A 54,819-nucleotide genomic window follows, 5' to 3' on the forward strand; every position below is an offset into this window, starting at 1 on the left:
CCACGGCCTCGACGCTCACGCCGTGGCGGGTGCAGATGGTCACCACCGCCGACAAGAACCTCTACCACACGGCCCGCGACAGCAACTGGGACTGGTCGGTCTTCGGCGACGTCCAGAAGGCCGCCGGGACCATCGGCGACATCCAGCTCGCCGCCGACGCCGCGATCTCCGGCACCAACCACGTCCTCGCCCTCGGCGGCGACGGCATCGTCTACCAGGCCACCCGCAACCCCAGCGGCACCTGGGTCAAGTTCAAGCCGCTGACCAGCGAGCTCGGAGCCCTCGCCGGGATCCGGAAGATCTCCGCCACCTCGACCGGCAGGGGCCTCGCCCTCGTCGCCGTCACCGACGGGCGTGTCTACCACGCCGCCCGGGACTCGGCCGGCAAGTGGAGCAAGTGGGGCGACGTCACCTCCGCCGTCGGCACCATGCCCGGCAAGCCCACCCAGATCACCACCACCCACGTCGGCGCCATCACCCACGTCGGCGTCGTCGTGGACAACGGCCGAGCCCTGCACACCATCCGCAACGCCAACGGCACCTGGGGCAAGTGGGGCGACATCACCAAACTCACCGGAGCCCCCGCCAAGATCAGCGGCATGGCCTTCGCCGGCACCGGAAACGACATCCAGGCCGTCCTGGCCGAACCCAACGGCGAAATCAAGCACGTGATCCGCTCCGGGAAGAACGGCACCTGGGGCAAGTTCGGCGATCTCACCCCGGTCCTCGGCACCGGCGAGATCCACAGCATCAGCGCCGCGTCCGCCGACGACGAGTTCCACACCACCACCATCACCAGCGGCACCATCAAACACACCGTCCGCCACACCAACGGCACCTGGGAACCCGCCGACACACCACCCGGCGCCCCCACCAACCCCACCCACCTCGCCATCACCGGCAGCTGGAACTAACACCCCGAACCCGTGTAGGGGCCGGCTTGTGCCGGCCCCTACACGGGCAACACCGCATCAGTGCCGGCCCGCCCCCTCCAGCCCGCCTCGCAGAGGCCGCGGCGAATGCGCAGCCGCATGACCCGGCACGTCGAGTGGCCCTGTCGGCGTCCGGGGCGTCCAAGCCGAGGGGTGCTCGTTCTCAATTCCGCAAGCAGCCCTTGGAGCACACCACCAGGAGGAACCCGTGTCACACCCGCAGCGGCTCACCCCCGAAGAGAAGCTCGCCGACGCGAAGGGGCGGCTGGGCCTCCCGCGTATCGTCGTGATCTGCGGTTCCACCCGCTTCATGATCCAGATGGCCGAGGCCGATGTGCGGGAGACCCACGCCGGGAAGATCGTCGTCAAGCCGGGCATCGACATGAAGTCGCCCCACGCGCTCTGGTCCGACCCGGTCGAGGCCACGGCGCTGAAGGTCCGGCTCGACGCCTTGCACCGGGCGAAGATCCGGCTCGCGGACGAGGTGCTCGTGGTCGGCGACTACATCGGGGACAGCACCCGATCCGAGATCACCTACGCCCGGTCACTGGGCAAGCCCGTGCGGTTCACGCACCCCGCCGTCGACCCCGACGCCTGACCGCCAGGTGTATTGATCACGGGCGTTGTTCACGCGGGTGATCAATACACCTGGCGGATCAGCGGATCAGCGGCCTCCCGAGGCGGCCGTAAGACCGTCCCGCGCAACCTCGTCGTCCCGGGCCACCTCGCCGCCCCGAGCCGCCTTCGCGTCCCGCTCCTCCGCGTCCCGCAGGGCGTTCATCTCGGCCCGCTGTTCCGGCGTGCGGTAGTCGGAGAAGTACACCAGCGTCATCGAGGTGAGGAAGGCGGCGGCGATGGCGATGGCGTAGGTCGCCGCCGGGGAGAACACCGGGATGGTGAGCAGGGAGGTGAAGGCGAAGGCGTTGGCGTCGACACCGCCGAGGGTGCCCACGATCACGCCGCCCACCAGGCAGCCGACGACCATGCGCGGGTAGATCCGCTTGAAGCGCAGGTGGATGCCGTACAGCGAGGGCTCCGAGATGCCGCCGAACAGGCCGGCGGCCAGCGCTCCGGAGGCCGTCTGGCGCATCTCCTTCTCGCGGTGGCGCAGCGAGAGCAGCAGCACGCCGGCGGTGGCGCCGAAGCAGGCGAAGTTCCACGCGCCCATGGGGCCCTGGATGAAGTCGTAGCCCAGGACGTTGATGTTCTGGAGCATGAGGGCGTTCAGCGGCCAGTGCAGGCCCAGCGGCACCAGGAACGGGTACAGCAGCGGAATGATGACCGCGAAGACCATCGGGGCGTTCTCGTTCAGCCAGGACAGGCCCTCGCCGAGGCCGTTGCCGGCCCAGACGCCCATCGGGCCGATGAGGAAGGCGGTCGCCGGGATCATGATGAGCATGCTGAAGAACGGCACGAACACCATGTGGACGTTCTCCGGGAAGACCCGCTGGAGCCCCCGGTAGACCAGGGCCAGCACGGCGACCATGAGCAGCGGTACGAAGACCTGGCCGCCGTAGTCGTTGAGTTGCATCGGCAGGCCGAAGACGTGCGCCACGCACTGCTGGGCGCCGAGCGTCGCGTTGGTGGTGCAGGTGACGCCGGGGACCTTGCCCTCGGCGCCGAGCATGCTGGTGAAGTTCGGGGTCATGACCGCGGCCATCACGGCGGTGCCGACCCAGGGGTCGATCCGCAGCTTCTTGGCCGCGTTGTAGGCCACCATGATGGGGAGGAAGAACAGCACCGAGCGCCACATCGCGTCGACGAACACCCAGGTGGCGGACTTGTCGGCGGCCCGGGTGTCGATGACGCCGAAGGCTTCCAGGACGGCGGTTCCGGCGATGATCAGCGAGGCGCCCAGCAACACGCCCATGAGGGGCCGGAACGAGTCGGAGAGATACTCGAAGAAGTTGTCGACCAGGGCGTAACGGCCGCGCCCCTTCGCCCGGACGGCGGCCTTGACCTCCGCGTCGGACTGCCCGCCGGACGCCTCGCCGGACGATCGGCCCCGCGCCCCCTCCGACGAACCGCCCTCCATGGAGGGCAGGTTCATGATGGCGGAGTGGACGCGCCCGACGGCGCCGCCGATGACGATCTGGAAGCGGTCGCCGGACTGCGGGACGGTGCCCATGACGCCGTCGAGGGCGTCGAGGGCGGCCTTGTCGACCTTGGAGCCGTCACGGAGCTGGAACCGGAGCCGCGTCGCACAGTGCGTCAGACTCTCGACGTTCCGGGGTCCGCCCATCAAGCGGAGGATTGTTTCTGCTTGTTCCTCGGTTTCCCGTGCGGATGTGCTCACTATGCGTCCTTGCATATGGTGAAACGGATATGGCCGAGCAGGAATCGGTCCGTCACACGACTACGGGTGACTGACGTCCACTCATGATTCATCGCCATACCGCGTCCGGCAGGTCCCAAAGGCCCCGGAATGCGGAGCCGTTGGTCCCGAGAAGCGAGACCGCCGCCGGTGCCGGTCCCGGTGCCGACGTCGCCCGAGGCGGTCATCCGGGCCGGCAGGTGCGGTGGGCACGCCCGCTGACGCACGCTCACCTGCGCGATGGTGAAGGCCACCGCGCCCCACGTCATGCCGAACTGGCCGAGGACGAGCGGGGCGACCGGGAGCGCGGAGGCGGCCCCGCCCTGGGCCCCGGCCGCCGGGAAGGCCGCCGTGGAGACGCCCGCGAGCAGCAGGCCGACCGTCATGGTGCGGCCCGCGTCGAGCCGGGCCCGGACCTTCGGAAGGGTGAACGCGGCCAGCAGGCCGCCGAGCGTGCCGACGCCCCGGCGTGGAGGGTGTCGATCGCGACCACGGGGACGCATCGGACACCCTCCCGCACGGTCAGGCCGCCCGGTTCACGGAGAAGACGACCCGGACGCCGACCGTGGAGTTGATCCGCTCGTTGAGCCCCCAGATCCGGCCCTGCGCCGGGTCGTAGCCGAGGTTCTGGGTGTAGACGGGCGCGGTGGTCAGGACGTGCGGGGCGGTGTTCGGGGCCGCCTTGTGGATGCAGGAGTACGGGGCGCCCGACGGGTCGCCCGAGCCGCCGCCGACGCCGCTGGGGCAGTCGCCCGCGAGGTACCAGTCGGTGCCGTCGGTCGCGGCGCCCTGCATGGCCCAGATCGGCGACGTATAGGCGGCGGTGGCGTGTCCCGCCGGGATTCCGGTGGCCGGGTCGAGGGCCCAGCGGACCACCCGGCCGCCCGCGGCGCCCGGCTTGTACTCGGCGGAGACGAGCCCGGGTTCGCCGGTGCGGTCCAGGCTCAGGGAGTTGAGGCAGGGCCGGTCGCCGGTGGCGGTGGAGCAGGCGCCGCCGTCGGCGGTGGTGACGTACTGGCCGATCATCGGCAGCGCGTAGGAGCTCCAGCGGGCGGACGAGGTGGTGCCGGAGACGCCGACGGCCTCGGTGCTGGAGTTGACCTTCCAGATGTGCCGCAGGTCGTAGACCTGGAGCCAGCGCCCGTTGGCGACGAAGACCTTGTCGCCGTACCAGACGACGCCGTCGCTGTGGCTGGAGACGCCGGTGAAGCTCCCCTTGCCCTCGGCGTCGACGGTGGGGCGGACCAGCAGCAGGTGGTTGTAGCGGATCTGGCCGCCCTCGGCGTTGACGAGGCTGAGGCGGCTGAACTCGTTGGCGACCTTGGCGCCGCCGGTCTGCATCCCCCGGCTGAAGTGCCAGGAGGCGAGGAAGGCCGGGCGGCCCTCCCACAGCCCGCCGGGCTGGGCGTCGTACGACCCGGTGAGGCCCTGCGGGGTCCAGCCGCCCGCGTCGGTGTACGAGTTGGAGGTGTCGTCGGCCTTGTCCCAGCAGAAGCCCGAGGGGCTGAGGGAGGCGGCGAGGCCGGTGGTGTGGCAGAGGCCCGGCCGGCCGGTACGCCCGCCCGAGGTGAGCACCTGGGTGGCGTTCCGGACGGTGACGGCGCCCTGGGTCTCGACGGCCTCGATGGCGGCGGCGTTGTCGGTGAAGGTGGTGCCGGGACGGAGCTGGAAGCTCTCGACGGTGGCGGCGTCCACCGCCGCGAACGGCATGGCCGCCTGGGCGGGCGCGGCGGCGACGAGGGAGGAGGCGAGGGCGAGGAGAGCGGCCCCGAGCACGCCGAAGCGGGTACGTGGTTTCTGAAGCATGGCCAGAGATCCTAGGCGGGCCCGGACGCGCCCCGGACGGCGCCCGGCGCGGAGCGCAGGACGTGGTGGAGCTCGCCGAGGCCGCCCGGACCGAGGGTCCTTCGGTGGCCGGGGTCGGCGGCGATCGCTTCGAGCAGGGCCCGTCCGCGCGCGTCGCCGCGCAGCGCGAGCCCGGACGCGGCGGCGATCCGCCCCGCCAGGTCCGGGTGCCCGAGCTGCTCCGCCAGCGCGGCGCGCAGCCCGGGGGTGTCGGCGCGGAGCCAGGCCAGCCGTTGCAGCACGGGCACCCGCACCTCGGGTACGGGGTCCCCGGCGAGGCGGACGAGGGCGTCGAGGACCTCGGGGTCGGCGGCGGGGTCCTCGGGGTGCGGGGGCAGCGCCGCGCCCACGCAGCGCCGGACCCCCGCGTCGGGATGGCGGGCGTGCCGGAGGAAGGCCCGCGTCTGGCCCGGCCGGCAGTGCAGGCCGAAGGCGTGCATCACGGCCCGGAGGGTGTACGGGTCGTCCTCGGTGTCCAGCAGCGGGCGCAGGAAGCCGGCGGCCTCGTCGGCGAACGGCGCCTCGACGTCCTCGACGGAGATCTGGGGCGGGAGGCCCAGACCGCCCAGGGTGGCGATCCCGAAGAGCCGGTGGAGGCGGGAGGCCCCGTCGCGGGCGAGGTCGCGGGCCCAGACGAAGGTCTCCCGGTCGAAGCGCAGGCCCAGCCGGAAGGACGAGGAGAACCAGTCGGCGTGCTCGGGGTCGCCGGAGACCAGGGCGCGGGCGAGGAGTTCGTCGGCCGGGCGGTGGATGCCGAGCGCGGCCTCCATGTCGGTGACGATCGCCCGGTGGGCGGGCGGGGGCAGGGCCCCGGCGTCGAGGGCGTCCCGGGCGGCGCGGAGGGCCCGCCGGTGCGGGCCGCCGCCGAGCGCGGACGCCCGGGGCTCCGAGGGCGGCATGGCCTGGAGCTCGGACGCCCGGGGCTCCGAGGGCAGCATGGCCTGGAGCTCGGCGGCCCTGCCGTGGGCCGCCGCCCAGGTCACCGGGTCGAGCCCGTCGGGCCCGGGCCGGTCCAGGTCGACCCGGCCCGTGAGCGCCGCGACGAGCTCGTCGCGGCCGGCCCGCAGGGCGGCCCAGAACAGGGTGGCGGCGACGGCGGGGCCGACGGGGGCGTGGCCGTCGAGGAACTCGGTGACGGTGAGATCGTCGCCGCGCTCGACGGCGGCCAGGAGCGTGGGCAGTTGCACCGGGTGATGATGCCCGGGAGGGTGGGGCGGGGCGAGTGGTTTACGGGGAGACTCGTCGCCCCCTCCCCCCTCCCCCCCGGCCCCCATCCCCCATCCCCCTGCCCCCTCCCCTCTGCCCCTCCCCGGCGTCAGCTCCCGATGCTCTGCTCGGAGGTGTTGCCGCCGATGACGGCGCTCTGGCTGTCACCACTGGGGCCGGGCCGCCCGGCGTGATGGGTGTGTCCGGCGTGCTCGGCGTGATCGGCCTGTCCGGCGTGCTCGGCGTGCTCGCCGCCGGTGCCGAGGATCCCGGCGAGTCCGCCGCCGGGCAGGTCGAGCGGCGCGGCCTGGGCGGCTCCCGCGCCCGCGCCGAGGGCGGCACCGGTGGCGAGGAGGAGGGCGGCGGCGAGGGCGCGCCGGGAGGTGCGGAGTGCGTTCATGGGCTGCCAACGAGCGGGCGAGGAGGGGGGTTGCGCGCCGCGCCGGGTGGGGGCCCGGGTCAGATGATGTGCCCGGTGTTGACCCCCTCCACGGCGACGAGCGGCCGGCTGAGGACGAGTTCGCCGACGCCCTTGTTGACGTCGCCGCCGACGCCCTCGGCGGTGACGTCGGGAGTGTCGCCTCGGCCGACGAGTCCGGTCGGGTCGGCGTGGGCGGTGCCGGTCAGGGAGAGGGCGGCCCCGGCGAGGGCGAGGGCGGCGAGGACGCGCTGGGTGTGCTTCACGGCCTGCCCAACGAGCCCGCCGGGGACCGGGACACCGGCCCTCCCGGCGTTCTGCCCCGGGCCGCGTGGCGGACGACAGGGACATCGGGCTCTACCTTCACGCCTGGGCCTGGTGCGACAGCGGGACCGGCGAGTTCCGGGTGAGGGCTACCTGCCTCGCCACGGACTACGGCCTGTTCGCCACCGGCCCCTGGACGAGGCCAGGCCCGGGGACGTACTCCGACCTCTGGTGCGGAGACCCCTTCCATACGGTCACAGACAGGTGGGTGGAGACCAGGTAACCCTCCCCAGCCGGGACAAGCAGGGTGTCCGAACTTCAACGGGCCAAGTCGACACACCCGGCGGCCTACGCTGTTCCCCGTGAACGAGATGCCGCAGGACCACCGCCCGGCCAAGAGCATCCGGGTCCTCCTCGCCGAGGACCAGGGCATGATGCGCGGGGCGCTCGCGCTGCTGCTGGGGCTGGAGCCCGACATCGAGGTCGTCGCGCAGGTGGGGCGCGGGGACGAGATCGTGGACGCGGCGCTGCTCGCGCGGCCCGAGGTGGCGCTGCTGGACATCGAGCTGCCGGGGCGTTCGGGGCTGGACGCGGCGGGTGACCTGCGGGACGAGGTGCCGGACTGCCGGGTGCTGATCCTGACGACGTTCGGGCGGCCGGGGTATCTGCGGCGGGCGATGGAGGCGGGGGCGGCCGGCTTCCTGGTGAAGGACGGGCCGGTGGAGGAGCTGGCGGAGGCGGTCCGGAAGGTACTCCGGGGGGAGACCGTCATCGATCCCGCCCTCGCCGCCGCGGCGCTCAGCGCGGGCCCCAATCCCCTGACCGCCCGCGAGCGGGACGCGCTCGGGGCGTCGGTGGACGGGGCGACGATCGCGGACATCGCCGAGGCCCTGCACCTGTCGGAGTCGACGGTCCGGAACTACCTCTCCTCCGCGATCGGCAAGACGGGCACCCGCAACCGCATGGAAGCGGTCCGCGAGGCCCGCCAGCAGGGCTGGCTGTAGCCGCGCGTCAGCCCTTCCGCTCCCGCGCGTAGCGCTCGTCCATCGTGCACACGAAGTCCGGGTCGTCGCTCACGCACAGGGTGCCGCCGGCCTCGATGACGTTGACGGTGAGCTCGCACGCCCCGAACTCCTGCCCCTGGAAGGTGAGGCCGAGCGAGTCGCCCGAGGCAGCGGTCTCGTCCCCGCCCTCCGAGCCGCCGCGGTCGACGAAGAACACCCAGCTCCCGGTGGAGTCGCCGTCAGGGCAGGACGGGTACGTGTACGAGTCCAGGCCGACCGACTCGAACCGGAAGGTGTGGTCGGCGGCGAAGGTCACCCGGCCGCCGGAGTCGCCCGCCCACGTTCCCACCAGGTCGTCCCGCGTGATCGTCGTCGTCTCCTGCTCCCAGAAGTGGCAGGAGGTCGCCGCCAGCAGAGCGGCCGTCACCGGAAGCACGCGCGCCCGTCTCCCCCACCTCGCCACGCTCATCGCCCTCACTTCTCCCGCTCCCGCCCCGGCAGCCACGCCGCCATGAGGACCGACGTCGCCAGGAGGACGCACGCCGCTACCCGGAAGGCCGCCGCGTAGCCCTCGGTCAGGGTCGTGGCGGTCGGGGTGTCCGTGGTCCAGGCGGCCGCGACCGTGGAGAGGATCGAGAGGCCCAGCGCGCCGCCCATGGTGCGGGAGGTGTTGATGAGGCCCGAGGCCAGGCCCGCGTCGGCGGGCGGGGCGCCCGTCGTGGCGAGGACCGCGAGCGGGGTGGAGCCGACGCCGATGCCGAACATGATGAGGACGCCCGGGATCAGGATCGACGTGACGTACGTGCCGTCCGGCGTCATCGTCGACTGCCAGGCGAAGCCGCCCGCGGCGATCAGGATGCCCGCGACCGCGACCGCGCGCGGGCCGAAGCGGGGCAGCAGGCGGGGGGCGAGCTTGGAGCCCGCGATGACGCTGACGGAGCTCGGGACCAGGGCGAGGCCCGCCTGGAGCGGGGTGTAGCCGAGGACGTTCTGGGCGTACACCGTCATGAAGAACCACGAGCCGAAGGTCGTCGACGCGCACAGCGCCATCGACGCGTTGGCCGCCGACACCGCCCGCGTCCGGAAGACCCGCAGCGGCATCAGCGGGGCCGCCGCCCGCGTCTCCCAGAACACGAAGGCGCCCAGCAGCAGCGCGCCCGCCGCCAGCGGGGCGAGCGTCGAGGGGGCGCCCCAGCCCGCCTCCTCCGTCTGCACGATCCCGTACGCGAGGGTCGCGAGACCGCCCGTCACCAGCACCGCGCCCGGCAGGTCCAGCCTCCGCCCGCCCGGTACCCGGCTCTCGGCCAGCCACAGCCACGCGCCGACCAGGACCAGCGCGCCGATCGGCACGTTGATGAGGAGGACCCAGCGCCAGGAGAGCAGGTCCACCAGGAGGCCGCCCACGAAGCCGCCGGCCGCGCCGCCCGCCGCCCCGACCGCCGTCCAGGTGCCGACCGCGCGGGTGCGCGCCGGGCCCGCCGGGACGGCGGCGGTGAGCAGGGTGAGCGTGGAGGGGGACAGGATCGCCGCGCCGAGGCCCTGCACCGCGCGTGCGGCGAGCAGCTGCCAGCCCTCCTGGGCCAGCCCGCCCGCCACCGACGCCAGCGTGAAGAGCGCGAGGCCCGCCACGAACATCCGCTTGCGGCCGAACAGGTCCGCCGCCCGGCCGCCCAGCAGCATGAAGCCCGCGAAGGCGATCGCGTACGCGTTGATCACCCATTGCAGGCCCGCGGCCGTCAGGCCCAGGTCGGTCCGCATCGACGGCAGCGCGACGTTCACCACCGACACGTCCAGCACCACCAGGAACTGACCGGCGCAGGCGAGCAGGACCACCAGCCAGAGGCGGGCGTCCGGACCGGGGTCCGATATGGAGGAGGGCGTGGCGTTACTCGTGTCGGTTCGCGGCATGACGGTCATGGTCGCAGACCGGCCCCGCCCCGTACATCGCCCCTTACATCGCCACGTATGCCGAGACGAATGCTGAGACTAACGCCGGGACGTTTTCCGAGACGTACACCGGCCGGAGCCCCCGCCTGTCCGCCCCGCCTGTGCGCCCCCCCTTACCCCCGCCGCAGCAGCGTCACCACCGCCGCCCCGCCCAGCCCGATGTTGTGCGCGAGCCCCACGTCCGCCCCCGGCACCTGTCGGCCGCCCGCCTCGCCGCGCAGTTGCCAGACCAGCTCGGCGGCCTGGGCGAGGCCCGTCGCGCCCAGGGGGTGGCCCTTGGAGATCAGGCCGCCGGACGGGTTGACCACCCACCGCCCGCCGTACGTCGTCGCGCCCGACTCGACGAGTTTGCCCGAGGCGCCCTCCTCGCACATGCCGAGCGCCTCGTAGGTCAGCAGCTCGTTGATGGAGAAGCAGTCGTGGAGCTCGATCACGTCCACGTCCTCGATGCCGAGCCCCGACAGCTCGTAGACCTCGCGCGCCGCCGCCCGCGACATCGGGCGGCCGACCACGTCGATGCAGCTCCCGGAGGCGAAGGACTCCTCGGTGTCGGTGGTCATGGCCTGCGCGGCGATCTCCACCGCCCGGTCCCGCAGCCCGTGCTCGGCGACGAAGCGCTCGGAGACGACGACCGCCGCCGCCGCGCCGTCCGAGGTCGGCGAGCACTGGAGCTTGGTCAGCGGGCGGTGGATGGTCTTGGCAGCCAGGATCTCCTCGACCGTGTACACGTCCTGGAACTGCGCGTTGGGGTTCTGCGACGAGTGCCGGTGGTTCTTGGCGGCGACCGCCGCGAGCTGCGCTTCGGTGGTGCCGTACCGGTCCATGTGCTCGCGGGCCGCGTTGCCGAAGATCTGGGCGGTGGGCGGGGACATCTCGAAGCCGTGCCCGGCGGCCATGATCCCGTAGTGGCGGGCGACCGGCGAGGTCTTGAAGTCGCCGCCGTCCGAGCCGCCGCCGAGCGCGCCGCGCGCCATCTTCTCGAAGCCCAGCGCCAGCACGCAGTCCGCGACGCCGCCCTCCACGAGCTGCCGCGCCAGCATCAGGGCGGAGGAGCCGGTGGCGCAGTTGTTGTTGACGTTGTAGACGGGGACGCCGGTCAGGCCCAGTTCGTAGACGGCCCGCTGGCCGGCCGTGGAGGCCTGGAAGCAGTAGCCGACGGGCACCTGCTCGACCAGCCCGTACGGGATGCCCGCGTCGGCGAGCGCGGCCGTCCCCGCCTCCTTCGCCATGTCCCAGTACTGCCAGTCCCGGGTCTCCGGCTTCTCGAACTTCGTCATCCCCACACCGACGATGTACGCCTTCGTGGAATTCGTCCTACGCGTCGCATTCATCGAAGTCCCTCCCTCGTCCTCGGTCGCTCGGTCGCTCGTTCGCTCGGTTGCTCGGCTGCCCGGTCGCCCGGTCAGTCCCTCGGCAGGCCGAGCAGCCGCTCGGCGACGACGTTCAGCTGTACCTGGGTGGTGCCGCCCGCGATCGTCAGGCAGCGCGACATCAGCAGCCCGTGCACCGCCCGCTCCCCCGGGCCCTCGCGCAGCGCGCCTTCGGGGCCGAGGAGTTCGAGGGTGAGTTCCGCGAGTTTCTGCTGGTGGACGGTCTGGACGAGCTTGCGGACGCTGGCGCCGGGCCCCGGTTCGAGGCCGGAGACCTGGAGCAGGGTGGTGCGCAGTCCGATGCAGGCGAGCGCGTGCGCCTCGGCGACGAGGGCGCCGATCCGGGCGCGTACGGCTCCGTCCTCGTCGCCCGCGCGCTCGATGAGCGCTTCGAGGCCGGTGTCGAAGGCGACCTGGTCGGCCATGTGGACGCGCTCGTTGCCGAGGGTGTTGCGGGCGACCCGCCAGCCGTCGCCGGGCTCGCCGACGACGGCGTCGGCGGGGAGCACGGCGCCGTCGAACCACACCTCGTTGAAGAGCGATTCCCCGGTGATCTCCTTGAGCGGCCGGATGTCGATGCCGGGGGTGTTCTTCATGTCGACGATGAAGTAGCCGAGCCCCTTGTGCTTGGGGGCGTCGGGGTCGGTGCGGGCGAGGAGGATGCCGTAGTCGGCCCACTGGGCGGCGCTCGTCCACACCTTCTGGCCGGTGATCCGCCAGCCCGTCCCGTCCTCGGTGCGTTCCGCGCGGGTGCGGAGGGAGGCGAGGTCGGAGCCCGCCTCGGGTTCGGAGAAGAGCTGGCACCACTGCTGTTCGCCGCGCAGCGTGGGCCCGAGGTGCCGGGCCTGCTGCTCGGGCGTGCCGTACGCGAGGAGCGAGGGGACCACCCAGGTGGCGATGGACAGCGGGCTGAGCCGCACCCCGGCCGCGTCCATCTCGCGCTGGACGGCGAGCTGGCGTACGGGCCCGGCGCCGAGCCCGTACGGGGCGGGGAGGTGCGGCGCCGCGTAGCCGGTGCCGGCGAGGGCGCGGCGGGCGGCGCGCGGGTCGAGTCCGGCGGCGGGCGCGAGCGCCGCGCGGGCCTCGGCGCGGAACGCCTCTGCCTCCGGCGGGAGTTCGACGCGCAGTTCGCGCCGGGTCCCGGCGGCGGCGCGGCGGACGGCGGCGATCCGGTGCCCGTCGCCGCCGCCCAGGAGCTGCCGGGCGACGAGCGCGCGGCGCAGGTGGAGGTGGGCGTCGTGTTCCCAGGTGAAGCCGATGCCGCCGAGGATCTGGACGCAGTCCTTGGCGAGCCCGTACGCGGTGTCGAGCGCGGCGCCCGCCGCGAGCGAGGCGGTGAGCGAGCGCGCGTCCACGGTGTCCTCGCGGGCGGCCCGCGCGGCGTCCCAGGTGAGCGCGCGGGCCTGCTCCAGCCGGACCAGCATGTCGGCGCAGAGGTGCTTGACACCCTGGAACTGCCCGATGGGCCGGCCGAACTGCACGCGGGTGCGGGCGTGTTCGGCGGCGATGTCGAGGGCGCGGGCGGCGGTGCCGCAGGCGTCGGCGGCGAAGAGGACGCCCGCGAGGTCGGCGACGAGCGCCGGGTCCCCGACCGCGACGACCCGGTCCGCGGGCACGAAGACGCCGTCGGCGGCGACCTCGGCGGTCGGCCGGGTCGGGTCGGCGCTCTCGTGCGCCCGTACGGCGAGGGTGCCGGCGTCCACCGCGAGCCACACGGTCCCGTGCGGGGCCCGCGCGGCCAGCAGCAGCAGGTCGGCCTGCGCGCCGCCGAGGACCGGCGGGGCGGTGCCGTCGAGGACGTAGCCGTCGGCGGCGAGCGCGGGCGCGGCGGTCAGGCCGCCGGGTCCGAGCGCGACGGCCCCGGCCCGCTCCCCCGTCGCGAGCGCCCCGGCGTCCTCGGCGCGTCCGGCCCGGTGCAGGACCTCGGCGGCGAGGACGGTGGGGAGGTACGGGCCGGGCAGCAGCGCCCGGCCGGCCTCCTCCAGGACCACGGCGAGGTCCACGAGGTCCCCGCCGCCGCCCTCGCACTCCTCGGGCAGATGGATGCCGAGGAGCCCCTGCGCGGCGGCCCCGTCCCAGTAGCCGGGCCGGCCCGTCGCGCCGCCGGGCGCGTCGAGGTGCTTGCGGACGTCCTCGGGCGGTACGGCGCGGGTGAGCCAGCCCCGGACGGATCGGGCGAGCTCCCGCTGTTCGTGCGTGATGGCGATGCCCATGGCACGGCAGACTAGAACACGTTTCAATCTGACGGAAGGTCAGAAACGCGGCGGATCGCGGGCGGATCGCGGAACCCTTGGGGGCAACGCGTGCACCTGTGCTTGCCCGTCACGTGACGGGCTGCGCCTCCTGGCCGACGCGGTCAGAGACGGCCTGGTCGAGGATGTCGGCGAGTTCGGCGGGGGCGGACAGCATCGGCCAGTGCCCGGTGGGCAGGTCGAAGCGCCGCCACGGCGGCTGGTTCAGGTAGTCCAGCATCGGCACCCCGGCATCCAGCAGCCCCGTGAAGTCATGGCAGGTGACCAGGACACGGTCGACACCGGGACCGGGCTCGGTCGGGCCGGCGAGGCGCTGGGTGTAGGTGCCGAACGGCTGAGGGGTGGCACGCGAGCGCAGAGTGTCCCGCCGGCCCTCGTCGAGTCCGTCGAGGCTGCCGGACAAGCCCAGGACCTCGAACGGCGGCATCGGCAGCCGCCACCCGTCGCCAGACGCGTCGACCTGCCGGCGGAGCTGGTCCGCCGCCTGCGGTGGCATGAGGTCAAGCATGCACATGCCCGCGGCGAACGGGGCGCTGTCCACATAGACCACACGCTCCAGCCGGTCACCGAGACGTCCCGCCGCCCCGGTCACCGGAGCAGCCGCGTAGCTGTGGGCGACCAGCGTGACCTCGCGCAGATCGTTCAGCTCGACGAGTCCCGTGATGTCCGCGATGTGCGCGTCCAGGCCCGTCTCCGGTCCGCCCTGGTCCGCGTGCTCGGCCAGGCCGGTAAGCGTCAGCGGGAGCGTCGTGTGACCGCGCTCCCGCAGCGCGCGGGCGGTGTCTTCCCAGGCCCACGCCCCGAGCCAGGCGCCGGGTACGAGTACGAAGGTGGCCATGTGATCTCCCAGAAGTAGGTGCCGCGGGGAGCGTAAAGTCGATACAGGACAGAATCCGCCCTGAAATGTCGAGTGATCCGTGTCGCATCCCCTCACCCGTGTGCTGACCCTGCTGGAACTCCTCCAGTCGAACGCCCGACTCACCGGGGCGGAGCTGGCAGACCGCCTGGACACCGACGTCCGAACCGTGCGCCGGTACACCGCCCACCTGCGGGAACTGGGCATCCCCGTGGAAGCCGAACGTGGCCGCCACGGCGGCTACCGACTGGCTCGCGGCTACCGGATGCCACCTCTGGTCCTCACCAACGAAGAGGCCCTCGCCGTCGTGCTCGGCCTGCGCGCGGCAGAGCGTCTGGGCATGGGCACTGCCGCGCCGGCCAGTGCCGGCGCCTTGGCCAAGATCGAGCGGGTGCTCCCGCACGCCCTGCGCGAACCGCTCGCGGCCATGCGGGAGACCCTGTCCTTCACCGCCGACGCCGTGACCGGTCAGGCGCCCGGCACCGGCGTCCTGCTGGCACTCGCCCAGGCGTCCCGCGCCCGCACGACCGTCGGCATCAGCCACCAGTCCTGGCGCCAGGCACACACCGAACGCGACATCGACCCCTACGGCGTGGTCTTCCACACCGGCCGCTGGTACGTCGTCGGCCACGACCACCTCCGCGACAGCCTGCGCACCTTCCGCATCGACCGCATCAGCTCCGTCACTGCCCGAGCCGACAGCTTCACCGCACCCGACGGCTTCGACCCCGTCGTCCACCTGACCTCGACGCTCGCTCAGGGGTCCTACCGCTGGCACATCGAGGTGACGATCCACGGCCCCCTCGATGAGATCGCCCGCCGGCTGCCTCACTCAGCGGTGACCCTCGCCGCCCAGCCCACCGGCGTTCTCATGCGCACACGGGCAGAGCAGCTGGACGGCATGGCCCACATGCTCGCCTCCCTGGAATGGCCCTTCACCATCCACCAGCCCGACGAACTACGACAGGCGCTCGAAGATCTGGCCGCCCGGCTCATCGCGGCCGCCCAGCGGCGACCGGAAGGACCGTCGCGGTAGATGCCATCGGCCACGTCACAGCGCTCTGACGCACGACGCCGAGGACGGCACCCCTGATTGTCAGTGGCGGGTGCCAGGGTGTGGAACAGCAGCCGGGACCGCCGGCGTCGAGTGAATGAGCGAGCACACCATGGGCACTTGGGACATCGGCCCCTTCGACAACGACACGGCCGCCGACTTCTCGTACCGCATCGACAAGGCCGAGGGCCCCGACGCCAAGGCGGCCGTCCTCCTCGTCGCCCTCCGCGAGGTCACCGAGACCGGCGACGACGACTTCCTCGACTCGGACATCGCCGTCGAGGCCATCGCCTCCGCCGCGCTCATCGCCGCGCAGTGCCCCGGCGGCGAGCCCGTCACCGTCTCGTACGGCCCGAAGGAGCCCCTGCCGCCCCTCCCGGCCGACCTCCGGCCCACCGCCGTCGCCGCCCTCGACCGCGTCCTCGGCCCGGAGTCCGAGCTCAAGGAGCTCTGGGAGGAGTCCGACGGCGACCAGTGGAAGGCCGTCATCCTGCGGCTACGCGCGGTCCTTGCGGGCGCGGACGCGTAGCCCCACCGCCACCGCCGTCGCCGCCACCACGGTCACCGCGAGCAGCAGCAGCGTCGGGTTCAGCCACCCCGGCACGACCTCCCGCCCCGCGCACACCAGACTCACCGGCAGCACGCTGGACGAGTCCGGCGACACCTTGATGCCCGCGTTGAACCAGCAGGCGTCCTCGGGGAAGAGATACGGCTGGTACGACAGCCCGTACGCGTGCACCGCCGCGCCCGCGATCCCCGCGAGCACGGCGACCCACGTCGCGAGCCTCGCCGGCGCGGGCGCGGTCAGCCCGCGCCCGCGCCGCCGCCGCAGCCAGGGGGTGGCGGCGATCCCCGCCCAGAGCACCAGGATCAGGACGAGGGCGACCGGCCCTAAGAGCTCCATCGGCGATCAGCGCCCGAGACGGCCTTCGGCGGCGGCCGTCACGAAGGCCGCGAAGGCCGCCGGGGCGGCCAGGAACACGGGCCCGGCGGGCCGCTTGGAGTCCCGCACGGCGACGTGCGCGGTGAGGTCGGCGACCTCGATGCACTCGCCGCCGTTGGAGCTGCTGTACGACGACTTGCTCCAGGCCGCGACACCGAGCGGGGAGCATTCGACGCAGTCGCCGCCGTCGGAGCCGCTGTACGAGGACTTACGCCACCGCAGGTCCTGGTTGGTGCCCATACCGTTCCTCCATCACGCGTGCGATCAGCGCCGCCGTGTCCTCCCGGGAGAGGGCAGCGGCTTGCAGCCGAGCGTATCCGACGGAACGTTCCCTGATCACTTGCGGATTGGCGGTCATATGCCCGGAGTCGTAGCTCTCCGCGTAGAAGATGTCCGGGTCATCATCGAAGCGCAACAGGCTGAACGAACCAGTCATCGCCGCATGCTGCCCCACCCCGAACGGCAGCACCTGCACCTGGATCCACTGGTGGTTGCGAAAGCTCAGTAGGTGCGTGAGCTGCTCCCGCATCACCTCGGCTCCGCCGATCTCCCGGTACAGGACCGCCTCGTCCAGGACGACACAGACCACGGGCGGATTCTCCCGCTCCAGGATGCGCTGGCGCTCCATTCGGGCGGCGACCTGCTCCTCGACCCGCTCGGGCATCTCGACGCTCAGGACCGCCCGCGCATACGCCGACGTCTGAAGCAACCCGTAGACCAGTTGGGACTGGTACGTCGAGATGTACGTCGCCTTCGCTTCCATCTCCGCGTACGGCTGGAACCAGTTCGGGAGCTGGCTCTTGAGGACCAGGCCGATCAGGCGGCTGAACAGGCCGCCCGTCATCAGCGCGGCGTCCAGGCGCTCGGAGAACTGCCGGGTCGGCAGCTTCTTCGCCGTCTCTATCTGCCCGATCAGCGAACCCGTGCAGAAGAGGATGTCGCCCAACTGGTCCTGGCTGAGCTTCGCCTCCTCCCTCAGCCGACGTAACTCCGAGCCGTAGTAGTCCAGCGGCGAGGCGCTGGGGTCGAGACTACGGGTGTTGGCCACGGCGAGGTCACCCCCTCAAATGGACGCTTCTACACGTTGACTCCACTCCGTAGCCGAGCGTAGGGAAGCGACTCCACTCTGGTGGCATGAATCACGGAACAGACCTCTATCCAGCGGAACTTACCGCCAGCTACCGGATGGGCTTCACCGTCGGTGAGCACTCCGCCGGTCACATCCGCCACATCCTGCGCATGTTCCTCGCGCGTTGGGGGCTCGACAAGCTGTCCGATTCCGGCGGGCTCGCGCTCACCGAGCTCATCGCGAACGTCGTGCGGCACGTGCCGGACCGCCGCTGCACCGTGCTGATCCTGCGCGAGTCGCACGGGCTGCGGGTGGAGGTGGCGGACGGCGTGGCGGGGCCGCTGGCCGCGCGGGCGGCGGGGCCGCTGGAGGAGGGCGGGCGGGGGCTGGCGCTCGTGGAGGCCGTGACGGACCGGTGGGGGGTGGTGCCGGGGCCCGAGGGGAAGACGGTGTGGTTCGAGTGCGACGGGTAGGGCAGCATGGGCGCCCGTAAGCGCGTACCCGCCAGTAGGAGGAGCCGACCATGGTCGCCACCGAGCCCACCCCCGAGATCCTCGCCGCCTTCGAGGCGGCGAAGGGCTTCATGCCCGTCAAGGAGGGGCTCGCGCTGTACGCGGCGGCGGCCGGGGCGGCGGAGCTGGGGCTGCCGCTGCTGGAGGTCGGCACGTACTGCGGGCGTTCGACGATCCTGCTGGCGGACGTCGCGCGGGCGGCGGGGACGGTCGCGGTGACGGTGGACCACCACCGGGGCAGCGAGGAGCAGCAGCCGGGCTGGGAGTACCACGACGCGAGCGTGGTGGACCCGGAGGTCGGCGTGATGGACACGCTGCCGACCTTCCGGCGCACCCTGCGCAAGGCGGGGCTGGAAGACCACGTGATCGCGGTCGTGGGGCGGTCGCCGCAGGTCGCGAAGGTGTGGGCGGGGCAGCTCGGCTTCGTGTTCGTGGACGGCGGGCACACCGACGAGCACGCGACGGCCGACTACGAGGGCTGGGCGCCGAAGGTGGCGCCGGGCGGGACGCTGGTCATCCACGACGTGTTCCCGAACCCGGAGGACGGCGGCCAGGCCCCGTACCGGATCTATCTGCGGGCGATCGGGTCGGGCGACTTCGAGGAGGTCGCGGTCACCGACTCGCTGCGCGTGCTGCGCCGGCGCGTCAGTACCTCCTGAGCAGGGGCTGCGTGCTGCACCGGAACGAGCCCCCGAGGGACCGGGTGACGCTGAAGTCCACGTACTCGACGTGGACGCCGAAGTCCTCCAGCCGCTTCCCCACGGAGGCGAAGACGGGGTCGGTCACATAGACGTCGGGGCTGAGCGGGAGTCCGTTGGTGGCCAGCAGGGTGGCCTGCTCCAGGTCGACCGTGACCCGGTCCCAGTCCCTCAGCGACTCGGGGAGGCCGTCCGGCAGCGCCTCCTCGCAGACGACCAGCAGGCCCTCCCGCACCAGCCCCAGCGCGCAGTCGAGGTGCAGCATCCGCTCGTGCAGCCGGACGGTCTCCACCGTGTAGCCGTGCGGCTCCAGGAGCTTGGCCAGCCAGCGGATGCCCGGCGGGTTGGAGGCGAGCCCCGAGGTGCCGACGAAGACCCGCCGGCCCAGGACCAGGACGTCGCCGCCTTCGAGGAAGGGCCCGGGGCCGAGGGTCGGGTCGTCCGGGGCGGCGACCTCGGGCATCGGGACGGCGACGTAGGCGCAGTCGGCGGGATACACCTGCTCGCGGATCACCTCGCGCACCGGCAGCACCTCGCGGCGGCGGTGCAGGAAGCGCATGGACGCCTCCACGACGTGGTGGCCGACCGTGAAGAAGGGGTCCCGGGCGAAGAAGTTCGCGTATCCGTCGGATCCCGCGGCCTCCTTCTCCGCCGGGGTGAGGAGCCGGGGGCTGTGCACCCGTACGCCGTGCCGTTCGAGCACCGTGCGGAACTCCGCCCGCTCCTTCTCCCAGCGGGCCTGCCGGGCGGGGTCGGTGTCCCGTAGGTCGCCGCCGCCGCCCGCGCTCCTCGCCGGGGATTCCTCGGGCAGGAACCGCATGTCGTGCGAGGTGGCGGCGGACGCGGGGATGCCCACTTCGCTCCGGGCCAGCACCACCGTCCGCAGGGGGGCGAACTCGCTCTCGACGTAGACCTCGGACACGTCGGACGCGTCGGACACCTCGGACATCGACTCTCCTTCCGGCGCATACCGGGCGAATAGCATGGATTCCCGTCCGAATATAACGCGGTCCCGCCGGGAACGCGGACGGGGCGCCCGGCCCGGACGTACTCCGGGTCGGACGCCCCGCGCTGAGCCGGGTGCCCCGAGGCGGGCCGGCTCAGAACCCCGACGTCACGTACAGGCAGTTGGTGTAGCTGTAGCCCGACTCGATCTTCGCGTCGCTGGGCTTCTTCATGCCCGCCGACGTGCCGGTGCCCGCGCGCTTCTGGAGCATCCTGTAGCTGCCCGGGGGAAGCATCAGGGTCCGCTTGGGGTATTTGGAGGAGGGGCCGGAACACGGCTTGACCTTCTCGCCGACCGGCAGCAGCAGCGTCGGGTAGCTCTTGCAGCTGCCGCAGGACGGGATGGTGAGGCGGCCGGTGACCGGTCCGGTGTAGAGGAGTTCGACCTCGCCGGGGCCGTCGTTGCTGATGACCATGACCTGGCCGGAGCCGTCGACGGTGGCGCCGCTGGGCACCTTGTCGCCCGCCGCCGGGGTCTCCTCCGCGATCTCGGCGGCGATGGCGATGCTGCGCGCCTGGGCCGCCTGCGGGCTGTCCGGATAGGTCTTGGCGTAGTCGGTCATCGCCGTGGACGCCTCGCTGAACTCCTTCTTCTTGAAGCGGTCGAGCCCACAGCCGAAGTCGCCGCGCTGGATGACCCGCTTGGTGTCGGCGACGAGCGCCGCGTAGGTCTCGGCCGGCAGCGCGTCGACGCCGGTCCGGAAGCGGCCGAGCTCGGCGAGCCCGTCGCAGGGCGCGATGCCCAGTGCCTTCTCGCGGGTGCGCAGGCCCTCGCGGAGGGCCGGCTCGATCTTCTGCGTGAACGGCGACTGCGGGAAGGTCTTGGTGAGCAGGTTGAGCTGGTCGGCCGCGCTGGTCTCCGCACCGGCCGCGCCCATCGTGGTGGTGCCGCACTGGAAGAGGGACTCGGCCAGCGGCTCGTCGGCCTTGCCGACCAGATTCCCGAGGAGGCCCCGGTCGATCTTGTCGGGCAGCGCCCGCAGGTGCTTGAGGCCCGGGACGGCCGCGCAGTAGTCCTTCTTCGCGTACGGAGCGGAGACCGAGGCGTAGTAGGCGACGAGCCGGTCGGGGACCCGCTTCGCCGCGCGCGAGTCGGGGTGCTCCTTCGCGATGTCCCGGTAGGTCGCCAGGACCGAGGCGTAGGTCACCTCGGAGCTGGTGAAGGACTGGCCCTCGGACCGCTTCACCAGCCCGTCGGCGGCGGCCAGCGTGTCCAGGAGCTGCTGCTCGACCGCCTCGTCGCGGGCGGCGGCGTAGGCGAGGGTGCCGCCGCCGGGGACGGCCAAGGCGAGCGCGAGGGCGACGGGCAGCACCAGCTTCCGGCGGCCCGGGGCCTCCAGGGCGGCGGGGGCGGCGCGCAGGCCGCGCCGGTAGCCGTCGGCGGCGAAGGCCAGCAGGAGGACCGCGTACCCGACGACGACGCCGAGCGGGACGCCGTCCGGATCGGCGGGCAGCGCCACGACGAGCAGGGCGATCGTGACGGCCCAGCAGACGGCCGCGGACGCCCAGTGCCGGAGCAGGACGTAGCCGAGGCCGAGACCGGTGAGGTTGAGGAGGGCGACGGCGGCGGCCTGCGCCGGATTCGGCGGGCCCGGCGGCGGGCCGGGCGGCGGCGGTGGCGTGGCCGGCATCACCGGCGGCTGGTCCGGGGGCGCGGGCGGCTGCCCGTACGGCCCCGGCCGCGGCTGCGGCGGTAAGCCGGAGTCCGCGTAGGGATTCGGCCGCTCCGGCGGGCCGGGCGGCTGCTGGGCCCCCGGTCCGGTCCATTCCCAGGGAGACGGCTGTCGTCCCCGGTCCCCGGCGGCGTTGCCCTGGTGGTCGTGTGCGTCGTGCGCGTCGTGTGCGTCCCCCGCCACAGGTGTTCCCCCTCTGTGGTCGTTGCTGCGGTGCCCCCCACATACCCTTCACCCTCCGCCCACACACGTCCACCGATACGGGCAATCCGGGGCCGGAGGGCCTACAGTCGCGGGGTGCCGAACGACCACCGGAACCTCCGCGCCCTGCCCCTGGCCCTCCCCCTGGCCCTGGCCGCCGTCGCCGCCCTCGCGGGCTGCGGGGGCCCCGCCGGGACGGCCGCGCAGGGACCGTCCCGTCCCCCGGAAGCGCAGGCCGGCGCCCCGGCGGACGCCTCGGCCGGGGCCTCGGCGGGCGCCGACGCGCAGACGCGGACCGCCGCCCGGGAGTCCGGCGCGATCCCGGCCGGACCGGGGCGGAAGCTGCCGCTGGCCGGGAGGACGATCGTGATCGACCCGGGCCACAACCCCGGCAACTTCCGGCACACCACCGAGATCAACAAGAAGGTGAATATCGGCACCAACCGCAAGGAATGCGACACCACGGGCACCTCCACCAACGCCGGTTACACCGAGGCGGCGTTCACCCTCGACGTCTCCCACCGGCTGCGCGACCTGCTCACGGCGCGGGGCGCGAAGGTGGTCCTGGTGCACGACGCGGACCGCCCCTACGGGCCGTGCATCGACGAGCGGGCCCGGATCGGGAACGCCGCGAAGGCCGACGCCGTGGTGTCCGTGCACGGGGACGGCTCGGCGTCCGGGAACCGCGGCTTCCACGTGATCCTGCCCGCGCTCGTGAAGGGCGGCGGCGCCGACACCACGAAGATCGTGGGGCCTTCGCGGGCGCTGGGCGAGAAGCTGGTCACGGCCTTCGGCCGGGCGACCGGCAGCGCGCCCGCCAACTACATCGGCTCCGGTACCGGGTTGGACGTGCGCGAGGATCTCGGGGGGCTCAATCTCTCGACCGTCCCCAAGGTGTTCATCGAATGCGGCAACATGCGTGATCCGAAGGACGCCAAGCTGTTCGTCGACGCCGGGTGGCGGCAGAAGGCCGCCCAGGGGATCGCCGACGGCATCGGGGCCTACCTCAAGGGGTAGCCCGGCGCCCGGGGGGCGCGGACGATAGATTCGCTCCGTACTCCGCACTCCGTACGATGCTCCGTGCTCCGTACGATGCTCCGTACGTGGGGGTCGCCCCCGTGATCCGCGCCACCCCGACGAGACGACCCGACGAAGGACTCTTACGTGAATATCCGCTCCCTCACCCGAGGCGATGGCGTGCTGATCGGTGCAGCGGTGGTGCTGTTGATCGCCTCGTTCCTCAGCATCTCCGGCTGTGACGCCGGCCCGGCGATCTGCGACAAGGTCGACCTGCCGAACTCGTGGGACGCCTCGCCGCTCGGCTGGGGCGCCTACTTCCTCGGCATCGCGGGCGCCGCGCTCTCCGTGCTGTCGCGCGCGCTGCCGCAGCCGCGCAAGGTGGCCGGCCTGGAGCTCGGCCAGGTCGGCCCGGCCTTCGCCATCGCCTCGGCCTGGACCCTGCTGATGTGGATGTTCGAGTCGGACAACGCCGGCGCGGGCCTCATCCTCGGCCTGATCGCCGCCCTCGTGCTGGCCGGCGCGGCCGTCGCCGCCCCGCTCGTCCCGGCCCTCAAGGCCCCGCTGGTCGGCGCCCCCCGGCCGCAGGCCCCGCAGCCGTACGGGATGCAGCCCGGCCAGCCGGGCGTCCCCGGCGGCTACGGCTACCCGGGCGCCCCGCAGCAGCCGTACGGCGCCCAGCCCGACCCCTCGCACGGCGGCCAGCCCTTCGGCGGGCAGCCGGGGGCCCAGCAGCACCAGGCCCCGCAGGCGGCGCAGCCCCAGCCGCAGCAGGCCGCCGCTCCGGCGCCCTCGGACTTCGCCCCGTTCTGGTTCGCCGTCCCGGTGGCCCGCCCGCTGTACGCGGAGGACGGCTCCCAGGCGCCCATCGCCGAGCTGGCGCCGGGCACCTGGTACCTCGCGGTGGACCAGCGCGGTCCGGCCCTGGTCGCGCAGACCCAGGACGGGCGCCGAGGCGTCCTCCAGGACACCACGGGCATCCAGCGCGGCTGACCCCGCCCGACTCCGGACCGGCCCCCACCCGTGGGGACCGGTCCCCACCGGCCCTCCGCCCTTCCGGGCGGGGGGCCGTTGTCGTACAGTCCAGGCGCCATCCACACATCTGACACGGCGTCAGAAAGGTTGCCCGACATGCGCCTTGGACTCGCCCTCGGCTACTGGGGCCGCGGCCCCTCCGCCGCCCACCTCGACCTGGCCCGCGAGGCCGAGCGGCTCGGCTACCACTCGGTGTGGACCGCCGAGGCGTGGGGCTCCGACGCCTTCACCGCGCTCACCTGGATCGCCGCCCACACCAGCCGCATCCGGCTCGGCACCGCCGTCGCCCAGATGGCCGCCCGCACCCCGACCGCCACCGCCATGCACGCCCTCACCCTCGACCACCTCTCCGGCGGCCGGATGACGCTCGGGCTCGGCCTGTCCGGCCCGCAGGTCGTGGAGGGCTGGTACGGGCGCCCCTTCCCGCGCTCGCCGCTCACCGCGACCCGCGAGTACGTGGACGTGATCCGGCAGGTGCTGCGGCGCGAGGGGCCCGTGACGCTCGACGGGCGCTACCACTCCCACCCGTACGCCGGCGCCGACGGCACCGGGCTCGGCAAGCCGCTCAAGCCGATCACCCACCCGCTGCGGGCCGACCTGCCGGTACTGCTCGGCGCCGAGGGACCCAAGAACATCGCGCAGACCGTCGAGATCGCGGACGGCTGGCTGCCGCTCTACTGGTCCCCCGGCCGCTGGGCCGAGGTCTACGCCCTGCCCCCGCTCCCCGAGAGCTTCCTGGTCGCCCCCATGGTCCGCGCCCAGGTCTGCGACGACGTCGCCGCCGGACTGCTGCCCGTGAAGGCGATGCTCGGCTTCTACATCGGCGGCATGGGCCACACCGCCCGCAACTTCCACGCCGACCTCATGGGGCGCATGGGCTACGAGGACGAGGCCCGGCACATCCAGAAGCTGTTCGCCGCCGGGCGGCGCGAGGAGGCCGTGCTCGCCGTGCCGGACGCCTTCGCCGACGAGATCTCCCTGGTCGGCCCGCGCGAGCGCATCGCCGAACGACTCGCCGCCTGGCGCGCGGGCCCGGTCACCGACCTCCTGGTCACGGCCCCGGACCCGGAGACGCTGCGGGTACTGGCGGAGCTGAACGGCTAGCCGATCGCCTCGGAACGAGGCACGCGGGCACCCGTCACACCCCCGGCGGCGGAAGCCCCCGGGCGGGGTGGCGTCGCGGACGCGGCGCCCTGGCGGACGCCGTACCCCCGTCGGCCCCGGCGGCCAGACAGCGAGGAACGTACCCGTGCCACGCCCCCCGGAAGGACTCTCATGCACGCCAAGGACGCGCCGAAGCCGTCGCCGGCGACAAGGGCGGAGGCGGGCCCCCGTCGAGACCGGCCGCGCGGCGGCCGGGTCACCCCCACCGCCGGCGCCGGCGGTGACCTGTCCCCGGAGACGCTGTTCGCCCTCCAGCGCACGCTCGGCAACGCCGCCGTCTCCCGACTGGTCGAGGAGTCCCGACACCAGCACGGCGCCGGCTGCGGCCGCACACAGAACCCCGAGGCCGCGCCCGCCCCCGTACAGCGGGTGCTGACGGATCCGGCGGAGACGACGTCTTCCTCCTCCACAGCGCCCGCGCAGGTGACGGGGGCCCCGACCGCCTGGACGTTCGGCACCGAGATCCGGAACACGGCGGACGTGAGCACCCATGGGCTGACCAAGGCGAACACACTCGTCGTCGACGCGAAGCACTCCGGCGACATGTACCACCTCCGGGCCGCCCTGATCGTCAACCCGGATCTCAAGCTCCTCATGTACGGCCTGCTGGACGACTTCGACCCAGAGGCCGACGGAAAGCGGATCACGGATACCGTGAAAAACAGGAGGAATGCGGAAGCTAGAATCAAAAACAAAGTCGACGCCCCCTTCCCCCCTCCCGAATATAATCCCGCAGCTGATTCCACTGAGCGAGAAACGAAGGGGCACGAAGGGGAAAAGAAAGGTCGGCTCAAGGAGGCCAAGGAACCATCACCCGAGGCCGTCAAAAGGGCCGAACGCAAGGCGGAGACGAAGGAAGAAATCGACACGGAGATCACTGCGGCCCAGGCCAGACGCCCCGCGGAGAAACGCTCCGTCGAACGCAAGGCCGGGCAGATGTACCAGCTCCACGAGGACATGCCCGGCAGGGTCTTCTACACCAAGGAGATCCCGAGGAAGCTGAAGCTCGGACACAGCGGCGACAGTAAATCCACCGACTACTTCAAGGAAGGCATGGAGAAGAAGCGCGCCTGGGTCGGCGAAGGGGGCAACGCGGCGGAGGTGCAGGACTTCTACCACAAGTATGCCGCTCCGGATGAGGACACCAAGCGGCGTTTCGACGCCGCCCACGCGGACCCCGAGCACCCGCTGAGCAAATTCCAGGAAGGCGTCCGGTACGTCATCGTCAACTACCGGGACAGCGGCCACTCCGGGGAGGGGAACGCCCCCGCTCTCGACACCGGGCGGGAGGGCCTGGCCCAGCTTCGGGCCATGATCAGCGAGCACCCCGATCTCAAGGGCGCGCAGCCCGTCCTCATCGGCGACATTCCTGGACCGATCCCCGGCGACGGGCCGAACCTGCACAAGTACTGGACGTGGCCCGGGATGACGGGCCGGCGCTCCGAGCTGGCACTGCTGCACTACCTGAACGAGAAGTTCACCATCGTCGGCGCGGTCGGGATGCGCAGCGGCGTCACCGACCAGTTCGCCTTCGCCGGGATCAAGACCCTGTCGATCGACATCTCCCCGGACCAGGCCAGGCCCCAGCCCGGCCAGACGGTGGACGACGAGACGGACCCGACGAAGTACCCGGCCAAGGGCTGGGAGCGTGGCGGGAAACTGGAAACGGTCTTCGGTCCGAGGTACGGGCGGGCCTTCCTCAGCCAGGAGAGGGCGGACGACCAGAAGGTCACCGACCGCACGTGGGCGGGCCCCTTCGGGGAGCAGGACCAGGCGATGCTCCGCGACGCGATCGCGCACTTCTTCGCCGAGAGACGCGGCGACGGAGGCACCCTCGCGACGGACGACGCCTTCCGGCACCCCTCCCACCCGCTGCACACAATGCACCCAATGCACCCAATGCACCCGCACAGCATCGCCGCGCTCGACGAGAGCGGTCCGCTGGGCCCTGCGAAGAAAGAGGCGATCCTCAAGACGATCAAGGAGCTACAGGCGATCGAAGAGGAGGCCAAGAAGAAGAGGGAGGGGCTGCCGACGACCGGGTAGCCGCCCGGAAAGCGTTGTCGACGCCCGTAGGCGGAGCTCAGCCGCCGGTGAGCTGGGAGGTGCTGGGGACCTTGTCGACGACCTCGGCGCCCGCGCTCTTCCCCGCCTCCTTCACCTGGTTGATGATGCTGTCGAAGGAGCCGATGTCGCCGTCGGTCGCCTCGCCCTTGCGCAGCTTCGTGCCGAGCTCCTTCAGCGACTCGATGCCCGCGCTCAGCGGCGCCACCGCCTTCGACAGCAGCGGGTCGCCCTTGGCGTTGTTCACCGCCGCCTTGAGCCGGTTGTAGGTGAAGGCACCCGCCAGGCCGGCCTTGACCAGCGCGAAGGTGCGCCCGTCCGCGCCCTTCTTGAACTTGCCCGCGCGGTACGGCTTCACGATCCACTGGTAGGCCGCCCCCGCCGCCAGACCCGCGTTCGCCACGAACCGGGTCTTGGCCAGCTTCTGCTGCTCGAAGCTCGCGGAGCTCGTCGGGGTCGCCGGGCTCGCGCCGGAGCTCGTCGTCATCGACTGCGAGCCGTCGCCGCCGCACGCGGCGGTCGTGGCGAGCAGCGCGCCGGAGAGGAAGAGCGCGACGAGGGCGCGCCGCGCGCGGACGAGGCTGGGCACGAGGGACCTCCCTGGGACTGGGGCGCCGGGCCTGATCCGCCGGGCAGGGCCCAGCCTCACCCGGGGCCCCGGGGGCCGCCACCGGGGTGGGCCCGTCCGGGGCGCGGGCGCCGCCGCCGGCCCCGGTCCGCTATCCCTTTCTCCGTACGTCTTCGCAGGTCAGAGCCGTGGGACGTCCCACGGCGTCCCTGGGACGCCGTCGCGTCTGGTCCGCCCCGCGCGCCCGCCGGAGAGTGGATACGCGGCCCGGGACGGCTCCGGGCGGGGGAGGTACGGAAGTCCGATGGTGAGGCACCGCGTGTGTACGGGTGGCGGTCGGTGTCAGTGGTTCTACCGGGCGCCGGACGCCCGGCTCGGCCGGGGGATCGACGGCTACCGGGGGTTCCGGGCGGCGGCCGGGGTGCCGCAGGAGCGGCTGGTGGTGCCGAGCGGCCGGGTGTCGCTGCTGATCGGCTTCGGCGGCGAGCTGCGGGTCCCGGACGCCGAGGGGCGGCACACGTCCCTGGTGTCGGGCCTGCACACCCGGGCGCGGGTGCTGGGGCACGGCGGGGACGTGCAGGGTGTGGAGCTGGCGATGGCCCCCTGGGCGGCCCGGCGCTTCTTCGGCGCCACCGGGCTCGCCGAGCTCACCGACACGCTGGCGGACCCGGCGGAGGTGCTGGGCGGCCGGGTGCGCCCGCTCGCCGAGGCGCTGGCGGAGGCGCCGGGCTGGCCGGAGCGGTTCGCGCTGCTCGACGAGACGCTGCTGCGCTGGTCGGCGGAGGCGGAGCGGCGGGGGGCCGCGGCGGAGCCCGCGCCCGCGGTCCTGGAGGCCTGGCGGCTGCTGGAGCGGTCGGCGGGGGCGCTGCGGGTCCACGAGGTGGCGGCGGCGACCGGCTGGAGCGAGCGGCACCTGGAGAGCCGCTTCCGCGAGCAGATCGGGCTCGGGCCCAAGCGGCTGGCCCGGGTGCTGCGGCTGAACCGGGCGATCGGGCTGCTGACGGACGGCGAGCGGGCCGCCGACACGGCCGCCCGCTGCGGCTACTACGACCAGGCGCACCTGAGCCGCGAGTTCACCGCGATGACGGGGCTGCCGCCGGGGCGCTTCCTGGCGGACCGGGGGACGGCGAGCGCCTGGATCGCGGGGTGAGCCCGTGCCCGTAGCCGTACCGGTACCCGTGCCCGTACCGTTCCCGGCGGATTTCTCCAATACGGGGGCGGGGGCCGGCTGCGAGGCTCGCGTACGCGTGCGGGGTCGTCCGGCGCTACAGGGGTGCGCCGGACGATCTCGGGGCGGCCGGGGCTACGGCTGCTGGGACTTCTCGGCGCTGGGGATGAAGCGGCCGGTGCAGGTGGGCACGCTGTCCTTGCCGTTCTTCTTCGGGAGGGCGGCGCAGACGAAGACCGAGCCGTCGTCGGGCGCCGCGATCAGCGGGGTGTAGACGTCCCGGTCGTAGTGGACGACGTCGGCCTGGGCGGCGCCGTCGGAGTTGTTGACGACGACGGTGGCACCGACCTCGGCGAAGGAGATGCGGCCCCAGGCGGCCTTGCAGGCGCGGCTGTAGCGCAGCTCGATGACGAGGTCCTTGGGGATGGAGCCGGTGCGGACGGTGACCGCGTCGGCGCCGCAGTTCATCTTCTTCGGGTCCTTGCCCTCGCAGGCGGTGAGGGTGCAGCCGGCGGCCGGGCCCGCGACCTTCACCACGGGCTTGGGCGGGGCCGGGGGCTCGCCGGAGCCGCCGGTGAGGGCGAGCACGCCGTAGGCGGCCGCACCGGCGACCAGGAGGACGGCGAGGGTGAGGGAGGCCCACAGGGTGCGGCGCTTGCGGGCCGGGGCGGCGGCGCCCGGAGCGGCCTGGCCCGCGCCCGCGCTCTCACCCGCGCCCTCGGCAGGGGCCTCGGCCGCGCCCTCGGCCGCGTCCTCAGCCGGGGCGTCCGGCTGCGACCGGGCGGCCTCCTCGGCGTCCCAGCGGGCGAGCAGCGGCGCGGGATCGGTCCCGCACAGCCGCGCCAGGCTCTCGACGGCGTCCCTCGGCGGGAACTGCTTGCCGTTGACCCACCGCTCCCACGACGACTTCGCGTAGTGGGTCTTCTCGCTGAGCTGGGCGAAGCTCGATCCCGACGCCTTCTTCAGCGCGAGCAGTTCGCCAGCAAGGTCCGTGTCCGACCCCGCACGGTCCATTGTGGCCGCTTCTCCCTGATATGCATGCCCATGCCAGCCATGGACGTGGACATACTAGAGCCGGTTGATCAACCGGTTTTACGTGCACCGCGCACCGATCAACGCGAGCGTCAGGCGCAGCAGTCGGGGTCGAGCCCGCGCGGCAGCCGCTCGCCGCCGAAGACCGCGACCGTCGCCTCGTCGCCGCCGAGCGCCGCCGCGGCGAGCAGCAGCGAACCGGCGGTCCAGGTGGTCCGCTCCTCCGGCCAGACCGCCTTCTCGCCCTCGAAGACGTACCCCGTCCAGTAGGCGCCGTCGGCGTCCCGCAGGTGCCGGACGGACTGGAGGATCTCCAGCGCCCGGTCCGACTGCCCCATCGCCCAGAGGGTGAGGGCCAGTTCGCAGCTCTCCCCGCCGGTGACCCAGGGGTTGGGCACCACGCAGCGCACACCGAGCCCCGGCACGACGAAGTCGTCCCAGCGCTCCGCGATCCGCGCCTCGGCCCGCTCCCCGCTCACCGCGCCGCCGAGGACCGGGTAGTACCAGTCCATCGAGTAGCGGGACTTGTCCAGGAAGCGCTCCGGGTGGCTGCGGATCGCGTGCCCGAGCGCCCCGGCCGCGAGCTCCCAGTCGGGCTGCGGCTCCTCGCGCTCCTCGGCGATCGCCAGGGCGCAGCGCAGGGCCTGGTGGACGGAGGAGCTGCCGGTCAGCAGGGCCTCGGCCACCGGGGTGCCGTCGGGCTCCCGCTTCCAGCCGATCTCGCCGCCCGCCTGCTGGAGCCGCAGCACGAACTCGACGGCCGCGTAGACCACCGGCCACATGCGGTCGAGGAAGACGTCGTCGCCGGTGGAGAGGTAGTGGTGCCAGACGCCGACGGCCACGTACGCGACGAAGTTGGACTCCAGGCCTCGGTCGGTGACGTCCTCGGGGTCGCCGTCGCGGTAGGCCGCGTACCAGGAGCCGTCGGCGTTCTGGTGCCGGGCCAGCCAGGCGTACGCCCGCGCGGCGGCCTCGTGCTCCCCGGCGGTGTCCAGGGCCATGGCGGCCTCGGTGTGGTCCCACGGGTCCAGGTGGTGCCCGCGGAACCACGGTATGGCGCCGTCCTCGCGCTGCACGGCGAGGATGCCGGCCACGGTCTCGGCGGCCTCTTCGGCGGTCAGCACGCCCTCCAGCACCAGGTGCTGGGCCATCCGCTCGGGAGAGGTCACTTGACGGCGTCCACGGAGGCGGCGTCCAGGGGGGCGGTGTCCACGGAGGCGGTGTCCACGGGGAGCGCGGGGGCGTGCGGCTTGGTCGCGTAGGCCACGAAGCTCTTGCCGACGACCGGGTTGAGCAGCTGCTCCGCGACCCGGGTCAGGGCGGGCTTCTTCATGATGTCCCAGACCAGGAGCTTGTGGTACGCCTTCACCGGCAGCGCCTTGTCGTTGTCGACGCCGAAGGCGCACTTCAGCCACCAGTACGGGGCGTGCAGGGCGTGCGCGTGGTGGGTGCCGTACGGCTTGAGGCCGGCGCCACGCATCTTGGCGAGCAGTTCGTCGGCCTTGTAGATGCGGATGTGGCCGCCCTCGACCTCGTGGTACGCGTCGGAGAGCGCCCAGCAGACCTTCTCGGGGCCGTAGCGGGGGACGGTGACGGCGATCCGGCCGCCCGGCTTGAGGACCCGGACCATCTCGGCGAGCACGCCCTTGTCGTCCGGGATGTGCTCCATGACCTCGGAGATGATGACGACGTCGAAGGACTCGTCGGGGAACGGCAGGTTGAGCGCGTCGCCCTCCATGGCGGTGGCGGTGGCCCCGGCCGGGGCCTCGCCGGCCTCCTTCATGGCCGCGAACCACTTGGCGACCTCGCGGATCTCCTCCGCGTTCTGGTCGAGCGCCACGACCCGCGCGCCGCGCCGGTAACACTCGAAGGCGTGCCGGCCGCCACCACAGCCCAGGTCGAGCACGCGGTCGCCGGGGGCGAGCGGGAAGCGGGTGAAGTCGACGGTCAGCACGGGTTCCTGCTTTCGCGGTGGAGGGAGGCCGGAGCGCCCTGCGCGGCGATCGCGGCCCGGTACAGCTCGGCGGTACCCTGGGCGGCCCGCGCCCAGGTGAAGCGCGCCAGGACCCGCTCGCGGCCGGCCGCGCCGAGGCGGGCGCCGAGGGCGGGATCGGCGAGGACCCGGCCGAGGGCCGCCGCCAGCGCGCCGGCGTCGCCCGGCGGGACGGCCAGGCAGGTCTCGCCGTCGGGCCCGGCGACCTCGGGGATGGCGCCGCCGGTGGTGGCGACCAGGGGGGTGCCGGTGGCCATGGCCTCGGCGGCGGGCAGCGAGAAGCCCTCGTAGAGGGACGGCACGCAGGCGACCCGGGCGGAGCGGTAGAGGTCGACGAGCTCCGCGTCGGTGACGCCCTTCACGAACTCGACGGCGCCGGCCAGCCCGTACCGCTCGATGGCCTGGGCGACCGGACCGTCCTCGGCGCGCTTGCCGACGACGACGAGGTGGGCGTCGGGCTGCTCGGTGCGCAGCTTGGCGAGGGCCTCGATCAGGTGGACCAGGCCCTTGAGCGGGACGTCGGCGCTGGAGGTGGTGACGATCCGGCCGGGGACCTCGGCGACGGACGGGTCGGGCGACCACAGCTCGGTGTCGGCGCCGATGTGGACGACGCCGATGCGGTCCTCGCGGACGCCGAGGTGCTCGACGATCTCCTGGCGGGAGGTGCCGGAGACGGTGAGCACGGAGGGCAGGCGGCGGGCGACACGTTTCTGCATCCGGGTGAAGGCGTACCAGCGGCGGACCGAGGCGCGGCGCTTCCAGTCGGCGGCGGCGTCGAGTTCGAGCTGCCGGTCGACGGTGATCGGGTGGTGGATCGTGGTGACGAGCGGGGCGCCGAGGGCGCGCGGGCCGCCGAGGAGTCCGTAGCCGAGGGTCTGGTTGTCGTGGACGACGTCGAAGTCGCCGCGCCGGGCGGCGAGGGCGCGGCGGGCGCGCAGCGAGAAGGTCAGCGGCTCCGGGAAGCCGCCGGTCCACATGGTGGCGACCTCCAGGCCGTCGATCCAGTCCCGGTACTCCGCGCGCTTCGGGGTGCGGAAGGGGTCGGGCTGGCGGTAGAGGTCGAGGCTGGCGATCTCGGTGAGCGGGACGCCCTCGTCGAGCGTCGGGTACGGCTGGGAGCCGAGCACCTCGACGCTGTGCCCGAGCCGGGCGAGCTCGCGGGAGAGGTGCCGGACGTAGACGCCCTGGCCGCCGCAGAACGGGTTCCCCTTGTACGTGAGGAGAGCGATCCGCAACGGACGGTCACCGTCCGGAGCGGCGCCCCGCCGGGGGCTTGCCTCTACGGCCTCCGCGGTCATGTGCGACCCCCTTCGCGCGATGTATTTCGCGGGAGCGTAACCGCCCGCGCTAATCTAGAACAAGTTACAGACTTGATCGTTCACGATCCGCTGGCTCGATCTTCTTGATCCTTCACGGAGCACCGAATCTACCGGCTGGTAGCTCCGCCGGAAGAAACCGGATCAGGTGATTCGCGCCACGACCGGAGGGCCGCGATACTGTCGCTCCCTCACCGCACGGAACGGGGCCCCATGACCGTGGAAGACAGACCGGCTTCGCCGCCGCTGACGGAGCGCCAGGAGGCGCGCAGACGGCGCATCCTGACGGCGAGCGCGCAGCTCGCCGGGCGCGGCGGTTTCGAGGCCGTGCAGATGCGGGAGGTCGCGGAGGCGGCGGGGGTGGCGCTCGGCACGCTGTACCGCTACTTCCCGTCCAAGATCCACCTGCTGGTCGCGACCATGCAGGACCAGCTCCAGCACATGCACAGCACGCTCCGCAAACGCCCCCCGGCGGGCGCGGACCCGGCCGGGCGGGTGGCCGAGACCCTGATGCGGGCCTTCCGCTCGCTCCAGCGGGAGCCGCAGATGGCGGACGCGATGGTCCGCGCGCTGACCTTCGCGGACCGGAGCGTGAGCCCCGAGGTGGACACGGTCTCCCGGCTGACCACCGCGATCATCCTGGACGCGATGGGCACCGAGCACCCGACACCCGCGCAGCTCTCGGCGGTCCGGGTGATCGAGCACACCTGGCACTCGGCCCTGATCACCTGGCTCTCGGGGCGGGCCTCGATCGCCCAGGTGAAGATCGACATCGAGACGGTCTGCCGCCTGATCGACCTGACCGCCCCGGAACCCCCGAAGGGGCCGGGGCGCGGCTGAGACCGGCGGGGCCGACGGGGCTGGCGGGGCCGACGGGGCTGGCGGGGCCGACGGGGCCGACGGGCTCAGGGAGCCGAGCCACCGAACGGGGACTCAGGCTCGGCGGGCGCGAGGTCGCCCACGCCCGTTCGGGTGAGCTGTCCGGCCGTCCCGGGCGTGCCGCGGACGCGGGCCGCTACGGTCGCCTCCTCCACCGCGCCTTGAGGAGGCCGTCGACGTGCTGCCGCAGGTGACGACGTCCGTCGCGGCTGCCGGGGTCCTGGCCCTGGCGGTCGTCAACGCTCCGTACGCCGGTGCCGCACCGGGTGCCGCGCCCTGCCTCCGCGGCGAGTCCGAGTCGCGGGCCGACTCCTCGGTCGACGAGGGCGAGATCCGGTGGACGGAGACATCGAAGTACGACGGCCTCCGCACCCACGCGATCACGGAGTGGAACAAGCTGCGGAAGATCCGCATCGCGCCGGACGCCGTGAACACGGTCAACGACTTGGAGTTCCGCGACTACTCGAAGAACAACGGCACCGCCGCCTACTACGAGCGCAACGGCGGGATCGCGCGGACCGACTACATCTACCTGAACAAGCACTGGCTGGACGGCGCCTACAAGAACGAGCCGGGGTTCCAGCGGAACATCGTGCTGCACGAGCTCGGGCACGCGCTCGGGCTGTGCCACAAGGCGGACACCGTCGAGTCCGTCATGCGCGAGGCCGCGAGCCCGAAGACCGTGCCCACCGCCGTGGACGCCGCCAACTACCGGAAGATCTGGGGCCGATGAAGCACGCCGTACTCCTCTCGCTCGCCGGGGCCCTCGTGCTCGTCGGCTCCGCCACCGCCGCTACGACGGTGCTCCTCGACGACGACGTCACCGTCAGCTCCTCCTGCGCCCCGGTCATGGACACCGACCGGGACCTGGCCGGCCTCGTCGACCACGTCGCCCTGGTCACCGCGGAGAGCCGGTCCCGGCCCGCTCGCGGTGCGGAGGGCGAGCGGCGGGTCACCGTGCGGGTCGCCGTCGACGAGGTCCTCAAGGGGAGCCCGCCCGCCACCCTGCCCATCGACGAGGACGCCGCACAGACCGCCCGGCCCGAGTTCGAGCAGCAGCCGCTCGTGCCCGGTCACCGTTACGTGATCGGGGTCCACGACTGGGACGGCGGAATCGGCCGCAACGCCTTCTTCGCCACCAGCGCCGACGGCGACCGGCTCGCGAGCGAACGAGCCCGCTGGGCCGACGCCGTCGCCCACCAGAACCCCCGGCGCGCGGCGCCCGGGTGCGAGGACGTCGTCATCGTGCCGTAGGCAGCCCTGGGGCGAGGGGGAACGCCTGCCCCAGCCCTCCCCCAGCCTGCCCCAGCCACCCCTCGCCATCCGGCCGAGCCCGCCCGCCGAGACCGGCCCGCCGAGCCCGCCCAGCCCGCCGGAGCGCACTCGGCGCCGGCCGCCCGCTAGTCCTCCGGAGGGAACACCGCCTCACGGCCGTCCGCCAGGGCGATCGAGATCGCCTCCACCGGGCAGCCCTCCGCCGCCGCCAGGACGCCCTCGTTGGCGTCGAGTTCGGGGGCCTGGGGGTGGGACTGGCGGGCGGTGTCCAGGCGGAAGCCCTGGGGGGCGTGGTTCACGCACATGCCCGAGCCGATGCAGACCGTGCGGTCCACCTCGACGCGCCAGCGGTCGCCCATCACGCCCCACCCGGCCCCTCGTAGCCCGCCGGGAGGTGGATCATCTTGTGCTCCAGGTACTCCCCCAGGCCCTCGGGGCCGAACTCGCGGCCCACGCCGCTGTTCTTGTAGCCGCCGAAGGGGCCGAGCATGTCGAGGCTGAAGGTGTTGACGTTGAAGGTGCCGGTGCGGACCCGGCGGGCCACGTCCAGGCCGTGTTCGACGTCGCCGGTCCACACGCTGCCGGACAGGCCGTAGTCGGAGTCGTTCGCGATCCGCACGGCCTCGTCCTCGTCCCCGTACGGCAGCAGGCAGATGACCGGGCCGAAGATCTCCTCGCGGGCGATCCGCATCGAGTTGTCGACGCCGCCGAAGAGGGTCGGCTCCACGTACCAGCCGCGCTCCAGGCCGGCCGGGCGGCCGCCGCCGGTGAGGACCTTGGCGCCCTCCGCCTGGCCGATGCCGATGTAGTCGAGCGAGCGCCGCTGCTGGCGGCGGGCGACCAGCGGGCCGACCTGGGTGGCCGGGTCGAGCGGGTCGCCGACCACCAGCGCCCCGGCCGCCGCGGCGAACGCCTCGGCGATCTCCTCGTACCGGGAGCGCGGGGCGAGGATGCGGGTCTGGGCCACGCACGCCTGCCCGTTGTTCATCCAGGCGGCCGGGACGATCCCGGCGACCGCCGCCTCCAGGTCGGCGTCGGGCAGGATCACGGCCGCGGACTTGCCGCCGAGTTCGAGGGTGACCCGGGTCAGGTTGCGGGCGGCGACCTCCATCACGCGCTTGCCCGCCGCGACCGAGCCGGTGAAGGAGACCTTGTCGACGCCGGGGTGCCCCACCAGGTACTCGCTGACCTCGCGGTCGGCCGGCAGGATCGACAGCACGCCCTCCGGCAGCCCGGCCTCGGCCGCGATCTCGCCCAGGATGTACGAGTCGAGCGGCGACTCCGGGGAGGGCTTGAGGATCACGGCGCAGCCCGCGAGCAGCGCCGGGCCCAGCTTGGCGGCGGCGGTGAACTGCGGGACGTTCCACGGCACGACCGCCGCGACCACCCCGACCGGCTCCCGCCGCACCAGCAGCGGCCCGAGGACACCCGCGCGCCGCTCCTCGTACGCGTAGGAGCGGGCCACGGTGATCGCCGAGTCCCAGACCATCATCGCGCCGAGCGCCTGGGCCAGGACGGACCAGGAGTACGGGGAGCCGTTCTGCGAGCTGATCGAGCGGGCGATCTCCTCGTGCCGCACCGCGATCGCGTCCTTGATCCGCGCGACGACCTCGATCCGCTCCTCCAGCGTCATGCGCGGCCAGGGCCCGGTGTCGAAGGCCCGGCGGGCGGCGGCCACGGCCCGGTCGACGTCCGCCTCGGCGGCGTGCGGGACGCGGCCGATGACCTCCTCGGTGTGGGGCGAGACCACCTCGATCACGTCGCTGCCGAGCGGGTCGGTCAACTCGCCGCCGATGAACAGTTTTCCGTGCTCCACAAGCTCGGTCATGACCGACTGCCTCCCGGAACCACGCGCCGAATGCCGATATCCGCCCGCGACGCCCGCCGACGTTATCTGACTGTGTTTCAGAACTGATACCAGTTCTAGTTATGCTTGGCCAGACTCGGGGACCGGCGGACCCGCCCGATCGCCCCCGATCGCCTCCGCACTCTTCTGACTGATCGTCAGTTCTCGTTATAGTGCGCCGACGGCCGTACCGGTACGCAGAGACGAGGCGCCCATGACGCAGCCCACCGACCAGGTGACCGAGCACGGCGGAGGCGTCTGGTCCCTGCGGGTGCCCATCCCCGACAATCCGCTCGGCCACACCCTCGTCCACGTCCTCGACACCGACCGAGGCCCCGTCCTCGTCGACACCGGCTGGGACGACCCCGCCTCCTGGCGCGAACTCACCACCGGCCTCGGCACCCTGGGCCTGCGCGTCCAGGACGTGCACGGCGTCGTCGTCACCCACCACCACCCCGACCACCACGGGCTGTCCGGCCGGGTCCGCGAGGAGTCCGGCGCCTGGATCGCCATGCACGCCGCCGACATCGCCGTCGTCCGCCGCACCGGCAGCGCCGAACCCGGCCGCTGGCTCGACTACCTGGCCCGCAAGCTCACCGCCGTCGGCGCCCCCGAGGAGCACACCGCCCCGCTGCTCGCCGCCCGCGCCGCCGGGCACCTGCGCACCCTGCCCGGCCTGACCTCCGCCGTGCCCGACCGCGAGATCGTCCCCGGCGAGCTCCTCGACCTCGCCGGCCGCCGGCTGCGCGCCGTCTGGACCCCCGGACACACCCCCGGCCACGTCTGCCTCCACCTGGAGGAGGCCCACCCCGCCGGGCTGCCCGGCCACGGGCGGCTCTTCTCCGGCGACCACCTGCTCCCCGAGATCAGCCCGCACATCGGCCTCTACGAGGACCCCGACGACACCAGCGGCCACGGCGGCGACCCGCTCGGCGACTACCTCGACTCCCTCGAACGCATCGGCCGGCTCGGCGTCGCCGAGGTCCTCCCCGCCCACCAGTACGCCTTCCCCGACGCCGCCCGCCGGGTCCGCGAGCTCCTCGACCACCACGAGGAGCGGCTCGCCGGACTCCTCGCCCTGCTCGCCGTCCCGCTCACCCCCTGGCAGCTCGCCGAGCGCATGGAGTGGAACCGCCCCTGGGCCGACATCCCGCACGGCTCCCGCAACATCGCCGTCAGCGAGGCCGAGGCCCACCTGCGGCGGCTGGTGAAGCAGGGCCGCGCCGAGGCCGTCCCCGGCACCGAACCGGTCGCCTACCTGGCCGTCTGAGACCCGTCCCGACAGCCCCCGGGCAGTCCCGGTGTGACCCACGGCGCCCCGGCCCGGCCCCGTACGGCCGGTAGAGTGGGGGGTCGTCGTCATGCCCGTACAGGGGGAAGCCGGTGCGAAACCGGCGCTGACCCGCAGCCGTGACATGCCCCCAGGGCATGAAGCCGGAATGCCCGGTACGGGACGTGAGCGCCGGCACCGTCGAGGAATACGGCGCCGGAGGCCGGCTCCTCGGGTGCCTGGTGTCCGGTGCCCGCAGGAGAGGGACCCATGATCAGCGTTCGCCGCGCCGCCGCCGCACTCGCGGCCGGTGCCGTGCTCAGCACCACCGCCGCCGGAGCGGCCACCGCCGCCCCCTCTCCGAGCCCCTCCCCCGCGAAGCTCCCGGCCGGCCTCTACGGCACGAAGGACCCCACGTACGACGGCGTCTGGCGCCAGTCCCTCGCCTTCCTCGCCCAGCGCACCTCCGGCATCCAGCCCGCCGACCAGGCCGTGGACTGGCTGCTCGGCCAGCAGTGCGACTCCGGCGCCTTCGCGTCCTACCGCCCCGAGCCGGGCAAGCCCTGCGACGCCAAGACGATGCCCGACTCCAACGCCACCGCCGCCGCCGTCCAGGCGCTCGCCTCGGTCCAGCGCCGCTCCGCCGCCCCGGAGAAGACCGAGAAGGCAGCCCAGGCGGGCGCCGCCTGGCTCAAGAGCGTGCAGAACAAGGACGGCGGCTGGAGCTTCACCCCCGGCGGCCCCAGCGACGCCAACTCCACCTCCATCGCCATCAGCGCCTTCATCGCCGTCGGCGAGCACCCCGGCGAGATGAAGAGCGCCGAGGGCAAGAGCCCCTACGACGCCCTGCTCACCTTCGCCCTGCCCTGCACGGACAAGGACGGCGCCGGCGCCTTCGCCTACCAGCCCGACAAGACCGGCAAGCTCCTCGCCAACGCCGACGCCACCGCCGCCGCCACCCTCGGCGGCCTCGGCAAGGGCATCACCGCCCGAGGCGCCCAGCCCGAGCAGACCCCGGTCTGCACCGACCCGGCGAAGCCCGCCGTCGACCGGGCCGCCCTCAACGGCGCCTCCTACCTGGCCGCCCAGCTCGCCAGGACCGGCCACCTCACCACCCCGCCGATGCCGGGCGCCGCCGAGACCGCCGAGCTCCCCGACTACGGCAACACCGCCGACGCCGTCGTCGCGCTCGCCGCCGCCGGAGCGAAGAAGGAGGCCACCGGCGCCCTCGCCTGGCTGGAGAAGAACTCCGCCGACTGGGCCGAGCAGAGCGGCCCCGCCGCCTACGCCCAGCTCGTCTTCGCCGCGCACGCCATGGACACCGACCCGCGCAGCTTCGGCAGCACCGACCTGCTGGAGCGGCTCAACGCCTCGGGCCCCGCGCCCAAGGCGCCCGACAACTCCCAGGCGTCCACCACCGACGAGGACGAGGGCGGCTTCGACGTCTGGTGGATCATCGGCATCGGCACCGTCGTCGGCGTCGGCGTCGGCTTCCTGCTGAGCGGTCGCAAGAAGTGAGGGCCCGCACCGGCCTGGCCGGCGGCGCCGCCGGCCTGCTGATGCTGCTCGCCGCCGCGCCCGCCCAGGCCGCCGGCTACCGCTACTGGTCCTTCTGGGAGGGCGGCGGCACCGGCTGGGCCTACGCCACCCAGGGCCCGGCCACCGCCCGGCCCGCCGACGGCGACACCATAGGCTTCCGCTTCGCCGTCAGCGCCGACTCCAACGACGCCACCCGGCCCACCGCCCTCCCCGACTTCGGGAAGATCTGCGCCACGGCGAAGAGCGCCGGCGGCAGCGGCGGCACGAAGTCGATCGCGGTCGTCGTCGACTTCGGCACCGCCCAGGACGCCCCGCCCGGCGAGGCGCCGCCCGTGCCCGCCGTCCGGACCGGCTGCGCCGAGGTCCGCGCGGACGCCACCGCCGCCGAGGCGCTGGCCGCCGTCGCCAAGCCGCTGCGCTACGACACCAACGCCATGCTCTGCGGCATCGCCGGCTACCCGGCCAGGGGCTGCGGCGAGCAGGTGGCCACGGCCCCCGACGCCAGCGCGCCCCGGCCCTCCGCGACGCCCTCCGGCGAACCCGCCGCCGCGAAGGACTCCGGCGGGCCCTCCCTCGGCCTCCTCGCCGGCGGAGCCGCCGTACTGGCCCTCGGCGTCGCCGGTGTCTGGCAGGCCCGCCGCCGCCGCGCATGAGGCCCCCGGACCGGCTGCGCGCCCCCGAGGCGAACCGCTCGAACGCCCTGCACCCGGGAGCCTGGTGGCTCTGGGCGCTGGGCCTCGCCGTGGCCGCCTCCCGCACCACCAACCCGCTGCTCCTCGGCCTGATCGTCGGCGTCGCGGGCTATGTCGTCGCGGCCCGCCGCACCGACGCGCCCTGGGCCCGCTCGTACGGCGCCTTCGTCAAGCTCGGCCTGTTCGTCGTGGCTCTGCGGGTGCTGTTCTCGGTGTTCCTCGGCTCGCCCATCCCCGGCGAGCGGCTGCTGTTCACGCTGCCCGAGGTGCCGCTGCCCGACTGGGCGCAGGGCGTGCGGATCGGCGGCCGGGTCACCGCCGAACAGCTCGTCTTCGCCGTCTACGACGGCATGAAGCTGGCCTCCCTGCTGATCTGCGTCGGCGCCGCGAACGCCCTGGCCAGCCCGGCCCGGCTGCTGAAGTCGCTGCCCGGCGCGCTGTACGAGGTCGGGGTCGCCGTCGTCGTCGCGATGACCTTCGCGCCGAACATGGTCGCCGACGTGGTCCGGCTGCGCACCGCCCGGCGGCTGCGCGGGCGCCCCACCGGCGGCGTCCGGGCGCTGCTCCAGATCGGGCTGCCGGTCCTGGAGGGCGCCCTCGAACGCTCGGTGGCCGTGGCCGCCTCCATGGACGCCCGCGGCTACGGGCGCACCGCCCAGGTGCCGCGCGCCGTGCGGCGCACCACCGCCGTGCTGACCCTCGGCGGGCTGCTCGGCGTGTGCGCGGGCTCGTACGGGCTGCTCGCCGCGCAGGGCGCCGGCTACGGCCTGCCGCTGCTGGCCGCCGGGCTCCTCGCGGCCCTCGCCGGGCTGCGGCTCGGCGGGCGGCGGGCGGTCCGCACCCGCTACCGGCCCGACCGCTGGGGGATCCGGGCCTGGCTGGTCGCGGGCTCCGGCGCCGCCGTGGCCGCCGCGATGATCCGGGCCGCGTCCGTCGCGCCCGAGGCGCTGCGCCCCGGCGTCGTCCCGCTCGAAGCGCCCGGGCTGCCGCTGTGGCCGGCGGCCGCGGTGCTCGTCGGCCTGCTGCCCGCCTTCGTGGCCCCCGTACCGAAGGAGACCTCCCGGTGATCCGCTTCGCGCACGTGTCGGTGACCTACGACGGGGCGTCCGCGCCCAGCCTGAGCGGGCTCGACCTGACCGTGCCCGAGGGCGAGCTGGTGCTGCTCGTCGGGCCGTCCGGGGTCGGCAAGTCGACGCTCCTGAACGCGGTGTCCGGGCTGGTCCCGCACTTCACCGGCGGCACTCTGCGCGGCCGGGTCACCGTCGACGGCCGCGACACCCGCGACCACCCGCCGCGCGAGCTCGCCGACCTGGTCGGCACCGTGGGCCAGGACCCGCGGGCCCACTTCGTCACCGACACCGTCGAGGACGAGCTCGCGTACGGCATGGAGTCCCTGGGCCTGGCCCCGGCCGTGATGCGGCGGCGGGTCGAGGAGACCCTGGACCTGCTGGGCCTCGCCGAGCTGCGCGACCGGCCGATCGCCACGCTGTCCGGCGGGCAGCAGCAGCGGGTGGCGATCGGCTCCGTGCTCACCCCGCACCCCAAGGTCCTCGTCCTGGACGAGCCGACCTCCGCGCTCGACCCCTCGGCGGCCGAGGACGTGCTGGCCGTGCTCCAGCGGCTGGTCCACGACCTCGGCACGACGGTCCTGATGGCGGAGCACCGCCTGGAGCGGGTCGTGCAGTACGCGGACCGGGTGCTGCTGCTGCCGGACGGGGTGCTGGGCGCGCCCGCCGACGTCATGGCCGTCTCGCCCGTGCACCCGCCGGTGGTGGCCCTGGGCCGGCTCGCGGGCTGGGACCCGCTGCCGCTGTCGGTGCGGGACGCCCGGCGGGCGGCGGGGCCGCTGCGGGAGCGGCTGGCGGGGCGGGAGCCGGGGACGCCCGCGCGCCCGGCCCAGGGGCCGCGCCCGGGACCCCTGGGCCGGGCGCGCGGGCCCCTGGCCCCGGACGCCGGGCGGGGCGAGAATCCGGCCCCGTCGGCGCTTGGGGCGCGGGGGTCCGGGGGTGAAGCCTCCGGTTCCGGGAAGGGGCGGGGCGGCGGGCTCGCGTTCTTCCGGCGCCGCACCCGACCCGCGCCCGATGCCCCCGGCACCCCCGGCCGCCCCCCGGGCCCCCTCGTGGACGTCGACCGCCTCGCCGTCCGGCGCGGCCGGGTCGAGGCGCTGCGGCAGGTGACGCTCGGGGTCGCGGCGGGCGAGACCGTCGCCCTGATGGGGCGCAACGGGGCCGGCAAGTCGACCCTGCTCGGCACCCTCGTCGGCATGATCGCCCCCACCTCCGGCACCGTCCGGGTGGCCGGGCTCACCCCGCACACCACCGACCCCCGGGCCCTGATCCGGCAGGTCGGGCTGGTCCCGCAGGAGCCCCGGGACCTGTTGTACGCGGACACCGTGGCCGCCGAGTGCGCCGCCGCCGACGCGGACGCCGGGGCCGCGCCGGGCAGCTGCCGGGCGCTGGTCTCCGAGCTGCTGCCGGGAGTCGCGGACGACACGCACCCCCGGGACCTCTCGGAGGGGCAGCGCCTCGCGCTCGCCCTCTCGGTGGTGCTGACGGCCCGCCCGCCGCTGCTGCTCCTCGACGAGCCGACCCGCGGCCTGGACTACGCGGCGAAGGCGCGCCTGGTGGCGCGGCTGCGCGCGCTGGCGGCCGAGGGGCACGCGATCGTGCTGGCCACCCACGACGTGGAGCTGGCGGCGGAGCTGGCGCACCGGGTGGTGATCCTGGCCGGCGGCGAGGTGGTCGCGGACGGGCCGACGGCCGAGGTGGTCGTCTCCTCCCCCGCCTTCTCGCCGCAGGTCGCGAAGGTCCTCGCGCCGCACCCGTGGCTCACCGTCGAACAGGTGGAGGCGGCGCTGTGAGCGCGCGCGCCGCCCGCCCGGTCCGGCTGGGTCCCCGCTCGGTCGCGGCCCTGGTCCTGGTCTCCGTCGTCGGGCTGATCGCGATCGGCTGGCCGCTGCTGGCCTCGGCGGGCTCGGCGCTGACCGACCACGCCGCCGACGCGCCCTGGTTCTTCGCCCTGCTGCTGCCGCTGCTGATCGCGGTGGTGGTGGCGACGATCGCGGACTGCGGGATGGACGCGAAGGCGGTGGCGATGCTGGGGGTGCTGGCCGCCGTGGGGGCGGCGCTGCGCCCGCTGGGCGCGGGGACGGCGGGTCTGGAGCCGATGTTCTTCCTGATGCTGCTGAGCGGCCGGGTGCTGGGGCCGGGCTTCGGCTTCGTGCTGGGCGCGGTGACGATGTTCGCGTCCGCGCTGCTCACGGGCGGGGTGGGGCCGTGGATGCCGACCCAGATGCTGGCGATGGGCTGGTTCGCGATGGGCGCGGGCCTGCTGCCGGGCCCGGACCGGATCCGGGGGCGGGCCGAGCTGCTGATGCTCTCCGCGTACGGCTTCGTCGCGGCCTTCGCGTACGGCACGGTCACCAATCTCTACGGGTGGGTGACGGTGGGCGGCCTGGGGCAGGGGGTGTCCTTCCGGCCCGGGGACCCGGTCCAGGAGAACCTGGTCCGCTTCCTCGCGTACGTGCTGGCCACCTCCATGGGCTGGGACCTGGGGCGGGCGCTGCTCACGGTGGTGCTGACGCTGACCGTGGGCGGGGCGCTGCTGAGGGCGCTGCGGCGGGCCACGCGGCGGGCGAACTTCGAGGCCCAGGTCACATTCGAGGGGTCCGGGAAGGCCCTCGCGGGTGAGGCGCCTCATAGGACCCAGGTCACGTACGACCGGAGATAGTAGAGGGTTAAGGGCGGCCTAAATCCCCCCATACAGGGGCACGACCTGCGGAAACGGGCCAGAGGGTACGCCGGGACCTGGGGCCCGGGTCCGAACCTTCCTCGTACTGGGGGTGATTGCGCCGCCGTCCGGGGGTCTGTTTCTCTGGTGGACGTCGCCAGGCAGCCGGTGCTCACCGCAACGGCACGGCCGGCCGGTTCCCCCCAGTCCCCGGGTCCCCCGGGCTCTGGTTCCGGCATGTCGGAATCCCTGGCGCGGCTCTTGTCCCCGACGTTAGGTATGACGTTTTGTTCCGCTCGATCTCCACCCGCGCCGCCTCCCGTAAGAAGTCCCTCGCCGTCACCGCGGCGGTCCTGATCGGCGCCTCCGGCGCGGTCCTCGGCACCACGGGCACGGCCTCGGCCGCCACCCCGCAGGAGCTGGCCAAGAAGATCGTCCCGGCCGCGCAGTACGCGTCCTTCAGCAAGATCGTCGAGCACGAGTCCGGCTGGAACCACACCGCCACCAACTCGTCCAGCGGCGCCTACGGCCTGGTCCAGGCCCTGCCGGGCTCCAAGATGTCCTCGGCCGGTGCCGACTGGAAGACCAACCCCGCCACCCAGATCAAGTGGGGTCTGGACTACATGAACGAGCGCTACGGCTCCCCGAACGGCGCCTGGAACTTCTGGCAGTCGCACGGCTGGTACTAAGAGTCACCACGCCGCACCGCGCACACCCGCAAGGCCCCGCCCTCCGCACGGAGGGGCGGGGCCTGCGGCGTTTCCGGGGTCCGGGAGGGGCACGCCGGGCCCGCTCAGAGCCGCTGGATGATGGTCCCGGTCGCCAGCGCGCCGCCCGCGCACATGGTGATCAGGGCGAATTCCTTGTCGGTGCGCTCCAGCTCGTGCAGGGCGGTGGTGATGAGCCGGGCGCCGGTGGCGCCGACGGGGTGCCCGAGGGCGATGGCGCCGCCGTTGACGTTGACCTTCTCCAGGTCCTGGTCGAAGACCTGCGCCCAGCTGAGCACGACGGAGGCGAAGGCCTCGTTGATCTCGACCAGGTCGATGTCCTTGAGCGACATCCCGGCTTTGCCGAGCACCGCGCGGGTCGCGTCGACGGGCCCGTCCAGGTGGTAGTGCGGGTCGGCGCCGACGAGCGCCTGGGCGACGATCCGGGCGCGCGGGCGCAGCTTGAGGGCGCGGGCCATCCGCTTGGAGGCCCACATGATCGCGGAGGCGCCGTCGGAGATCTGGGAGGAGTTCCCGGCGGTGTGGATCGCGGTGGGCATGACCGGCTTGAGCCGGGCGAGGCCCTCCATGCTGGTGTCGCGCAGGCCCTCGTCGTGGTCCACCAGCCGCCACATGCCGTGGCCGGCGGACTGCTCCTCCTCGGTGGTGGGGACCTGGACGGCGAAGGTCTCGCGCTTGAAGCGCTCCTCGGACCAGGCGGTCGCGGCCCGCTCCTGGGAGAGCAGCCCGAGGGAGTCGACGCGCTCGCGGGTGAGGCCGCGGCGGCGGGCGATGCGCTCGGCGGCCTCGAACTGGTTGGGCAGGTCCACGTTCCACTCGTCGGGCCAGGGCTTGCCGGGGCCGTGCTTGGAGCCGGAGCCGAGCGGGACCCGGGACATGGCCTCGACGCCGCAGCTGATGCCGATGTCGATGACTCCGGCGGCGACCATGTTGGCGACCATGTGGCTGGCCTGCTGGGAGGAGCCGCACTGGCAGTCGACGGTGGTGGCGGCGGTCTCGTACGGGAGGCCCATGGTGAGCCAGGCGGTGCGGGCGGGGTTCATGGACTGCTCGCCGGCGTGGGTGACCGTGCCGCCGACGATCTGCTCGACGCAGTCGGCGTGGATGCCGGTGCGGCCGAGGAGCTCGCGGTAGGTCTCGCCGAGGAGGTAGGCGGGGTGGAGGTTGGCGAGCGCGCCTCCGCGCTTGCCGATGGGGGTGCGTACGGCTTCGACGATGACGGGTTCCGCGGCCATGAGCTCGTCCTCTCCTCGCCCGCCCGGGGTGTCCCGGCACCCCGGTGCGGACTCACATCCGGAACTGGTACGCGTTCTAGTTCTGTGTGCAGTCTTATGACTGCTACCGCGGGTACGCAAGGGTCCGGAACGCAACAGTTCCGGCGCCATGGCTTGCCTCTTGCAGAACTCGTTACTACCTTTCCCGGCAACTTCTGATGGGTCGTCAGACAATGCAGACACTGCACTGACAGGTCAGACAAGGACGTGTTGCCGATGCCGTGCCCTCACCTCTCCGAGGGGTTCGACGCCACCGACCCCGATCTGCTCCAGGACCGGATCCCTCATCCGGAGTTCGCCCGGCTGCGGCAGACCGCGCCCGTCTGGTGGTGCGCCCAGCCCCCCGGCGTCACCGGCTTCGCCGACGAGGGCTACTGGGCCGTGACCCGGCACGCCGACGTCAAGTACGTCTCCACCCATCCCGAGCTGTTCTCCTCCAACGAGAACACCGCCGTCATCCGCTTCAACGAGCACATCAGCCGGGACCAGATCGAGGTCCAGAAGCTGATCATGCTCAACATGGACCCGCCGGAGCACAGCCGGGTCCGCCAGATCGTCCAGCGCGGCTTCACCCCGCGCGCCATCCGGAGCCTGGAGACCGCCCTGCGCGACCGGGCCCGCGCCATCGTCGAGGAGGCGAGGGCCGCCGCCGCGAAGGACGGCGGCTTCGACTTCGTCACCAAGGTCGCCGTCGAGCTGCCGCTCCAGGCGATCGCCGAACTCATCGGCGTACCGCAGGAGGACCGGGCCCGGATCTTCGACTGGTCGAACAAGATGGTCGCGTACGACGACCCCGAGTACGCCATCACCGAGGAGATCGGCGCCGAGGCGGCCATGGAGCTCATCGGCTACTCGATGAACCTCGCCGCCGCCCGCAAGGAGTGTCCCGCCAAGGACATCGTGAGCCAGCTCGTCGCCGCCGAGGGCCAGGGCAACCTCTCCTCCGACGAGTTCGGCTTCTTCGTGCTGCTCCTCGCCGTCGCCGGCAACGAGACCACCCGCAACGCCATCAGCCACGGGATGCACGCCTTCCTCACCCACCCCGACCAGTGGGAGCTCTACAAGCGCGAGCGGCCCGCGACCGCCGCCGAGGAGATCGTGCGCTGGGCCACCCCCGTCGTCTCCTTCCAGCGCACCGCCACCCAGGACACCGAGCTCGGCGGGCAGCAGATCCGCAAGGGCGACCGGGTCGGCCTCTTCTACTCCTCAGCCAACAACGACCCGGAGGTCTTCGAGAACCCCGAGACCTTCGACATCACCCGCGACCCCAACCCGCACCTCGGCTTCGGCGGCGGCGGACCGCACTTCTGCCTCGGCAAGTCCCTGGCCATCAAGGAGATCGAGCTGATCTTCGAGGCGCTCGCCGACGAACTCCCCGGCCTCACCCTCGCCGGCGACCCGCGCCGGCTGCGCGCGGCGTGGCTCAACGGCATCAAGGAACTCCGGGTGACGGTGGCCTGAACACCCCGGACCACGACGCGTACACCCCCCGCCGCACCCTGGGCGGGGGGTGTACGTTCGGCGCCATGAGCAACGAACAGGATCAATGGAACGCCGTCGACGCCTACTTCACCGACCTGCTCGCCCCCGGCGACGAGGCCCTGGACGCCGCGCTCGCCGCCTCGTCGGCCGCCGGGCTCCCGGAGATCGCCGTCGCCCCCAACCAGGGCAAGCTGCTCAGCCTCCTGGTCCGCGCGCAGGGCGCGCGGAACGTCCTGGAGGTCGGCACCCTCGGCGGCTACAGCACCATCTGGCTGGCCCGCGCGCTGCCCGCCGACGGCCGGCTGATCACCCTGGAGTACTCCGCCGCCCACGCGGACGTCGCCCGCGCCAACCTCGCCCGCGCGGGCCTCGACAAGACCGTCGAGGTACGCACCGGCGCCGCCCTGGACACCCTCCCCCTGCTCGCCGAAGAGGGCGCGGGCCCCTTCGACTTCGTCTTCATCGACGCCGACAAGGCCAACAACCCGCACTACGTGACCTGGGCCCTGAAGCTGTCCCGCCCCGGCACGCTGATCGTCGTCGACAACGTCGTACGCGGCGGCCGGGTCGCCACCCCCCACCCCGACGACCCGGCCATCACCGGCACCCGCGCCATGTTCGACCTGATCTCCCAGGAACCCCGCCTCGACGCGACCGCCTTCCAGACGGTCGGCTCCAAGGGCTACGACGGGCTGCTGATCGCCCGCGTGACGGACTGACCCGAGCCGGTCATATCCTGCCTTTCATGAGCATCGTGAAGATCAACGTACTGACCGTGCCGGCCGAGCAGCGCGAGGTCCTGGAGCAGCGCTTCGCCGCGCGGGCCGGGGCCGTCGAGGGTTCGGACGGGTTCGAGTGGTTCGAGCTGCTGCGCCCGCTGGAGGGGACGGACCAGTACCTGGTCTACACCCGGTGGCGCAGCGAGGAGGACTTCCAGAACTGGATGAACGGCTCCATGAAGGCCGCCCACCAGGGCACCTCCGGCGGCGAGGGCGGCGCCGAGCGGCCCAAGCCCGCCGCCAGCGGCTCGACCCTGTGGTCCTTCGAGGTGGTGCAGACCTCTTCGCCCAAGGGCTGAGGCCGGCGGGCCGGGGCCGCCGGGACGTCCCGGCGGCCCCGCTCCCGTTCAGGGGTGGCGGTGGTCGCCCGGGGGCTCCGGTGAGCGGGGGCGTTCCGCGTCCGAGCCGCCGAGCTCCGCCGTCAGCTCCTCCACCAGCTTCACCAGGTCCGTCGGCCGGTCCGGCCCCCACCAGTCGCCGAGCAGGTCGGCGAGCGAGTCCTCGCGCGCCTTGGCGAGCAGCACGGCCGTCCGCGCACCCTCCTCGGTGAGCACCAGGTCCAGGCCCTCCCTGGCCACCAGCCGCCGCTCCTCCAGCTCCCGCGCCGCCTCCGTGATCGACCGCAGCGGTACGGGGGTCGTCTCGGCGAGCCGGGCGGGCTCCACCGTGCCGTGCCGGCGCACCCGCAGCAGCAGCCAGCTCGCGGCCGGCAGCAGGTCGAGCCCGGCGCGCGCGGTGATCTTCTCGTAGATCTGCTTGCGTCCCGCCCGGGAGCCGAGCAGCGACAGCGCGCGGGCGCACTCGTCGCGCGAGGAGCGCTCGACCGGGTTGGAGGCGAGGGTCTGGCTGGGGTCCGGCGCGGTCACCGCGCCGCGCAGCCGGTCCTCCTTGAGGAAGCAGGCGACGACGAAGCCGATCAGCACGACCGGCGCCGCGTACAGGAACACGTCGGTGATGGACGTGGCGTACGCGTGCAGCACCGAGGGGCGCAGCTGCGGCGGGAGGGCGGCGATGGCCCGGGGGTCGGCGGCGATCGCCCCGGCGTCGGCGCCCGGCGGCAGTTGCTGCCCGGCCAGCGCGGCTTCGAGCTTGTCGGTGAGCCGGTTGGTGAAGAGCGTGCCGAAGATCGCGACGCCGAAGGAGGCGCCGATGGAGCGGAAGAAGGTCGCCCCGGAGGTCGCGACGCCGAGGTCCTGGTAGGAGACGGCGTTCTGCACGACGAGCACCAGGACCTGCATGACCAGGCCGAGTCCGGCGCCGAAGACGAAGAAGTAGACGCTCATCTCCCAGGTCGAGCTGGTCTCGGTCAGCCGGTGGAGGAGGACCAGGCCGAGGGCCGTGACAGCGGTCCCGGCGAGCGGGAAGACCTTCCAGCGGCCGGTGCGGGAGACGATCTGGCCCGAGCCGGTCGAGGTGAGGAGCATGCCGAGGACCATCGGGAGCATGTGGACGCCGGACATGGTGGGGCTGACGCCCTGCACCACCTGGAGGAACGTCGGCAGGTAGGTCATCGCGCCGAACATCGCGAAGCCGACGATGAAACTGATGACGGAGACCAGGCTGAAGGTCCGGATCCGGAACAGCTTCAGCGGCAGCACGGGTTCGGCGGCCCGCCCCTCCACGTACACGAACCAGACCAGCAGCACGGCGCCGAGCACGGCGAGCCCGATGATCTGCGGCGAGCCCCAGGCCCAGGTGGTGCCGCCGAGCGAGGCGACCAGGACCAGGCAGGTGGCGACCGAGGCGATGAGGAAGGTGCCGAGGTAGTCGATGGTGTGCCGGGTGCCGCCGACCGGGATGTGCAGCACGGCGGCGATGACGAAGAGGGCGACGACGCCGATCGGCAGGTTGATGTAGAACACCCAGCGCCAGGAGAGGTGTTCGGTGAACAGCCCGCCCAACAGCGGCCCCAGCACGCTGGTGGCGCCGAAGACGGCACCGAACAGGCCCTGGTAGCGGCCGCGTTCGCGGGGCGAGACGAGGTCGCCGACGATCGCCATCGACAGCACCATCAACCCGCCGCCGCCCAGGCCCTGGACGGCGCGGAAGGCGATGAGCTGGGGCATGTTCTGGGCGAGGCCGCAGAGCGCGGAGCCGATGAGGAAGAGGACGATCGCGCTCTGGAACAGCTTCTTGCGCCCGTACTGGTCGCCCAGCTTGCCCCACAGCGGGGTCGCGGCGGTCGAGGCCAGCATGTACGCGGTGACCACCCACGAGAGGTGCTCCATGCCGCCGAGCTCGCTGACGATGGTCGGCAGGGCGGTGGAGACGATGGTCTGGTCGAGCGCGGCGAGCAGCATCCCGAGCAGCAGCGCGCCGATCGCCACGAGCACGGTGCGGTGGCTCTGGCCCTCCCCGGGCGCGGGGCCTCCGCCGGCGCGCGGCGCGCGTACTTCCTGGGCCATGGGTGTCTCCTCCGGCCGGGCCGCTGGGGGTTCGTCCCCCTCCGTACCCCTCCATCCTGGTTGCTTTGCCCTGGTATGGCCTGCGGAGGACGTACGGAAGGGCACAGCTGTTCCCCCCGGCGGGGCGGGCTGGCTGCATAATCGCTCGCAGGTGAACCCGGGGAGGGACCCAGCGATGTCCGGACACGTCTGTCCTGAATGCGGTGTACACAGACCTGACTGCGCGTGCGCCCGCGCCCGGGCCCAGGCCGCGGAGGTGGCGGCGGCGGAGGACTTCGACCCGCTGCGGATCCGCCCGTACGTGTCCCTCGGCCCGACGGACGCCCCGGACCCGCTGACCGATCCCCTGCCGGGCCGGCTGCCGGACCAGGTCCCCGCACCCCCGCCGGTCCCCCTGGCCGGACCGCTGCCCGCCGAGGTCCCGGCACCCCGGGCCGGCGCGGACCCGTCCGAGACGATGCCGCTGCTGCTGCCGGGCGTACGGGCGGGGGGCCCGGCCGCCGCACCCGGCCCCCTGGCCGCGCCCGCGCCCGTACCCCTGCCCGTACCTCCTCACGGCGGCGGACCCGCCACGGCGCCCGTCCCTCCCTACGACGACGGCGGGCCGGTCACCACGGTCATTCCGCCGTACGACGACGGCGGGCCGGTCACCACGGCCATTCCGCCGTACGACGACGGTGGGCCAGCCACCGCGCTCATTCCCCCGTACGACCCCGCCCACGGCTCCCCGTACGGCCCCGGGCACGGCGTCCCGCCCACCCCCGCGCACGACCTGGGGGCCGCGCACACCCTCGCGTACGACCCCGACGGGGGCCGCCGGCGGTCCGGGCGGGGGCGGGCCCTGGCCGTCGCCGGGGTCGTCGCCGCCGCCGTCGTCGGCACGGCGGTCATGGCCGCCGCCCTGATCGGCGGGGACGGCGCGGAGGACCGGGCCGGGGTCCCCGAGGTCACCACCAGCGCGTCCGAGAACGTCGCCGTCTCCGAGGCGCCGAGCACCGAGGCCACCCCGTCGGAGACCGCCTCCCCCTCCGCCCGGACCACCTCGGCGAGCCCTTCCGCGACCGGATCGGGATCCCCGACGCCCGCGCGGACCACGGCGGCGCCCACCCGGACGGCCCCGGTCGCGGTGGCGCCCACCCGGACCGGCACCACACCCTCCAGCGCGCCCGCCGCGACCCCGAGCGCGACCGAGGAGCAGGACGGGCCGACGCTGAGCCTGGGCGACTCGGGCGACGAGGTGCGGGAGCTCCAGCGGCGGCTGCGGGAGCTGTGGCTGTACACGGGGCCGGAGGACGGGAGGTTCGGCAGGAAGCTGGAGCGGGCGGTCGAGATCTACCAGTCGTACAAGTACATCGGCGACGACCCCGAGGGCGTGTACGGGCCGAGCACGCGGCGGGCGCTGGAGGCCGAGACGACGGGCTGAGCGGGGCCCGGGTGGGGCCGAGTGGCGCAAAAGGGCCCCTTTTTTGTATCGTGGATGAACAAAGTGGCCCCGCCCGCACTCCCTGACCGGCGGGCGGGACCGCTCTGTCCCGTCTCCGACCATCCCTCCTGGAGATCCCCGATGGCTGCCACCACCCCGGCGTCGTTCACCGCACGCGCCCTCCTGCTCGACATGGACGGCACGCTCGTCAACTCCGACGCCGTCGTGGAGCGCTGCTGGCGGCGCTGGGCCGAGCGGCACGGACTGGACCCGATCGAGGCCCTGAAGGTCGTCCACGGGCGCCAGGGCTACGCCACGATGGCGGTCCTGCTGCCGGAGCGGCCGATGGAGGAGAACCACGCCGACAACCGCGTGATGCTCGCCGAGGAGACCGCCGACCTCGACGGGGTCGTGCCGGTGCCGGGCGCGCCCGCCTTCATGGCCGCGCTCGCGAGCCTGCCGCACGCCCTGGTGACCTCCGCCGACAGGGCGCTGGCGGGGGCCCGGATGGGCGCCGCGGAGCTGCCGATGCCGGCCGTCCGGGTGACCGCCGAGGACGTGAGCGCGAGCAAGCCGGACCCGGAGGGCTTCCTGAAGGGCGCGGTGGAGCTGGGCTTCGCGCCCGAGGACTGCGTGGTCTTCGAGGACTCCGAGGCGGGCATCCAGGCGGGCCGCGCGGCCGGGATGCGCGTGGTGGGCGTCGGCCCGCGCGCCGCCGCCTTCGCGCCGGACGCCCACGTCGAGGACCTGACCCGGCTGACCGTGACCCCCGGCCCGGACGGGACGATCACCCTGACGTTCACCGGCTGACTCCGGGCGGGGGCGCCCCACGCCCCCGGCCACCCACGGCCCGGCCCGCCCGGCTACCCACGCCCCGGCCCGGCCGACCGCCCACATCCCGGCCGGCCCGCCCGGCCCGCCGCACACCCCGGCCCGGACCCGACCCAGGACCCCGCCACGGGTCCGGGCCCGGGCCTCGCCGTTCACGCCCGCACGAGCCTGCCCCGGGCCACCAGCTCCAGCGTCACCGCGACCGCCACCGCCTGGACCAGGAGCAGGGCGACCAGGACGAAGAGCTGGACCGCGCCCGCGTGCAGCGGTGACGCGCCGCCCAGGAGCATGCCGACGAACGCGCCCGGAAGGGTGACCAGGCCCACCGTGCGGGTCTGGTCCATGCCCGGCAGCAGCGCGTCCGATGCCGCCTCGCGCGCCACCTCCAGCCGCGCCTCGCGGTCCAGCAGGCCGATCGCCAGGCCAGCCTCGACCTCACCCCACCGCCCCTTGATCTCGTCGAGCGCCCGCCGTCCGCCGAGGACGGTCGCCGTGAGCGCGCCGCCGATGAGGATTCCGGCCACCGGGATCAGGGTGATGCCCCGCGCCGGCACGAGCCCGGTGAGGACGAGCGCCGACACCACCGGGACCACACCCGCCGCGATCGGCACCGCCGCCCACCGCCAGGCCCGGCCGGGCGCCGGGACGATCCGCCGCCCGGCCGTCCGTACCGCCACCGCGTACATCAGCAGCAGGAAGCAGGCGAGCAGCGCCGCCGAGCGGACCACCCAGCCGATCACCAGGGACACGGCGACGAGCTGCACCGCCGCGCGGGCCCCGGCGACGAGCGTGTCGCGGGCGCGGCCGAGGCGGGTCAGCGCGACGACCCCGGCGGCGAGGGCGAGCAGGACGGCGAGGACCGCCCCGAAGGTCACGTTCACTTCCACGAGCACGCGCCAACCCTAGGACCCCGCAGGGGAACTGCCGCCCCGTCACGCCCTGTCGTCTCGGCACGCCCCACCCCTTGATGTGACGTGCTCATGTCGCCACCCTGTTACCTGGCGCTCCCCCCACGGAAACCCGGCGCGGTCACGATGACCGGGCCGGCCGGCGCCCGTCCGCACCCCGCGCGGGGGCCGGTCACGGCCACGGTCCCCCCACCCCAAGGGAGTTCGCATGTCCGCCGCCAGCGTCTACGCGCGTCGCATAGCCGTCCTCGCCGCCTCCGCAGCCCTGAGCGTCACCGGCCTGCTCGCCACCGCCCCGGCCGCCCAGGCCGCCCCGCCCACCCCGGTCAGCGCCGCCACCGCCCGCACCTACCTGGCCTCCCTGACCGTCACGGCGGCCGGCTCCACCACCGGCTACAGCCGCGACCTCTTCCCGCACTGGATCACCCAGACCGGCACCTGCAACACCCGCGAGACCGTCCTCAAGCGGGACGGCGTGAACGTCGTGACGGACGCGAGCTGCGCCGCGACCGCCGGAAGCTGGTACTCCGCGTACGACGGCGCCACCTGGACCGCCGCCTCGGACCTGGACATCGACCACGTCGTCCCGCTCGCCGAGGCCTGGCGCTCGGGCGCGAACTCCTGGACCACGGCCCAGCGCCAGTCCTTCGCCAACGACCTGACGCGCCCCCAGCTCATCGCGGTCACGGACAACGTCAACCAGTCCAAGGGCGACAAGGACCCGGCCCAGTGGCTGCCCCCGCTCACCTCGTACCGCTGCACGTACGCCCGGATGTGGGTGCACGTGAAGTACGCGTGGAACCTCAGCGTCGACCCGGCGGAGAAGAGCGCGCTCCAGT

At 73.5% G+C, this 54,819-nt stretch carries 54 protein-coding genes and 1 riboswitch (1 of these 55 only partly in view); of the genes, 28 read left to right on the forward strand and 26 right to left on the reverse strand.

Annotated features, from left to right (window positions below; translation table 11 throughout):
- A partial coding sequence (locus ACZ6J5_RS04195; protein WP_469387461.1) for a hypothetical protein occupies positions 1–914 on the forward strand: 914 nt, incomplete at its 5' end.
- Positions 915–1,140: 226 nt separating this feature from the next.
- A complete protein-coding gene (locus ACZ6J5_RS04200; RefSeq protein WP_469387463.1) occupies positions 1,141–1,530 on the forward strand; it encodes a hypothetical protein in 390 nt (129 codons plus the stop codon).
- A gap of 66 nt (positions 1,531–1,596) precedes the next feature.
- On the opposite strand, the gene ACZ6J5_RS04205 is transcribed toward ACZ6J5_RS04200, so the two are convergent.
- The 6 genes from ACZ6J5_RS04205 to ACZ6J5_RS04230 all read right to left on the reverse strand — a co-directional run bounded on the left by ACZ6J5_RS04205 (position 1,597) and on the right by ACZ6J5_RS04230 (position 6,981).
- On the reverse strand, positions 1,597–3,243 hold the full coding sequence (locus ACZ6J5_RS04205; RefSeq protein ID WP_469387465.1) for a PTS transporter subunit EIIC: 1,647 nt from the start codon (positions 3,241–3,243) through the stop codon (positions 1,597–1,599).
- A complete protein-coding gene (locus ACZ6J5_RS04210; RefSeq protein WP_469387467.1) occupies positions 3,228–3,749 on the reverse strand; it encodes a hypothetical protein in 522 nt (173 codons plus the stop codon). Before ACZ6J5_RS04210 ends, ACZ6J5_RS04205 begins: the two co-directional genes overlap by 16 nt.
- A 19-nt stretch (positions 3,750–3,768) precedes the next feature.
- On the reverse strand, positions 3,769–5,052 hold the full coding sequence (locus ACZ6J5_RS04215; RefSeq protein ID WP_469387468.1) for a hypothetical protein: 1,284 nt from the start codon (positions 5,050–5,052) through the stop codon (positions 3,769–3,771).
- Positions 5,053–5,063: 11 nt separating this feature from the next.
- Positions 5,064–6,278: a hypothetical protein gene (locus ACZ6J5_RS04220; RefSeq protein WP_469387470.1), complete on the reverse strand. Its 1,215-nt coding sequence runs from the start codon at positions 6,276–6,278 to the stop codon at positions 5,064–5,066.
- 128 nt (positions 6,279–6,406) lie between these two features.
- A complete protein-coding gene (locus ACZ6J5_RS04225) occupies positions 6,407–6,697 on the reverse strand; it encodes a hypothetical protein (protein WP_469387472.1) in 291 nt (96 codons plus the stop codon).
- Positions 6,698–6,756: 59 nt separating this feature from the next.
- Complete coding sequence (locus ACZ6J5_RS04230) at positions 6,757–6,981, reverse strand: hypothetical protein (RefSeq protein WP_469387474.1); 225 nt, start codon at positions 6,979–6,981, stop codon at positions 6,757–6,759.
- A 369-nt stretch (positions 6,982–7,350) separates the two neighbouring features.
- Between ACZ6J5_RS04230 and ACZ6J5_RS04235 the strand changes: the two genes are divergently transcribed.
- Positions 7,351–7,983: a response regulator gene (locus tag ACZ6J5_RS04235; RefSeq protein WP_469388641.1), complete on the forward strand. Its 633-nt coding sequence runs from the start codon at positions 7,351–7,353 to the stop codon at positions 7,981–7,983.
- A 7-nt stretch (positions 7,984–7,990) separates the two neighbouring features.
- On the opposite strand, the gene ACZ6J5_RS04240 is transcribed toward ACZ6J5_RS04235, so the two are convergent.
- From ACZ6J5_RS04240 to ACZ6J5_RS04260, 5 genes are all read right to left on the reverse strand, one after another.
- Positions 7,991–8,419: a hypothetical protein gene (locus ACZ6J5_RS04240; protein ID WP_469387478.1), complete on the reverse strand. Its 429-nt coding sequence runs from the start codon at positions 8,417–8,419 to the stop codon at positions 7,991–7,993.
- 38 nt (positions 8,420–8,457) lie between these two features.
- Positions 8,458–9,900 carry an MFS transporter gene (locus ACZ6J5_RS04245; RefSeq protein WP_469387480.1) on the reverse strand — a complete coding sequence of 481 codons (1,443 nt, stop codon included), beginning with the start codon at positions 9,898–9,900 and terminating at the stop codon, positions 8,458–8,460.
- Positions 9,901–10,043: 143 nt separating this feature from the next.
- Positions 10,044–11,414 carry a lipid-transfer protein gene (locus ACZ6J5_RS04250; protein ID WP_469388642.1) on the reverse strand — a complete coding sequence of 457 codons (1,371 nt, stop codon included), beginning with the start codon at positions 11,412–11,414 and terminating at the stop codon, positions 10,044–10,046.
- Entirely contained in the window at positions 11,333–13,513 is a 2,181-nt protein-coding gene (locus ACZ6J5_RS04255; RefSeq protein ID WP_469387482.1) for an acyl-CoA dehydrogenase, read from the reverse strand. The genes ACZ6J5_RS04250 and ACZ6J5_RS04255 overlap by 82 nt, the downstream gene beginning before the upstream one ends.
- Before the next feature lie 109 nt (positions 13,514–13,622).
- The gene (locus tag ACZ6J5_RS04260) at positions 13,623–14,390 is read right to left on the reverse strand and encodes an alpha/beta fold hydrolase (protein WP_469387483.1); all 768 of its coding nucleotides are present in this window, start codon (positions 14,388–14,390) and stop codon (positions 13,623–13,625) included.
- Positions 14,391–14,490: 100 nt separating this feature from the next.
- Between ACZ6J5_RS04260 and ACZ6J5_RS04265 the strand changes: the two genes are divergently transcribed.
- Entirely contained in the window at positions 14,491–15,444 is a 954-nt protein-coding gene (locus ACZ6J5_RS04265; protein WP_469387486.1) for a helix-turn-helix transcriptional regulator, read from the forward strand.
- A gap of 130 nt (positions 15,445–15,574) precedes the next feature.
- Positions 15,575–15,991, forward strand: coding sequence for a DUF4259 domain-containing protein (locus ACZ6J5_RS04270; RefSeq protein ID WP_469388643.1), 417 nt, complete (start codon positions 15,575–15,577; stop codon positions 15,989–15,991).
- Here the strand turns inward: ACZ6J5_RS04270 and ACZ6J5_RS04275 are convergent.
- The 3 genes from ACZ6J5_RS04275 to ACZ6J5_RS04285 are packed head-to-tail and all read right to left on the reverse strand — an operon-like array spanning position 15,959 to position 17,453.
- Complete coding sequence (locus tag ACZ6J5_RS04275) at positions 15,959–16,366, reverse strand: hypothetical protein (protein ID WP_469387488.1); 408 nt, start codon at positions 16,364–16,366, stop codon at positions 15,959–15,961. The two genes, ACZ6J5_RS04270 and ACZ6J5_RS04275, sit on opposite strands and share 33 nt — an antisense overlap.
- Positions 16,367–16,372: 6 nt before the next feature.
- Positions 16,373–16,645 (reverse strand): DUF397 domain-containing protein, encoded by a 273-nt coding sequence (locus ACZ6J5_RS04280; protein ID WP_469387490.1) that lies wholly within the window; start codon positions 16,643–16,645, stop codon positions 16,373–16,375.
- Positions 16,614–17,453: a helix-turn-helix domain-containing protein gene (locus ACZ6J5_RS04285; protein ID WP_469387492.1), complete on the reverse strand. Its 840-nt coding sequence runs from the start codon at positions 17,451–17,453 to the stop codon at positions 16,614–16,616. Before ACZ6J5_RS04285 ends, ACZ6J5_RS04280 begins: the two co-directional genes overlap by 32 nt.
- Positions 17,454–17,590: 137 nt before the next feature.
- On the opposite strand from ACZ6J5_RS04285, the gene ACZ6J5_RS04290 reads away from it, so the two are divergent.
- Complete coding sequence (locus ACZ6J5_RS04290) at positions 17,591–17,947, forward strand: ATP-binding protein (RefSeq protein WP_469387494.1); 357 nt, start codon at positions 17,591–17,593, stop codon at positions 17,945–17,947.
- A 50-nt stretch (positions 17,948–17,997) separates the two neighbouring features.
- Positions 17,998–18,645, forward strand: coding sequence for a class I SAM-dependent methyltransferase (locus ACZ6J5_RS04295; RefSeq protein WP_469387495.1), 648 nt, complete (start codon positions 17,998–18,000; stop codon positions 18,643–18,645).
- Here the strand turns inward: ACZ6J5_RS04295 and ACZ6J5_RS04300 are convergent.
- Together ACZ6J5_RS04300 and ACZ6J5_RS04305 are read right to left on the reverse strand one after the other, a co-directional pair.
- Positions 18,632–19,633, reverse strand: coding sequence for a dimethylarginine dimethylaminohydrolase family protein (locus tag ACZ6J5_RS04300; RefSeq protein ID WP_469387497.1), 1,002 nt, complete (start codon positions 19,631–19,633; stop codon positions 18,632–18,634). The two genes, ACZ6J5_RS04295 and ACZ6J5_RS04300, sit on opposite strands and share 14 nt — an antisense overlap.
- A gap of 151 nt (positions 19,634–19,784) precedes the next feature.
- Positions 19,785–21,320 (reverse strand): hypothetical protein, encoded by a 1,536-nt coding sequence (locus ACZ6J5_RS04305; RefSeq protein WP_469387499.1) that lies wholly within the window; start codon positions 21,318–21,320, stop codon positions 19,785–19,787.
- Positions 21,321–21,659: 339 nt separating this feature from the next.
- Between ACZ6J5_RS04305 and ACZ6J5_RS04310 the strand changes: the two genes are divergently transcribed.
- The 4 genes from ACZ6J5_RS04310 to ACZ6J5_RS04325 all read left to right on the forward strand — a co-directional run bounded on the left by ACZ6J5_RS04310 (position 21,660) and on the right by ACZ6J5_RS04325 (position 26,825).
- A complete protein-coding gene (locus ACZ6J5_RS04310; protein WP_469387501.1) occupies positions 21,660–22,580 on the forward strand; it encodes an N-acetylmuramoyl-L-alanine amidase in 921 nt (306 codons plus the stop codon).
- A 147-nt stretch (positions 22,581–22,727) separates the two neighbouring features.
- On the forward strand, positions 22,728–23,573 hold the full coding sequence (locus ACZ6J5_RS04315; protein ID WP_469387502.1) for a hypothetical protein: 846 nt from the start codon (positions 22,728–22,730) through the stop codon (positions 23,571–23,573).
- A 138-nt stretch (positions 23,574–23,711) separates the two neighbouring features.
- Complete coding sequence (locus ACZ6J5_RS04320; protein WP_469387503.1) at positions 23,712–24,719, forward strand: LLM class F420-dependent oxidoreductase; 1,008 nt, start codon at positions 23,712–23,714, stop codon at positions 24,717–24,719.
- Positions 24,720–24,890: 171 nt separating this feature from the next.
- Complete coding sequence (locus ACZ6J5_RS04325; RefSeq protein WP_469387505.1) at positions 24,891–26,825, forward strand: hypothetical protein; 1,935 nt, start codon at positions 24,891–24,893, stop codon at positions 26,823–26,825.
- Between the two features lie 37 nt (positions 26,826–26,862).
- On the opposite strand, the gene ACZ6J5_RS04330 is transcribed toward ACZ6J5_RS04325, so the two are convergent.
- Positions 26,863–27,432 (reverse strand): hypothetical protein, encoded by a 570-nt coding sequence (locus ACZ6J5_RS04330; protein ID WP_469387507.1) that lies wholly within the window; start codon positions 27,430–27,432, stop codon positions 26,863–26,865.
- A gap of 283 nt (positions 27,433–27,715) precedes the next feature.
- Between ACZ6J5_RS04330 and ACZ6J5_RS04335 the strand changes: the two genes are divergently transcribed.
- Positions 27,716–28,561, forward strand: a complete 846-nt coding sequence (locus ACZ6J5_RS04335) for a helix-turn-helix domain-containing protein (RefSeq protein ID WP_469387508.1) — start codon at positions 27,716–27,718, stop codon at positions 28,559–28,561.
- 153 nt (positions 28,562–28,714) lie between these two features.
- On the opposite strand, the gene ACZ6J5_RS04340 is transcribed toward ACZ6J5_RS04335, so the two are convergent.
- The 4 genes from ACZ6J5_RS04340 to ACZ6J5_RS04355 form a co-directional block, all read right to left on the reverse strand.
- Positions 28,715–29,593 (reverse strand): helix-turn-helix domain-containing protein, encoded by an 879-nt coding sequence (locus tag ACZ6J5_RS04340; protein ID WP_469387510.1) that lies wholly within the window; start codon positions 29,591–29,593, stop codon positions 28,715–28,717.
- Positions 29,594–29,703: 110 nt separating this feature from the next.
- Positions 29,704–30,762, reverse strand: coding sequence for a prenyltransferase/squalene oxidase repeat-containing protein (locus ACZ6J5_RS04345; protein ID WP_469388644.1), 1,059 nt, complete (start codon positions 30,760–30,762; stop codon positions 29,704–29,706).
- Positions 30,763–30,776: 14 nt separating this feature from the next.
- Positions 30,777–31,565 carry a class I SAM-dependent methyltransferase gene (locus ACZ6J5_RS04350; protein ID WP_469387512.1) on the reverse strand — a complete coding sequence of 263 codons (789 nt, stop codon included), beginning with the start codon at positions 31,563–31,565 and terminating at the stop codon, positions 30,777–30,779.
- Positions 31,559–32,902, reverse strand: coding sequence for a glycosyltransferase family 4 protein (locus ACZ6J5_RS04355; protein WP_469387514.1), 1,344 nt, complete (start codon positions 32,900–32,902; stop codon positions 31,559–31,561). The genes ACZ6J5_RS04350 and ACZ6J5_RS04355 overlap by 7 nt, the downstream gene beginning before the upstream one ends.
- A 231-nt stretch (positions 32,903–33,133) precedes the next feature.
- Between ACZ6J5_RS04355 and ACZ6J5_RS04360 the strand changes: the two genes are divergently transcribed.
- From ACZ6J5_RS04360 to ACZ6J5_RS04370, 3 genes are all read left to right on the forward strand, one after another.
- Positions 33,134–33,760, forward strand: coding sequence for a TetR family transcriptional regulator (locus ACZ6J5_RS04360; RefSeq protein ID WP_469387516.1), 627 nt, complete (start codon positions 33,134–33,136; stop codon positions 33,758–33,760).
- A 217-nt stretch (positions 33,761–33,977) separates the two neighbouring features.
- Positions 33,978–34,532 carry a zinc metalloprotease gene (locus ACZ6J5_RS04365; protein WP_469387518.1) on the forward strand — a complete coding sequence of 185 codons (555 nt, stop codon included), beginning with the start codon at positions 33,978–33,980 and terminating at the stop codon, positions 34,530–34,532.
- Complete coding sequence (locus ACZ6J5_RS04370; RefSeq protein ID WP_469387520.1) at positions 34,529–35,053, forward strand: hypothetical protein; 525 nt, start codon at positions 34,529–34,531, stop codon at positions 35,051–35,053. Before ACZ6J5_RS04365 ends, ACZ6J5_RS04370 begins: the two co-directional genes overlap by 4 nt.
- A 146-nt stretch (positions 35,054–35,199) precedes the next feature.
- On the opposite strand, the gene ACZ6J5_RS04375 is transcribed toward ACZ6J5_RS04370, so the two are convergent.
- Positions 35,200–35,433 carry a ferredoxin gene (locus ACZ6J5_RS04375; protein WP_469387521.1) on the reverse strand — a complete coding sequence of 78 codons (234 nt, stop codon included), beginning with the start codon at positions 35,431–35,433 and terminating at the stop codon, positions 35,200–35,202.
- Entirely contained in the window at positions 35,433–36,902 is a 1,470-nt protein-coding gene (locus ACZ6J5_RS04380; RefSeq protein ID WP_469387522.1) for an aldehyde dehydrogenase, read from the reverse strand. The genes ACZ6J5_RS04375 and ACZ6J5_RS04380 overlap by 1 nt, the downstream gene beginning before the upstream one ends.
- Positions 36,903–37,134: 232 nt before the next feature.
- On the opposite strand from ACZ6J5_RS04380, the gene ACZ6J5_RS04385 reads away from it, so the two are divergent.
- From ACZ6J5_RS04385 to ACZ6J5_RS04415, 7 genes are all read left to right on the forward strand, one after another.
- Positions 37,135–38,190, forward strand: a complete 1,056-nt coding sequence (locus ACZ6J5_RS04385) for an MBL fold metallo-hydrolase (RefSeq protein ID WP_469387523.1) — start codon at positions 37,135–37,137, stop codon at positions 38,188–38,190.
- A 103-nt stretch (positions 38,191–38,293) separates the two neighbouring features.
- Positions 38,294–38,365: riboswitch (cobalamin riboswitch) on the forward strand.
- A 95-nt stretch (positions 38,366–38,460) separates the two neighbouring features.
- On the forward strand, positions 38,461–39,708 hold the full coding sequence (locus tag ACZ6J5_RS04390; protein WP_469387524.1) for a prenyltransferase/squalene oxidase repeat-containing protein: 1,248 nt from the start codon (positions 38,461–38,463) through the stop codon (positions 39,706–39,708).
- A gap of 41 nt (positions 39,709–39,749) precedes the next feature.
- Positions 39,750–40,382, forward strand: coding sequence for an SCO2322 family protein (locus tag ACZ6J5_RS04395; protein ID WP_469388645.1), 633 nt, complete (start codon positions 39,750–39,752; stop codon positions 40,380–40,382).
- Positions 40,379–41,488, forward strand: coding sequence for an energy-coupling factor transporter transmembrane component T (locus tag ACZ6J5_RS04400; protein WP_469387525.1), 1,110 nt, complete (start codon positions 40,379–40,381; stop codon positions 41,486–41,488). Before ACZ6J5_RS04395 ends, ACZ6J5_RS04400 begins: the two co-directional genes overlap by 4 nt.
- Positions 41,485–43,281 carry an ABC transporter ATP-binding protein gene (locus ACZ6J5_RS04405; protein WP_469387526.1) on the forward strand — a complete coding sequence of 599 codons (1,797 nt, stop codon included), beginning with the start codon at positions 41,485–41,487 and terminating at the stop codon, positions 43,279–43,281. Before ACZ6J5_RS04400 ends, ACZ6J5_RS04405 begins: the two co-directional genes overlap by 4 nt.
- Positions 43,278–44,150, forward strand: coding sequence for an ECF transporter S component (locus tag ACZ6J5_RS04410; RefSeq protein WP_469387527.1), 873 nt, complete (start codon positions 43,278–43,280; stop codon positions 44,148–44,150). Before ACZ6J5_RS04405 ends, ACZ6J5_RS04410 begins: the two co-directional genes overlap by 4 nt.
- A gap of 287 nt (positions 44,151–44,437) precedes the next feature.
- On the forward strand, positions 44,438–44,839 hold the full coding sequence (locus ACZ6J5_RS04415) for an aggregation-promoting factor C-terminal-like domain-containing protein (protein WP_469387528.1): 402 nt from the start codon (positions 44,438–44,440) through the stop codon (positions 44,837–44,839).
- A gap of 104 nt (positions 44,840–44,943) precedes the next feature.
- On the opposite strand, the gene ACZ6J5_RS04420 is transcribed toward ACZ6J5_RS04415, so the two are convergent.
- Positions 44,944–46,113 carry a steroid 3-ketoacyl-CoA thiolase gene (locus ACZ6J5_RS04420; RefSeq protein WP_469387529.1) on the reverse strand — a complete coding sequence of 390 codons (1,170 nt, stop codon included), beginning with the start codon at positions 46,111–46,113 and terminating at the stop codon, positions 44,944–44,946.
- Positions 46,114–46,368: 255 nt separating this feature from the next.
- On the opposite strand from ACZ6J5_RS04420, the gene ACZ6J5_RS04425 reads away from it, so the two are divergent.
- The 3 genes from ACZ6J5_RS04425 (at position 46,369) to ACZ6J5_RS04435 (ending at position 48,712) form a co-directional block, all read left to right on the forward strand.
- Entirely contained in the window at positions 46,369–47,613 is a 1,245-nt protein-coding gene (locus ACZ6J5_RS04425) for a cytochrome P450 (protein ID WP_469387530.1), read from the forward strand.
- Between the two features lie 65 nt (positions 47,614–47,678).
- Positions 47,679–48,353, forward strand: coding sequence for an O-methyltransferase (locus ACZ6J5_RS04430; protein ID WP_469387531.1), 675 nt, complete (start codon positions 47,679–47,681; stop codon positions 48,351–48,353).
- Positions 48,354–48,379: 26 nt separating this feature from the next.
- Positions 48,380–48,712 carry an antibiotic biosynthesis monooxygenase family protein gene (locus ACZ6J5_RS04435; RefSeq protein ID WP_469387532.1) on the forward strand — a complete coding sequence of 111 codons (333 nt, stop codon included), beginning with the start codon at positions 48,380–48,382 and terminating at the stop codon, positions 48,710–48,712.
- Between the two features lie 48 nt (positions 48,713–48,760).
- On the opposite strand, the gene ACZ6J5_RS04440 is transcribed toward ACZ6J5_RS04435, so the two are convergent.
- Positions 48,761–50,818 (reverse strand): MDR family MFS transporter, encoded by a 2,058-nt coding sequence (locus ACZ6J5_RS04440; RefSeq protein ID WP_469387533.1) that lies wholly within the window; start codon positions 50,816–50,818, stop codon positions 48,761–48,763.
- A 256-nt stretch (positions 50,819–51,074) separates the two neighbouring features.
- On the opposite strand from ACZ6J5_RS04440, the gene ACZ6J5_RS04445 reads away from it, so the two are divergent.
- Both ACZ6J5_RS04445 and ACZ6J5_RS04450 read left to right on the forward strand, forming a co-directional pair.
- Complete coding sequence (locus tag ACZ6J5_RS04445; RefSeq protein WP_469387534.1) at positions 51,075–52,241, forward strand: peptidoglycan-binding domain-containing protein; 1,167 nt, start codon at positions 51,075–51,077, stop codon at positions 52,239–52,241.
- 141 nt (positions 52,242–52,382) lie between these two features.
- Positions 52,383–53,051, forward strand: coding sequence for an HAD-IA family hydrolase (locus ACZ6J5_RS04450; protein WP_469387535.1), 669 nt, complete (start codon positions 52,383–52,385; stop codon positions 53,049–53,051).
- Between the two features lie 173 nt (positions 53,052–53,224).
- On the opposite strand, the gene ACZ6J5_RS04455 is transcribed toward ACZ6J5_RS04450, so the two are convergent.
- Positions 53,225–53,965 (reverse strand): ABC transporter permease, encoded by a 741-nt coding sequence (locus tag ACZ6J5_RS04455; RefSeq protein ID WP_469387537.1) that lies wholly within the window; start codon positions 53,963–53,965, stop codon positions 53,225–53,227.
- Positions 53,966–54,188: 223 nt separating this feature from the next.
- Between ACZ6J5_RS04455 and ACZ6J5_RS04460 the strand changes: the two genes are divergently transcribed.
- A protein-coding gene (locus tag ACZ6J5_RS04460; protein WP_469387538.1) for an HNH endonuclease family protein crosses the window boundary here: on the forward strand, positions 54,189–54,819 show its 5' portion. It continues 20 nt past the right edge of the window; 631 of the gene's 651 nt are visible here — the first part of the coding sequence; the start codon lies at positions 54,189–54,191; the stop codon falls past the right edge of the window.

Source organism: Streptomyces sp. NPDC042100 (assembly GCF_055582325.1).

Coding starts and splice junctions, on each gene's coding strand:
- ACZ6J5_RS04235 (WP_469388641.1), top strand. CDS start 7,351: ATGCCGCAGGACCACCGCCCGGCCAAGAGCATCCGGGTCCTCCTCGCC.
- ACZ6J5_RS04290 (WP_469387494.1), top strand. CDS start 17,591: ATGGGCTTCACCGTCGGTGAGCACTCCGCCGGTCACATCCGCCACATC.
- ACZ6J5_RS04360 (WP_469387516.1), top strand. CDS start 33,134: ATGACCGTGGAAGACAGACCGGCTTCGCCGCCGCTGACGGAGCGCCAG.
- ACZ6J5_RS04440 (WP_469387533.1), bottom strand. CDS start 50,818: ATGGCCCAGGAAGTACGCGCGCCGCGCGCCGGCGGAGGCCCCGCGCCC.
- ACZ6J5_RS04380 (WP_469387522.1), bottom strand. CDS start 36,902: ATGACCGAGCTTGTGGAGCACGGAAAACTGTTCATCGGCGGCGAGTTG.
- ACZ6J5_RS04325 (WP_469387505.1), top strand. CDS start 24,891: ATGCACGCCAAGGACGCGCCGAAGCCGTCGCCGGCGACAAGGGCGGAG.
- ACZ6J5_RS04355 (WP_469387514.1), bottom strand. CDS start 32,902: ATGACCGCGGAGGCCGTAGAGGCAAGCCCCCGGCGGGGCGCCGCTCCG.
- ACZ6J5_RS04255 (WP_469387482.1), bottom strand. CDS start 13,513: ATGGGCATCGCCATCACGCACGAACAGCGGGAGCTCGCCCGATCCGTC.
- ACZ6J5_RS04335 (WP_469387508.1), top strand. CDS start 27,716: ATGGTGAGGCACCGCGTGTGTACGGGTGGCGGTCGGTGTCAGTGGTTC.
- ACZ6J5_RS04425 (WP_469387530.1), top strand. CDS start 46,369: ATGCCGTGCCCTCACCTCTCCGAGGGGTTCGACGCCACCGACCCCGAT.
- ACZ6J5_RS04370 (WP_469387520.1), top strand. CDS start 34,529: ATGAAGCACGCCGTACTCCTCTCGCTCGCCGGGGCCCTCGTGCTCGTC.
- ACZ6J5_RS04280 (WP_469387490.1), bottom strand. CDS start 16,645: ATGGGCACCAACCAGGACCTGCGGTGGCGTAAGTCCTCGTACAGCGGC.
- ACZ6J5_RS04205 (WP_469387465.1), bottom strand. CDS start 3,243: ATGCAAGGACGCATAGTGAGCACATCCGCACGGGAAACCGAGGAACAA.
- ACZ6J5_RS04295 (WP_469387495.1), top strand. CDS start 17,998: ATGGTCGCCACCGAGCCCACCCCCGAGATCCTCGCCGCCTTCGAGGCG.
- ACZ6J5_RS04215 (WP_469387468.1), bottom strand. CDS start 5,052: ATGCTTCAGAAACCACGTACCCGCTTCGGCGTGCTCGGGGCCGCTCTC.
- ACZ6J5_RS04320 (WP_469387503.1), top strand. CDS start 23,712: ATGCGCCTTGGACTCGCCCTCGGCTACTGGGGCCGCGGCCCCTCCGCC.
- ACZ6J5_RS04385 (WP_469387523.1), top strand. CDS start 37,135: ATGACGCAGCCCACCGACCAGGTGACCGAGCACGGCGGAGGCGTCTGG.
- ACZ6J5_RS04450 (WP_469387535.1), top strand. CDS start 52,383: ATGGCTGCCACCACCCCGGCGTCGTTCACCGCACGCGCCCTCCTGCTC.
- ACZ6J5_RS04420 (WP_469387529.1), bottom strand. CDS start 46,113: ATGGCCGCGGAACCCGTCATCGTCGAAGCCGTACGCACCCCCATCGGC.
- ACZ6J5_RS04430 (WP_469387531.1), top strand. CDS start 47,679: ATGAGCAACGAACAGGATCAATGGAACGCCGTCGACGCCTACTTCACC.
- ACZ6J5_RS04275 (WP_469387488.1), bottom strand. CDS start 16,366: ATGGAGCTCTTAGGGCCGGTCGCCCTCGTCCTGATCCTGGTGCTCTGG.
- ACZ6J5_RS04210 (WP_469387467.1), bottom strand. CDS start 3,749: ATGCGTCCCCGTGGTCGCGATCGACACCCTCCACGCCGGGGCGTCGGC.
- ACZ6J5_RS04340 (WP_469387510.1), bottom strand. CDS start 29,593: ATGGACCGTGCGGGGTCGGACACGGACCTTGCTGGCGAACTGCTCGCG.
- ACZ6J5_RS04435 (WP_469387532.1), top strand. CDS start 48,380: ATGAGCATCGTGAAGATCAACGTACTGACCGTGCCGGCCGAGCAGCGC.
- ACZ6J5_RS04300 (WP_469387497.1), bottom strand. CDS start 19,633: ATGTCCGAGGTGTCCGACGCGTCCGACGTGTCCGAGGTCTACGTCGAG.
- ACZ6J5_RS04245 (WP_469387480.1), bottom strand. CDS start 9,900: ATGACCGTCATGCCGCGAACCGACACGAGTAACGCCACGCCCTCCTCC.
- ACZ6J5_RS04375 (WP_469387521.1), bottom strand. CDS start 35,433: ATGGGCGACCGCTGGCGCGTCGAGGTGGACCGCACGGTCTGCATCGGC.
- ACZ6J5_RS04400 (WP_469387525.1), top strand. CDS start 40,379: ATGAGGCCCCCGGACCGGCTGCGCGCCCCCGAGGCGAACCGCTCGAAC.
- ACZ6J5_RS04270 (WP_469388643.1), top strand. CDS start 15,575: ATGGGCACTTGGGACATCGGCCCCTTCGACAACGACACGGCCGCCGAC.
- ACZ6J5_RS04305 (WP_469387499.1), bottom strand. CDS start 21,320: ATGCCGGCCACGCCACCGCCGCCGCCCGGCCCGCCGCCGGGCCCGCCG.
- ACZ6J5_RS04390 (WP_469387524.1), top strand. CDS start 38,461: ATGATCAGCGTTCGCCGCGCCGCCGCCGCACTCGCGGCCGGTGCCGTG.
- ACZ6J5_RS04260 (WP_469387483.1), bottom strand. CDS start 14,390: ATGGCCACCTTCGTACTCGTACCCGGCGCCTGGCTCGGGGCGTGGGCC.
- ACZ6J5_RS04345 (WP_469388644.1), bottom strand. CDS start 30,762: ATGGCCCAGCACCTGGTGCTGGAGGGCGTGCTGACCGCCGAAGAGGCC.
- ACZ6J5_RS04225 (WP_469387472.1), bottom strand. CDS start 6,697: ATGAACGCACTCCGCACCTCCCGGCGCGCCCTCGCCGCCGCCCTCCTC.
- ACZ6J5_RS04395 (WP_469388645.1), top strand. CDS start 39,750: ATGCTGCTCGCCGCCGCGCCCGCCCAGGCCGCCGGCTACCGCTACTGG.